Here is a 57,671-nt window from a genome sequence, read left to right as displayed (position 1 = left end):
CATGATGGTATCTTGCCTGACGGCACAATATTCCCAGGTGCAGATGATAACGGAACGGGTACTGTAGCGGTAATCGATCTTGCACGCGCTTTTGCGGCAGCTAAAAAAGATGGCAAAGGTCCACGTCGTAGCATTTTATTTATCGCATATGCGGCAGAAGAGAAAGGCTTGCTCGGATCTAACTACTATGTAGAAAATCCAATCTTTCCGCTAGACAATACTGTTGCCTGTATTAATATTGACATGATCGGACGCATCGATGACAAACATTTGGAAGGCAATCACAACTATGTGCACGTGATCGGCACAAATAAGTTGAGCTCGGAATTAAATCCATTGGTAGAGAAAGCTAATGAAGAATATACTGGTATGGAACTAGATGGCATGTATAATGATCCGAATGATCCTATGCGCCTGTACTATCGCTCAGATCACTACAACTTTGCGAAAAAAGGTATTCCTGCTTTGTTCTTCTTTTCGGGTTTACATCCACATTATCACACACCTGAGGATACCGTCGATAAAATTGATTTCCCAATGATGGTAAAGCGCGAACACTTAATCTTTCACACTACTTGGGATATTGTGAACCGCGACAATCGATTAGTAGTTGATATTCCAGAAGATGGCGGCACGCGCTAATACAGGATAAGCCATTCAGAAAAAGCAAAAGCCCTTGACGATCAAGGGCTTTTGCTTTTTCTTATAGCATTCAATAGCTTATCGTTGGTAGAACCAATCGTCTGGAATTGGCACCACCTCGCCCCCATCTACGCTGTATTGCAGTTCTAAGGTAAAACCACCACCTGCTTCAATAAAATCTATTGCAAAGTCGTGCAAACCCTTTTTTAAAGCAATCTGCCCACTCTTCATGATCGGAGAATGATTACCGTCGTTATCAACGACCATTTGGTCCGCAATGCGCAACACACCGCCGTCATCGCACGTAAAATAGAAGCTGTAGATTCCATCTTTCGGAACGCGAATGTAGGCCCGGAGCTGCGCCGCGAATGCCGGCATATTTACCGTATCTGCAATATGCACATTCTCTAAAACCTCCTCGCGCACTACGTTGCCGTCGATCGTGGCGACTTTAGGAAATTTGCCTTCGAAAAACTTTGTAAACAAGCCGTTTTCGCGACCTCTCAGGGATGCTTTCACAGGTTTCTTCCAAGAGTCATTCACAAAATCAATTTGATACAATTCGCTCTTTGCGCCGCTTTCGGTGATGGATGCAAATCGAATCTGAGTTGGTTCATGTACCACCAGCTCCTCCTTCAATACCTTACTGTTAGCCGTAGGCAAACTGCCATCGGTCGTATAATATACTTTAGCCCAAGCCAGCGGATTATTCACCCGAAATGCTGCTTTTCCATCTACGATGACTTGCTGATCGGCGAAACCATGCAAATCTGGCATTCGAAAACTGTATCCCAGTTGCTGCCAAGCATGATAATGATCTACGACACGATTTTGATATGAAGTAAACAGCTCCTGATTCGTCCATACACGTTCGGCCAATGCGGTTAATCGTGGCAGAATCATAAACTCCAATCGCGCGACCGATGGGATCATTTCAGTCCAAGTATTGGCCTGAGCGCCCATAATGCGCGCATGATCTTGCGGTGGCAGATCCGTTGGAATTGGACGGAAATGATAAACGCTATTCAGCGAGCTGCTGTTTGGCAGAAAATCAAAATACAATGGATTTGTTGGCGTCATGATGACATCATGCCCTCGAGAAGCCGCTTTGTGTGGCGCATCCTTCTCCCATCCGCGCCAGTACATCACGGTCATAGCACTATCTACGCCGCCATCCAATACCTCATCCCAACCAATGGCTCGCTTACCGTTTTTGGTGATAAAAGTATTCACTCGATTCACAAAATAGCTTTGCAATGCATCCAAATCAGCAATATTATGCTCTTTCATGAGTGACTGGCACAAGGCCGACTTTTCCCAGCTATCTTCTTCTACCTCATCAGCACCAATATGTATGTAGTTGCTCGGGAACAATTCTATTACTTCCGTGAGCACATTCTCCACAAAAGTATAGGCTTCTTCTTTACATGGGCAGATTGGTGTGGAGAAGGTTTTGCCCCAGCTCGCTTCGCCAGCATCTAAAAGTAAGTCCGGATATGCCTTTGTGGCCATGTACATATGTCCAGGCATATCAATTTCTGGAATAACTTCTATGTGTTTATCTTTTGCGTACTGCAAAATCTCTTTGATATCTTCTTGTGTATAATAACCGCCATATTCGATCACTCCGTTACGCTCGCGTAGATGCTCCTTGGGCAGATCAAAATCAGGGTTAGTTTTAGCTTTTTGTAATAGCGCAGTATCGTGGTTATTGTATGTCCTCCAACCGCCCAACTCCGCGAGCTTTGGATACTTTTTAATTTCCAATCGCCAACCCTGATCGTCAGTGAGGTGAAAGTGAAATTTATTGAACTTGTACATTGCTAGCAAATCAATGAAGCGCAGAATGTATTCTTTGGAGAAGAAATGTCGCGCAACATCCAAATGTGCACCACGCCAGCCAAAACTTGGACCATCCTCGACCTGAACAAAGGGCAAAGTAATTACGTGGTTCGTTTTGCTGGTGAGTAGCAGTTGATTCAGAGATTGCAAACCGTAAAACATCCCGGACGATGTACCAGCACGTAGATGTATTCCCTTCGCATCTATTTTTAAGTGATAGTGCTCCGCTTCGATCTGATCATCTTTCAGCAGCAAGATATTAGCAGAACCTGCATTTCGAGCGAGCTGTAGCGTCTTACCTGCAAACACTTGCTGTGTAAGCACGGTGATTTCTTGCTCAAAGAAAGAAATATCATCGCTATAGTATTGCAACAACTCGGATTGGGGCGACCAAATACCGTCGTGCATGATGACCGATTGTGGATAAGGGATTAATGGTAGATTGTGTGAATCCTTGGCTGACTGGGCATATCCAAAATATAGCACAGCTAAAAGGAAATAGCTTAAAAATAACGATGTTTTAATCATGTTAGATACGTGGAATTTATCTGAACCGGAAAGATAAAGAATTTTGTTTACTTGGGCTTCTCAAAATCTACGTAGCTAGCTATTACTGACTAATCTGCATTTCGTTTATTCCAAATTTTTTCTGCCCAACGTCCTACTAACCAAAACGAAACTGCTAAGAACAGAAAGAAAAGAGTACGATTGATATTGTCCCACAAATATTCGACATAACGCGTGTAAATATTAATAACAAAGAACACAAAACCAATTTCTCGCGTCGTATTATCCTTGTAACGCAAACCATACAATACCAAACCAAGCGCGATACCTGTGGAGATCAGCCCCCAATAAAACATCTCATATTGGCGGATAGATGCCCAGCGATCCCAATCACTGTAATTACCAAATATGGACAGTGCCCATAGTGAGATCATTAGATACAATAGGCCAATCACATAACTCATTTTGCGAAATTCCAGTAAGGCCTTAATCCGTGGTACTACGAAGATAGCGATCAGCGTCACCACCAAACCAAATAACGTGAAACGAAGCGGATAGTTCATCCCCCAGAACTTAAATCCCCAATTACTATGATGTGCAGTCTCTGTACCAAACCATATGCCCATACTAATGAGCATGAAGATCCAGATAAGCTGTGACTTAAATCTCACGGCTAAAAAGCCATATATGAGTACTGATAATAGAAAAAACAACGAATAATGGCTGGTGTCTTTTCCCAATATTTTGCCTAAAAAACCGATGGATGCTGCAGTTGCAAACACACCTACTAACATCATGGTTTCGGTAGATAAAGTCTTGGTAGGATTACGTAGTTTGTATCGAAAGCCGAGCGCGTAAAATATGACCGCCAAGGCAGCAAAGAATCCGAAGTAGATGACATCAGGCGCGTCGGATAGGCTTTGTACAAATTGTACAAAGGCCTCATCAATAAATAGCGACAAAACGGCGAAGACCAAACAGCCTAAAGCTACCCAAAATGCATAGCGAGCCAAACGCCCCCAATCAAAACTTTTCACATCAAGCGATTCGCGCAATTCTGCACTTTTCTGCGTATCCAGATATCCTCGCTCTTCCCAGAAATCGATTGCCTCACTCAGTGTATCGTGATCTTGGCGTGTTACATCTAATTTTTTCATAGCTATAGGCTAGATCCTTCCAAAACACGTACCGAAAATACTACGGGCGCGAGTGGCACATCCGACGAGTCGGTCTCGACATGATTGATCTGCTCAACTATCTCCATACCACGAACCACGCTGCCAAAGATGGTATAGTCACCATCCAGCCGTGGTATACCACCTATACTGGAATAGATTTCACGTTGCTTAGCTGGAATTTTAACTCCTTTTGATTTTTCTAATGCCGCTAGCTCAACGCTCGTTATTACTTTGCCGATAACAAAATAAATTTGCGTGAGGTATGATGCTTTTTCGGCATTGTCATCTCGGCCGGCACCGAGTGCCCCTTTGTGGTGAAAGTGTTGTGGCAGGATTTCGGCAGTTAAACGCTGGCGCTTGCGCACTCCCGCTGCTTCCTCCTCTAATATAGGTTCATCCAGTTCGCCGCCTTGATTTACAAAACCAGTAATTACCCGGTTGAACAAAGCGCGATGGTATACGCTATCTTTGACAGCTTGTAAAAACATGTCTCGATGCTGCGGCGTATCATCAAACAATTCGACTTCTACCTCGCCAAAAGATGTCTCAAATAGAACATGTGTGGTTTGTGCGCTTGTGCCAAGTGCCATACAGCAACTGATAATGAAGGTAGAAATGATTTTTTGCATGCAACCAATCTACTAAAAAAATAGTGTGATTGAGCTAAAAAGAAAAGCCTCAGAATTAAATTCTGAGGCTTCTGATCATTTTTGCTTGCGTAAAGATTTAGAGTAACCTAAAATCGCTTCGATAGTCTTTTCATTTGGACTTTTACTGAGTTTTTTGATGCCGGCTTGCAGGCTCAATTCAAATTGACCATCCGTCAGCTTTTGAGGCTGCCGATCTACGGGATAAGCTAATGATTCATCTTTTGTAAAAACTTTAACCATAAGCGTTTAAATTAAAATATACTATCTAAACGTAAGATAAACATTAATAGTATCCGCTCTGATTATTTTTAAAAATTATTACTTAACAGCCATTTCTTCGGCTAATCTTACCGCTTCATAGGCATTGACTATCCCTCCAGATACACTGATCTCATCTAAATATGCCTTTCTAGAACGGCCTTCTCCTGGTACTTTTACTTTTTGATCTACTTTGGTAACCGATTTTAGGATAATATCTTTTACTTGAGTTGCCGTCAAGTCTGGGTAATAAGAACGTAATATAGCTGCTAATCCTGATACCACTGGCGCAGCCATACTTGTACCTTGTTGCTCTTTGTAGGTAGATTCTGGCATCGTTGAATTGATTTTAACGCCTGGTGCAAAAACGTCGACACTGCGGTATCCATAATTGGAGAAAGTAGCCACTAAATCAGCGTCTTGCTTCCAGCCTGTAGCACCTACAGTAATCCAGTTCGCGGCTTCACCCTGCACCGATCCTAAACTATCTGTATAGTATTTTGTAGGATAATTTTTAGAGACATCAAGATCATTACCATCGTTCCCAGCTGCATGCACTAATAGGACATCTTTAGATTCCGCGTATTTTACCGCATCATCTACGGTTTGCTTATTATACACGTACGCTTTTCCAAAGCTCATATTAATAATCTTCGCGCCATTATCTACCGCATAACGAATGGCATTCGCCACGTCCTTATCGTGTTCGTCACCGTTGGGCACCGTACGCACCGACATAATTTGCACGTGCTCAGCCACGCCGTCGATGCCAATATTGTTTCCTCGTTTCGCGCCAATAATTCCGGCTACGTGCGTGCCATGGCCTGCGTCTGGGCCTTTCACATCTGGATTGCCATAATAGCGTTCACTCGCATCGTCATAATTATCACCAATGATAGTTCTTGGATTAAAGTCTTTATTTAAGTGAAAGTTCACTTGCTCCTGATAGTACTTCACACCTTCTGTAAGGCTATCGTAGAATTTATCAAATGGATCTTTGTCGAGCTCCTTTTTAATAATACGAATGGCCATTTTTTGGCGATCATTGCTTGGTGTTATCTTATCGAGGTCTGCTTTGGTGATATCTTTTGGTTCCTTACCTGTGCTTGCCACGATACCATCAATATCTTCTTTTAGACGCGTGTAATTGGTTGCGCCGAATTGCGCTTCATCCATTTTCGACGTGTAATCTCCGATCATGCGTTGGTAGGCGACGAATTCGCGGCGCTCCGCCTCCGAAAGGCGTGTGCTTGGCAATACAGAAATGTATTTGGGCTCATATAGACGGATTAAGCGTGTAACTTCCAGATTGTCCTGATCAACATTTTCGCCATTGGCATTGCCTAAGAAATTCCATCCGTATACATCGCCTGCGTAGCCATTGCCGTCATTATCTTTAGTGCTCCCTACGGTTTCTTTAGGATTCATCCACAGCACTTCTTTAAGATCCTCATGCGTAATATCAACTCCGCCATCTAGTACGGCAACGACAACTGGTTTTGCGGTCTTATTCTTTAGGAAATCATATGCTTTCTCGGTACTTATTCCCATAATACCATCTTTCTGAAAGTCCAGATTGTACCAATTGGGTGGCGGTGTATCTTTATCTTGCGCAGATCCTGCAAATGGGAATATTCCCAGCACTAGATAGAGTAATGCTTTGTTTACTTTGTTCATGTGTGTGTATTAGTGTTTATTACGTATGTAAACAAATATAATGCAATATTGTAGCGACCGCTGTTAAATAGTTTAAAAATCAAATATTTCTATTACTTTTAAGTAATCAGACAGCCCTTGGATAAGTTATTTATATAACGCTGTTTTGGTGCTGTTTACGTAAAAACAATCGTCGACAAAGCCACACTTCATTCACTTAACATGAAATTTAAAATATCATATAGTTTGATTGCACTTACCATTATCGCAGGATCCTGCGAGTCCGAAGAAAAAAAGAGAAATGCGCCACAATGGGCGATTGATGCAAAAGCTCCTGTAGCGGAGCTCACCCCTTATACGCGAATCATTCATGGCGACACGGTAATTGATAATTATTATTGGTTAAATGATTATTTCAAAGAAGGCCCCGACTCGAGCAAAGTGATCACCTATCTGAATGCAGAGAATACGTACACAAAAGCCATGATGCAAGATACCGAAGGCTTTCAAGAATCCTTGTTTAAAGAATTGAAAGGGCGAATCAAAGAAGCAGACGAAAGTGTACCATACCTCAAAGATGGTTACTATTATTATCGACGTACTGATGAGGGTAAGCAGTATTATAAACTTTGTCGTAAAAAAGGATCACTTAATGCCGCAGAAGAGATCTTACTAGATGTCGACAAAATGGCCGAAGGCTATGCCTATTATGCCGTTGGTGGTACATCAATCAGTCCAGATAATAATTTATTGGCCTTTGCTGTTGACACCGTTTCTAGAAGAGAGTACACCCTACACATCAAAAATCTCAAAACAGGCGAGATTTACTCAGATCGTATTAGTCGCACCTCTGGCAATGTGGTATGGGCAGCCGACAATAAGACGATTTTTTATACGTCGCAAAATCCAAAAACTTTACTATCGGAAAAAATCAAAAAACATACGCTTGGCACCTCCGAATCAGCCGATATCGTCGTGTACGAGGAAAAAGACAACTCTAATTATATCGGTGTATCGAAATCCAAGAATGGCCGTTACATCATGATTTACTCCGGTGGCACACTGAGTTCCGAGACACGATATCTCGATGCAAACATGCCCGATAAAGAGTTTAAAATCTTTCAGCCAAGGCAAAAGAATGTATTATATACTATCACAGCGCTGGAAGACCGATTCATTGTGGTCACCAACGAAGATGCTCAGAATTTTAAGGTGATGGAGACGCCCTTGGATCGCACGGAAAGATCGAACTGGAAAGTGCTGATTCCTCATCGCCAAGATGTACTTGTGGAGGGCGTGGAAGAGTTCAAAGATTTTATGGTCGTTTCGGAGCGAAAAAATGGATTGTCTCAGCTAGCGGTACACGATTTGAAGGCAGCCACACAGCATTATCTTGATTTTGGAGAAGAGGCGTATACAGTCTATTCGGGAGTAAATGCAGAATACAATAGTCCAATCTTACGCTATGGATATACGTCAATGGTAACGCCCAATTCGACCTACGATTATGACATGCGGACCAAGAAGAAAGAGCTGAAGAAACAACAAGAAGTACTTGGAGGATATGATACGGATCAATACGAAAGCAAGCGCATATTTGCCACTGCTACCGATGGAACTAAGGTACCGATCTCCTTGGTTTACAAAAAAGGATTTAAGCAAAATGGACAGGCTCCTTTGCTATTGTATGCATATGGTTCTTATGGCATGTCGATGGATCCTACATTTAGCTCCTCGCGATTAAGTTTGTTGAATCGTGGTTTTGTATTTGCTATTGCACATATTCGTGGTGGCGAAGAAATGGGCCGCCAATGGTATGAAGACGGAAAAATGATGCATAAGATAAATACGTTTACCGATTTTATTGATTGTGGAAAATATCTGATCAATCAAAAATTCACCTCATCCGAACACCTGTATGCGCAGGGAGGTAGCGCTGGCGGATTGCTAATGGGCGCTGTCATCAACATGGCTCCTTCGCTGTGGAATGGCGTCATCGCCGCCGTTCCATTTGTAGATGTTGTGACTACTATGCTGGACGAAAGTATTCCGCTAACCACCAACGAATACGATGAGTGGGGAAATCCAAATGAAGAAGCAGCGTATCGGTACATGAAATCATACTCTCCGTACGAAAATATTGAAGCCAAAGAATATCCGAACTTGTTAGTAACTACAGGACTACATGATAGCCAAGTTCAATATTTCGAACCCGCAAAGTGGGTAGCGAAGCTCCGAGCGACGAAAAGGGGATCCAACGTCGTGCTGCTAAAACCGACATGGCGTATGGGCATGGTGGAGCATCGGGCCGATTCGACTACCTTAAAGATTTGGCATTAGAATATGCTTTTTTATTCAAGTTAGAAGGCATTCAAGATTAACCATCCAATAAAGGAGGTTTTTATAATTGTAAAAGGTTCATCTGTCGGATGAACCTTTTTTTTGCTGTATAAGAAGATGAGGAAATGCCAATCAGCAGCTAAAAAACGTTGGATGTTGCCATTTTTCCTTGATCCAAGGATCGCATAAATTGATCTAGGATACTGCCTAATCTGCCGGAAATCTCGCCGAGAATACTTTCCCAATCTTTCACCGTACCATCACAGTTGTCAGATACAATTTTGATACTATGAAACCGTAGATTTTTTTGATAACAGAAACTTGCTAGTGCATAGCCTTCCATATCGAACGCTAATGGATTAAGATGCTTGATATCTTGGTAAAATGCCGTCGTGACATTAATAAAACGATCTGAAGTTAGTAGCGCTTCTTCGTACGAAAATTCGTCCAGTGGAATTGAATACAGCACTCCCTTTCCACGAATAAATTGCGTGTTTTCTAAGAAAAAACCATCAGTATAAGCATCACCTTGAGCATAGAACTCAGGATAAAGCACATGTCCTACCGGATGTCTAGTACTGCCCACCGTACCTACGTTCAACAGCATTGGTGATATGCCTAAAGTCTTTATTTCTTCGTACAATGTGGACAAGGATACTATTGCGTTGACTTTGCCCACACCAATTTCGTATACCAAAGTTGTTTTGTCTGGTGCTTTGAAAGATAGCTCCTGCTTATTAGCAACTAAGATAATCGTTTCGATATCCTGATGAAGGATCATTTAGTTTTCGTCAATATATGGATACTCAAATTCTAATTCTCCGGCCTTGATCAAACGTAGAAAATTCGCAGAGGCTTTTTTCGATGCTTCCCAATCCATAAAGGTATAGTTGCCGCAACTTATTGGGTTTTGGAAAGGCACTTCATATCCTTCCGTCAGCACGATTTCTAAAACTTCTTCCATCAATTTGGCCACATTTTCGGGCGTACGGTCAGTCCCGGCTAAGACGACATAGAAACCTGTACAACATCCCATCGGACCGACGTAAATCACCTCATCACCAAGAATAGTTCTGATCTCAGTCGCAAAACAATGCTCTAAGGTGTGCATTACTTCGGGCGACAACATGCGTTCAGGTGAATTAGGCCGAATCATACGAATGTCGTAGGTCGTATAACTATCCATCTTACTGCTATTCGTTGCAGAAGCTTTCGCGTAGATTCCTTGCTTCAACTTCGTGTGATCTACGGTGAAACTATTTACCGTTGCCTTTTCTTTTGTATACATAGTATGCCGTTTAGTGCTATTTAGCGGTTAGGCGCATAGCGGTTACAGTCTTGTAAAATATCTACAAAAATACTAGATTATAGTAAGAAAGAAGAAAAAACTACTATTTTAACACTTCGTAATGCTCGACTGTAGGGAAGGGATCATAATAATGATGCAGTAATTTTTCCCATTCTTTGAATAGTGAGGATTCCTTAAAACCAATGGTATGATCTTCCAATGTTTCCCATTCTACCAGCAAAATGTATTGATTACTTTTTTCGATGCACTTGCGCAGCGAATGCGTGATGTAACCTCTGCTCGCGCTGATATATTGACAAGCCGTTTTGTAATCTCTTTCAAAATTGGCTTGTTGTCCGTCGATAATTTCTAATACAGCTACTTCTAAAATCATAATTCGTATTTAATATGGTGAATCAAAGATATTAAACTTACTACATTGTTGCGGATGATTTGGCGATAATTTATGAGGTAGTATTTATTGATAGCCCATTTTCTCCATTAACAATCTATCTTGCTCGATGATATCATCGGTATGCACCTGCGACGACCAAATTTCTTGGTGTTGCAGATCACTGTAAACCACACGATATGTAGCTCCTTGGCACACCGAAAAGGCGGTGTAGTAAAATTCACCTGGATTGCGTAACGTATATAATATCAATTCCTCATCCTGCTCTCCTACTCGATATATTTTCAGCAAGGTATGTTCGTCGCGGACCAGTTCGGCTGGAATATCGATTCCCCAACCGATCTGCTTTTCAGGCACACAATCTACGGCAGTAATATCTGGGAAAAGCTTATGGCTAAATCGAACATCCTTGTTTAAAAATTGATTAATAGCTGCTTCGTTTAACACATTTGTACTACTAAAAACAAAGCCCACCTGTGGGCCAGTTGGCGACTGATATACTGCATGAACCAAATGCTGCCCTTTGGCTCTCTTTTTCTTGTACAAATACCGATTAGATTTTGCTGTCTGCGTCAAATAATTGGAAAAAGATCGGGTACTGTCTTCGGATTGCCAAACAATCACTTCGACGAGGCTATCCAAATCCGCCACAAACAGTACTTCAACCTCCTTTGGCTTCACACCAAAAGATCGTAAGGCTTGGCCATGTTTCTTATTCAACACCGATATCTCTGTTTTTTCTGGCAGAGTTGCTACACTTAGATGACTACGAACATTGTGATAATGTGGATCATTCTCCACCATGAACCCTTGTTTGGAAAACTCATAACTTCTGCAAGAAGTAAAAACAAATATTGGCAGCAAAGCCAAGAGTAGAATGGAGGATGAACGCATTTAAATAAAGTTTAGGTTAGTTCACAGATAGCTATATCATAAAACTATAACGTCCTATTAATAAGAATATTTTAAAAGTCGTAGCGCTTACGTTGTTGTTTTTTCTCCGATTGCTTTTTCTTGCGATCTAACCGTTGGAGTATTTTGGATTTAGGAATACGCGTGGGGAGGCGTTTTTTTGATGGGTTTCAGGACGTCTGCTAGCAGCTGAAAAAAACGCGCAATCACGGTCTCTTTATTATCTAGCTGACTTCTACTTTGGGAAGATTCCAATAAAAGTATACCTTCGCTCGAGATACGATTGGATAAATGGGAACGGATAGTATTTTTTTGAAATTCGTCGAAAGCAACGGAGTTATTCACATCCCAAAAGAGCATCACCTTACTTTCCACCTTATTGACGTTTTGGCCACCAGCCCCACCCGAGCGGGCGGTCTTGAACCAAATTTCTCTTGTCAATTGCTCTTTATTCATTGATGTAAATATAACATTCCGCAATAGAATTATTGCAAAACAATTATAAAACCCTCCTTATCTTTGCTACATCAGGCAAGTACCCGTACGCCAGCTATGAGGAGAACGATCAGATGAACGCATCTACCTGATGAAGTTTAATTTTAGGAAGACAAAAAAGACAAATGAAAATAGGAATAGTTTGTTACCCTACCTTCGGAGGTAGCGGTGTAGTGGCTACCGAACTGGGTAAAGCTTTGGCTTCCAGCGGGCACGAGATCCACTTTATTACGTATAGCCAGCCCGCAAGATTAGATTTCTTCTCGGAGAATCTCTTTTATCACGAAGTGGCCATGTCGCAATATCCACTTTTTGATTATGCGCCCTACGAAACCGCGTTGGCTAGCAAGCTGGTAGACGTAGTTCGCTATGAAAAACTTGATTTGCTGCACGTGCATTATGCTATACCACATGCTTCCGTAGCCTTTATGGCCAAGCAGATTTTGGCGACCTACGGAATTAAGATTCCTGTTGTCACTACGTTGCATGGTACAGACATTACCTTGGTAGGTAAAGATAAAAGTTTCAGTCCGGTCGTTACCTTTTCGATTAACCAGTCGGATGGTGTAACCACCGTTTCTGAAAATCTGAAGCAACAAACATTAGACTACTTTGATATAACAAACCACATCGAAGTGATTCCAAACTTCATCGATCTCAATAGATTTCACAGTAAGAATCACGAACATTTCAAAAAAGCGATCGCACCCAACGATGAGCGCATTGTGGTGCACACTTCCAACTTCCGTAAGGTAAAGCATACGGGCGATGTGATTCGTATCTTCGAGCAGATCAATCAAAAGATTCCGAGCAAATTACTTATGGTCGGAGACGGACCAGATCGACGCAATTCGGAAGAATTGGCGCGCCAGCTTAATGTATGGGAACACGTACGCTTCTTAGGAAAACAGGATGCTATTGAAGAGATACTTTCGATCGCAGACTTATTCCTGATGCCATCTGGTTCGGAGAGCTTTGGTTTGGCAGCACTGGAAGCCATGGCTTGTAAAGTACCCGTGATCTCTTCTAATACGGGTGGTCTTCCAGAATTGAATGTAGATGGATTTAGCGGCTACTTGAGTGATGTTGGTGATGTGGAAAACATGGCCAAGCAAGGCGTATATATCTTGGAAGATGACGCCAGATTGGCTGAATTCAAGGAAAATGCTTTGTTAAGAGCGGAAGATTTCAAGATCTGCAAAATCGTTCCACACTATGAGCGTTTTTACGATGAGGTCATAGCACGTGTGAAAAAAGCAGAATAAACCTAGCTGACCGACAAAATTGTCTTATATTTGGCTTTTGGAAACACTCCAAAAAACACATATGAAATACAAACGGATCCTACTAAAACTAAGTGGAGAAGCTTTGATGGGAGAGCAAAGCTACGGTATTGATATCAATCGTGTCCAACAATACGCCAAAGACATTCAGGAAATTCACAGCATGGGATTGGAAGTCGCTATCGTGATCGGTGGTGGCAACATTCACCGCGGACTTAGCGCTGAAAAAGCTGGAATGGATCGTGTACAGGCCGATTATATGGGCATGCTTGCTACAGTAATCAACAGTATGGCTTTGCAAGATGCATTAGAGAAAAATGGTATGAAAACCCGTTTGCTAACTGCCATCAAAATGGAGCAAATCTGCGAACCATTTATTCGTAGACGAGCCGTGCGCCATTTGGAAAAAGGCCGCGTGGTGATCTTTGGAGCAGGAACCGGAAACCCATATTTTACAACTGATACAGCTGCTTCCCTACGCGCCATCGAGATTAATGCCGATGCCGTACTCAAAGGAACACGCGTAGATGGTATCTATACTGCCGACCCTGAAAAAGATCCGACAGCACAGAAATTCGAACAAATATCCTTTACCGAGGTTTATGAAAAAGGATTGAACGTAATGGATATGACAGCATTCACGCTGTGCCAAGAGAACAACCTCCCTATCGTTGTTTTTGACATGAACAAAGCAGGAAACCTTAAAAAATTGGCTGAAGGCGAAGACATCGGCACCATAGTTAGTTAATAAAGATTATCAAGATATGAATGAGTTAATTTCTCTCGAATTAGACGATTGCAAAGACAGCATGAATAAATCGGTAGCACATACCGAAAATGAGTTGACAAAAATCCGGGCAGGCAAAGCCTCTCCAGGTATGTTAGATGGTGTTTTCGTAGACTATTATGGCTCAGCTACACCATTGGCGCAAGTAAGTAATGTCAACACGCCTGATGCGCGTACAATCGTCGTTCAGCCATGGGAAAAGTCTTTAATTGGCGCTATTGAGAAAGCCATTATTGATGCCAATCTAGGATTGAACCCGCAAAATGATGGTATCGTGATTCGATTAGCTGTACCAGCACTTACTGAAGAACGAAGAAGAGATTTAGTCAAAAAAGTAAAAGAAGAAGCAGAGCGCGGTCGCGTATCGATTCGTAACATTCGTAAAGATGCCAACGAGTCAATCAAAAAATTGAAAAATGACGGTGTTTCTGAAGACGAGATTAAAACAGGTGAAGCCGAAGTACAGAAGCTAACCGACAGCTATATCGTTAAAGTAGATCAACTCGCTGATCTGAAAGAAAAAGATGTGATGACGGTATAAAAACTGCTCTATCAAAAAAATAAGAAAGGATTTCTAGTTTATAGAAATCCTTTCTTATTTTTGGTATAACCACAACAATAAACCCAACACAAACACATACCATGAAATCGATCAATCGCAGAAACTTTTTACGTCATTCTGGTCTTGGATTGGCAGCAGCTGCACTAGCACCGCATTGGCTCTCTTGTAGTTCTTCTGAAGACATTACCAGTTCGCCTTTCAAAAATATCGGGATTCAATTATTTACCTTGCGTGATCTCTTGGACAAAGATGCCAAAGACACATTGGAAAATGTAGGCAAAATAGGCTACAAACATGTTGAAACATTTGGTGTCAATACGGGAAATAGCACCTTTTGGGGAATTCCAGTAGCAGATCTTGTAAACATCCTGAAAGATAATAATCTTAAAACCCACAGCGGGCATTATGACCTGAGCAATTATTTGACAAAAGGAAGCACACAACCTGAAGACATAAATAAATACATCGAGATTGCGCACACGCTAGGTCAAGAGTACATTGTTGCTCCTGTTCCTCCGATGACGGATCTTAATAAATTAACTGCATCTGATTATCAGTTTTTTGCCGAACAGCTTAATGCCGCTGGCGAATTGTCGAAGAAAGCAGGCATCAAAATGGCTTATCATAATCATTTCTGGGAATTTAGACCTTTTGGCAATGGCACCAAAGGATTGGATATCTTGATTGCTTTCACCGATCCTGAATTAGTGGATTTCGAACTAGATCTTTACTGGGCTGTAAAAGCGGGTGAAAAACCGCAAACCTATTTTGAAAAATACCCAAACCGATTCCCGATGTGGCACATAAAAGATATGGATCGTAGCTTTAGCGAACCTTTGGCAACGCCTGAGGTAAATCCACGCACGGGAAAACGCGAGCCAATGGATCTAGGAGAAATATTCAAACAAATTAAATACGCCGAAGTAGGGTCTGGCAGTATTGACTTTGCTAACATCATCCGCTTCGATGAGCAATCGGGTTTGAAATATGCCTTTGTAGAACAAGATGAGATCTACATGCCAAACAAGTTTGAAAGCATCAAGAAAAGTTATGATTACGTGCAACGCAATTTAGCTAAATCGTAATTCTACTGCCATAATTGCAGTGCTCATCACAATAAACAAGACATAAATACTATATTTAGATTATTCGGAGCATTGGAATATTTTTTGAGTAAGTTTCAGTAGACATTAAGACGAAAGAATATGTATTGGATTATTTTTATAGGAATTGCCGTAATTAGCTGGATCGTACAATATCGATTCAAGAGTAAATTTAAGAAATACTCGGAAATGCCCCTTACATCGGGTTTATCAGGTGCCGAAGTAGCAGAAAAAATGCTGCGCGAAAACGGACTGACGGATGTTGAAATCATTTCGGTAGAAGGACAATTGACAGATCATTACAACCCAGCCAACAAAACAGTAAACTTGAGTCCAGAAGTATATCACGGTCGTAGCGTAGCTGCTGCTGCGGTAGCTTCACACGAATGCGGGCACGCTGTACAACATGCTACTGCGTACTCGTGGTTACAATTGAGATCATCACTAGTACCGATGGTAAGCATCGCCTCACGCATGACGACTTGGGTACTATTGGGTGGTATTATTCTTATGGCGGTAAGACCAGAACAGATATGGCTACTCGCGATTGGTGTTGGTGCTTTAGCGCTTACCACTTTATTTAGCTTTGTAACGCTTCCAGTAGAATTTGATGCCTCCAACCGTGCATTAGCTTGGTTAGATGGTGCAAATATCACACACAGCACAGAAGAGCATGATGGCGCAAAAGACGCTTTGAAATGGGCCGCTATGACTTACGTTGTTGCAGCGTTGGCTTCGTTAGCAACTCTTTTGTACTATGCATACATCCTTTTCGGACGTAGAGACTAAATATATTAAAGCTTATAAAATTTATAAAGCCGGGGCATTGCTCCGGCTTTTTTCGTAGCTTTGCACTACGTATCATATTGCGGATAATACAGGATTATGTTTTCAAACTTACAAGACAAACTAGACAGAGCGTTTAAAGTCCTTAAAGGACAGGGTAACATTACGGAGATCAACGTGGCAGAAACCATGAAAGAGATTCGGAAGGCATTGTTGGATGCCGATGTGAACTACAAAACCGCTAAATCTTTTACCGACGAAGTAAGAACCAAAGCATTAGGTCAAAATGTATTAACCAGCATCTCCCCTGGTCAGTTGCTCACCAAGATTATGAGCGACGAATTGACCAACTTGATGGGTGGTTCGGTGACAGAGTTAGAGATCACTAAAAACCCGACGGTTATCTTAATCGCTGGATTGAACGGTGCGGGTAAAACCACTTTCTCCGGAAAACTAGCGAACTTTCTACGCGAACAAAAAGGTAAAAAACCATTATTGGTAGCAGGTGACGTATACCGCCCAGCAGCGATTGATCAATTAGAAGTGTTAGGACAGCAAGTCGGCGTTCCTGTGTATGTAGATCGTGCATCCGAAGATCCGATTGCCATTGCAGTAGCCGGTGTAGCAGAAGCAAAACGCAATGGTAATAATGTCGTGATTATCGATACGGCTGGTCGTTTGGCGATTGACGAAGCCTTAATGGTGGAGATCACGGCCGTTAAAGAAGCTACACAACCACATGAAATCTTGTTTGTAGTAGATTCTATGACCGGACAAGATGCCGTAAATACCGCAAAAGCATTTAACGATCGTTTGGACTTCACCGGTGTCGTTTTAACCAAATTGGATGGGGATACGCGTGGTGGTGCAGCTTTATCAATTAAATCTGTCGTCAACAAGCCGATCAAATTTATCGGTACAGGCGAGAAGATGGAAGCGCTGGATGTATTCCATCCAGATCGTATGGCTTCCCGTATCTTGGGTATGGGTGACGTGGTTTCCTTGGTAGAACGTGCACAACAGCAATTTGACGAGAAAGAAGCGGCCGAACTTCAGAAGAAAATCCGCAAGAATAAATTCGATTTCAACGATTTCAAATCCCAGATCCAGCAGATCAAAAAAATGGGTAACATGAAAGACCTGATGGGCATGATTCCCGGCGTTGGAAAAGCAATAAAGGATATTGAAATCGAGGACGACGCTTTCAAACCTATTGAAGCGATCATCGATTCAATGACACCATACGAACGTCAAAACCCAGATGTGATTGACCAGAAAAGACGCGTGCGCATTGCCAAAGGTTCGGGCACGAATATCGATGAGGTCAATAAGCTAATGAAGCAATTTGGTGATATGCGTAAGGTAATGAAACAAATGTCGAATCCAGGTATGATGTCCAAGATGATGCGCAACATGCCAAAATCACCCGGCAAACCTTTTTAAGAAAGCACATACATCTCTTTTATTTCTCGGACAAGGACATTTTCCTTAACTTTGTGATATGGATGACCCCGCACAGTTATCAGAATATGGAAAAATACTATCCCTTGCGATAGTAGGCCTTATTTTGGTGTGTGGTACCATCTTCATGGCTAAGCTGATATCCCCTAAGAAACCTAATCCCATCAAACAAAGCACATACGAATGTGGTGAAGAAGCACGTGGAACATCGTGGGTTCAGTTTAACCCTCGATTTTATGTTGTTGCGCTAGTTTTCTTACTCTTCGATGTAGAATTGATCTTTATTTTTCCTTGGGCAACTGTTTTTGGTAATGCAGAATTTATCGCCTGGGACGGGAGATGGGGATGGTTTACGATGATTGAGATGGCGATCTTTATCGGCATTTTGATCGTCGGATTGGTGTACGTTTGGAAAAATGGAGATCTTAATTGGATCAAACCGAAGACAGAGATTCCACGCGTAGATGTACCTATTCCAGCATCTGCGTACGATTCTATCAACCAGAAGACATACAGCATACGGAGCTATCAGCAAATTACTTCGGAACAAACCGAACCGGTGAAGGCAGAAAAACCCGCGCTTGCAAAGCCTGGTTTTACACCTCGTTTCAAAAAAGCTAAAGATTAATGAACATGGAGCAAGCAGGACAACAAGGCGGTGTTATGATCGCCAAGATGGACGACCTATTGAACTGGGCTCGGCTTTCTTCCCTTTGGCCGCTTAGTTTCGGGATCGCTTGTTGTGCTATTGAAATGATGGGCGCCATGGCAGCCAACTACGATTTAGATCGACTTGGCGTTTTCCCTCGGCCTTCGCCCCGCCAGTCGGATGTGATGATAATCGCCGGGACAGTAACCTTCAAAATGGCAGATCGGATCAAGAAATTGTACGAGCAAATGCCCGAGCCGAGGTATGTAATCTCGATGGGTTCCTGCTCCAATTGCGGCGGACCTTACTGGCAGCATGGCTATCATGTAGTAAAAGGCGTAGACAAAATTATTCCAGTAGATGTGTACGTGCAAGGCTGCCCACCGAGGCCAGAAGCATTGATTGGCGCATTTTTAGAATTACAAAAAATAATAGAAAAACAAAACCTGCTCAAGGATAATATCTTCCCGCAAGCAGTATCAAACACATAATATGGGAAAAGATTTTTATGGGGACTTACGTTTGGGTATTCTGGGCGGTGGCCAATTAGGCCGCATGCTTATCCAAGACGCGATTAATTACAACGTGAATATTCACGTGTTGGATCCCGACCAGAATGCCCCTTGCAAACGACTCTGTAACCACTTCGAAGTCGGTTCACTATCCGACTTTGACACCGTGTACAATTTCGGTAAAGGTCTAGATATGATCACGATCGAAATCGAGAAAGTAAATGTAGACGCCCTGGAAAAACTAGAAGATGAAGGCGTACTAGTGTATCCACAATCACGCGTTATCCGCTTGATTCAGGATAAAGGATTGCAAAAACAATTCTTTAAACAAAATGATATTCCAACCGCAGCATTCCAATTTGTGTCGGCCAATGAAGGTCTAAAGCAAATAGATTGGGCGTTCCCCTATATACAGAAACTACGTAAAGATGGTTATGATGGCAAAGGTGTGAAGAAAATCAATAGCGCCATAGATCATCAAACCGCTTTTCCAGAACCTTCCATTATCGAAAAAATGGTTGACTTTGAAAAGGAAATTGCCATCATCGTAGCTCGTAACGACCACGGCGATGTGAGCACTTTTCCAATGGTAGAGATGGAATTCAATCCACAAGCTAACTTAGTAGAATTTCTGATCTCTCCTTCTACGTACTCTAAAGAAATACAAGCCGAAGCCGAAGAAATTGCTAAAAAAATTGCGAACGATTTGCAGATAGTTGGCGTATTGGCGGTAGAAATGTTCTTGACGAAAACAGGTGAAATCCTTGTGAACGAACTGGCTCCAAGACCACACAACAGCGGTCATCAAACAATTGAAGGCAACGTTACTTCTCAATTCAATCAGCATTTACGTGCGATTTTCAATTTGCCACTAGGCAATACAGACAATCTTCAGCATGCCGTAATGATCAACGTGTTGGGCGAAGATGGTTACGAAGGTTTGGCTAAGTACGAGGGAGTAGAAGAGATTCTTAGCATCGATGGTGTTTACTTGCACCTTTATGGAAAAAAAATCACTAAACCGTTTCGCAAAATGGGACATGTCTGTATCGTCAACGAGGATCGTGAAAAAGCTATTACGAACGCACGTAAAGTACAATCCATTTTAAAAGTTAAAGCATAATGAGCACAAATAAACCGTTAATTGGCATCATCATGGGCAGTAAATCTGATCTTCCAGTGATGCAAGATGCTATCGACGTACTAAAACATCTAGAGGTATCTTTTGAAGTATCAGTCGTATCCGCGCATCGTACTCCGCAGCGTATGTTTGATTATGCCAATGCAGCTGCCGAACGTGGTTTAAAAGTAATTATTGCTGGTGCTGGCGGCGCGGCTCACTTGCCTGGAATGGTCGCATCGATTACGCACTTGCCCGTTATTGGTGTTCCTGTAAAATCCTCTAATTCAATAGATGGTTGGGATTCTATATTATCTATTTTACAAATGCCTAACGGTATACCTGTTGCTACAGTAGCGCTCAATGCTGCAAAGAATGCCGGTATTCTGGCTGCGCAAATGGTGGCTATTGCCGATCATAAAATTGCGGAAAGATTGATTGCTTTTAAGGCTGATCTAAAAGAAAAAGTAGAGCAATCTGCTACGGAAGTAGAGAATACTGACTTCTAAACAGCCGTTAACTGCTGACCAAATTAAACGGGATAGTAAAGCCTATTAAGGCCATTACTATCCCGTTTGCAATATCATTTGATGATCTTCGATCATTTTTCGCAGATTGCTCAAGGCATACCGCATACGGCCTAAAGCCGTATTAATACTTACTTCCGTCACATCAGCAATATCTTTGAAGCTCATATCGCAAAAGTGGCGCATAATGAGTACTTCTTTCTGATCGTCGGGCAGAAGCTGGATTAATTTTTTAAGATCTACATCGCGCTGGTCTTTTACCAACTTGGATTCAGCATTGTCGTCCGAAAACTGCAGCACCTCAAAAATATCAAATCCATCATTATTCACTACCGATGGTGCTCGCTTCTCCTTACGGAAATGATCAATAACCATATTATGTGCAATACGCATTACCCAAGGCAAAAACTTACCTTCGTCATTATAACGCCCCGCCTGTAAGGTATTAATTACTTTGATAAAAGTTTCTTGGAAAATGTCTTCAGCTAAAAAATCATCTTTCACCTGTAGGTAGATCGATGTATAAATCTTCGATTTATGCCGTTCTAAAAGAACCTGAAGGGCTCTTTCATCCCCTGAAACATACGCTTGGATCAACTCTTGATCGCTCAATTTGTTAAATATTTTCATAATGGTCTCCTAATGCTAAGAGTTTTATGTCCTTTTTGCGTAGTGTTGTTTCGATAGGCGAAGTCTATATGTTTAGTGTCACCAAATTGAATCAAAAAAATTGACTATTCAAATATAGTGCGATTATTTTAACGTTTATTCACACTGTATCATAACAAAAATAGCTCCACTTTTTGAGAATGGAGCTATTTACATCAGGTATTTTACAATACTATTTATAAAGAGGGAATTGTCCCATCAATTCGACCACCTTACCGTGGATAGCCGCTAATTGCGCATCATTTCCAGCATTTACTAATGCTTCATCAATCAATTCACCAATTTGAACAATTTCCTGCTCTTTGATACCACGAGTCGTGATCGCTGCTGTACCAAAACGCACGCCTGACGTAACGAATGGAGAGCGCGTATCAAAAGGAACCATATTCTTATTGGTCGTGATACCCGCTTTGTCTAATACCGCTTCGGCTTCTTTACCAGAGATATCTTTGTTGCGAAGATCGACCAACATCAGGTGATTGTCTGTACCTCCTGAAATGATGTGATAATCTTTCTCTACAAAGAATTTGGCCAAAGCAGCAGCATTTTTCTTCACCTGTACGATGTAATCCATGTATGAATCGCTCAATGCTTCGCCATAAGCAATTGCTTTAGCAGCGATCGTATGCTCCAATGGACCACCTTGTGTACCTGGGAAGACCGCAAGATCTAATAATTGTGTAATCGTACGAACATCGCCTTTAGGTCCTTTGATTCCCCAAGGATTTTCGAAATCTTGTCCAACCATGATCATACCGCCACGTGGCCCGCGCAATGTTTTGTGCGTTGTCGTGGTTACGATGTGACAGTGTGGAAGTGGATCGGTCAATAAACCGCGTGCGATCAATCCAGCTGGATGCGAGATATCGGCTACCACTAAAGCGCCCACTTCATCCGCTACTTTGCGAATACGTGCATAATCCCAATCGCGTGAGTACGAAGAAGCCCCACAGATAATTACTTTAGGTTTCTCGCGGCGTGCCGTTTCCTCCAATTGATCGTAATCGATCAATCCTGTTTCTTTTACAACACCATAGAAATGTGGCTCATACAATTTACCCGAAAAGTTTACTGGAGATCCATGTGTCAAGTGACCGCCATGCGATAGGTCAAAACCCAGAATCTTATCGCCCGGCTTAAGGATGGCTAAAAATACCGCAGCATTTGCCTGCGCTCCTGAGTGTGGTTGTACATTCACCCATTGCGCACCGAAAAGTTGCTTAGCACGATCAATAGCGATATCTTCAATCTGGTCAACGACTTCACAGCCACCATAATAGCGTTTGCCCGGCAAGCCTTCTGCATATTTGTTCGTTAAAACAGAACCAGCAGCTTCCATCACTTGCTTGCTCACAAAGTTTTCTGAGGCAATTAACTCAATACCCTCTTCTTGACGTTTTAGCTCCTCAGCTATCAGATTAAATATAGCCTGATCTCTTTCCATGTTGTATGTAAATTTTAGTAGATTTTACTCTTTTAATAATTGTGAGCAAATATACTTCTTATTTAAGAACTTATCTAAAATCTCGTGCTATTTTAATGATCTAATCAATGCAGGTACGATATCATTGAAATGTAGCACTATTGTCAAAAACATAGCGCCCAAAATATTGTATTAAAAAATGTGTATTTTTGTTAAGGATTAAAGATTAAAAGGTAAGGATTATGAGTACAGAAAGTATAGTAGCTCCGGCACCTCTTACGTTGACGGAAGGAGCTATAAAAGAATTACGAAAACTGATAGATCAGCAAGAGATTAGTCCTGATTTTGGTTTGCGTGTAGGTGTAGAAGGCGGTGGATGCTCTGGCATGAGCTACCTTTTGGGCTTCGACCAAAAAAAGGAAGGCGATAGCGAATACAATATTGAAGGCATCCGTATTTTTATGAATAAAGGACATGGGCTGTACCTTGCCGGTATGGAAGTAGACTTTAAGAACGGATTGGATGCCAGAGGATTTACTTTCAATAACCCCAATGCTTCTAGCACCTGTGGTTGCGGAAGTTCATTCTCGGCTTAGTGCTTTATTAGCGCATCCTATTTGATATACCACTCATTGGAGTGATTTAGCGATTAAAGGCGTTTATTCTACCTGCATTAGGTGCGAATAAATGCCTTTTTCGATCACAGCATTTATGCAAAGCGCTTCTTAGCATCGTCTGTATTACACATCGCCTACACAAACGATGAGCGCCGCTTCATAAATCCTTTTTCTCTTTCAACAATCAACGTTCGCATCCACTTAAAAACGATATTTCAACGATCTGGAATGCAGGTTCATCCTTTCGTCGAAAATATGTAAATTAGCGACCTTTAAAAACTGATAATACACGTCATGTACAAAGAATATAAACAACTGAATCTACCGGAAATAGGAAAGGAAGTATTGAAGCGATGGGAGTCGGATAATATCTTTGAAAAAAGTATTTCGAACCGCCCTGCCAGCAAGCCTTATACTTTCTACGAAGGTCCGCCATCAGCGAATGGTATGCCTGGCATCCATCACGTCATGGCTCGGGCGATTAAGGATATATTCTGCCGTTACAAGACTTTGAAAGGCTTTCAAGTAAAACGTAAAGGAGGCTGGGACACGCATGGTCTTCCGATCGAACTCGCTGTCGAAAAGACATTAGGCATCACCAAAGAAGATATCGGTAAAAAAATCACCGTAGAAGCTTACAACGAAGCTTGTCGCAATGAAGTAATGCGTTACACTGATGTGTGGAACGATCTGACGATGAAAATGGGTTACTGGGTTGATTTGGAAAACCCGTATATCACCTACAAAAATAGCTACATTGAGACCTTGTGGTTTCTATTGCAGAAACTGTACAAAAAAGGATATTTATACAAAGGATATACGATCCAACCTTATTCGCCTGCAGCGGGTACAGGTTTAAGCTCCCACGAGCTTAACCAACCGGGCACGTATCAAGATGTGAAAGACACGACTATTGTCGCTCAATTCAGAGTGGACAAAGGACAAGTGCATCCGTTGATCGGCACTTTAGTAGAAACTCCCGAAGAAGATGTCGCTTTCATCGCTTGGACGACTACGCCATGGACTTTACCTTCCAACACAGCTTTGGTCGTTGGTAAAAATATTGACTACGTCAAAGTGCGCACTTTCAATCAATATACTGGCGAGCCCGTATCTGTTGTGCTAGCGCAAAACTTGATCAACAAGCATTTCAAAGCCGAAGGGAAAGATGCGTCGTTTCAAGATTATAAATTAGGCGACAAAATCATCCCTTGGGAAATAGTAGCCAATTTCAAAGGCGAGGAACTGGTAGGATTACGCTATCATCAATTGATGCCGTACATCACTTCTGATGAGTTGATCGAAAAAGCATTCCGCGTTATTCCGGGAGATTTCGTCACGACAGAAGATGGTACCGGTATTGTACACGCCTCACCTACTTACGGTGCAGACGATTTTCGTGTAGCCAAAGAGCACGGCGTACCGGGCATCTTGGTAAAGGATGAAAACGGCAAAGACGTACCAACGGTAGATCGTACGGGTCGCTTTGTCAAAGAAATCAGCGACTTCGGTGGTCGCTTCGTGAAAGAAGAATACTACAGTGCCGAAGAGCGCGCAGATAAAGATTTTCGCCCTACGGATGTGCTTATTGCAATCAAGCTGAAGGAAGAAAACAAAGCCTTCGATGTGAAGAAATATGAGCACACCTACCCACACTGTTGGCGTACCGACAAGCCGATCTTGTACTATCCGCTGGATAGTTGGTTCATACGCACTACGGCCGTAAAAGATCGTTTGGTAGAACTAAATAAAACCATCAACTGGAAACCAGAATCGACCGGAACGGGTCGTTTTGGCAATTGGTTGGAAAATTTGGTGGATTGGAATCTATCGCGCTCACGCTATTGGGGAACACCGCTTCCGATCTGGCGTAGTGAAGATGAGAATGAAGAAATCTGTATCGGTTCGATCGCAGAGCTAAAATCTCGTTTGGAAGATGCTGTACAATCGGCTGCACTTTCTGACGAGGAGAAAGCGGTGAACCAATCTTATTTGGATAAATTCGGCACAGAAGAGCTGGATCTGCACCGCCCATACGTGGACGATATCGTGTTGGTATCTGATGGCGGACAGAAATTGTTTCGCGAGCCAGATCTAATCGATGTATGGTTCGATTCTGGCGCAATGCCATACGCGCAATGGGGATTGGATCAGGAGAAATTGGCAGCTGGCGAGGACATGCCGTTCCACCCAGACTTCTTGAATGCTTTCCCGGCAGATTTTATCGCCGAAGGCGTAGATCAAACACGTGGCTGGTTTTTCACTTTGCATGCAATCTCTACGATGGTCAAAGATTCGGTCGCGTTCAAAAACGTCATCTCTAATGGCCTGGTTTTGGATAAAAATGGCAACAAGATGTCCAAACGATTGGGCAACGCGGTCGATCCATTCAGCACTTTAGAAAAATACAGTGCCGACGCCACACGTTGGTACATGATCAGCAATGCATCGCCTTGGGAAAATTTGAAATTCAATGAGGAAGGGTTAGATGAGGTACGTCGTAAATTCTTTGGAACGATTTACAACACGTATGCATTCTTCGCGTTGTACGCGAATATCGATAAATTCTCTTACAGCGAAGCCGATATCGCATTGGCCGAACGCCCAGAGATCGATCGTTGGGTGTTATCGTTACTAAATAGTTTAACGCAAGAAGTCGATACGTACTACAACGAATACGAACCGACCAAAGCAGCACGGGCGATTCAAACGTTTGTGGATGAAAATCTAAGCAACTGGTACGTGCGTCTGTGCCGTCGTCGTTTCTGGAAAGGAGATTACAGTGCCGACAAAATATCGGCCTACCAAACCTTGTATACTTGTCTGGATACGCTTTCTAAATTAATCGCGCCAATCGCACCTTTCTTCGCGGATAACTTATATCTTGATCTGAATAATGCGACGAAAAAAGAATCATTTGAATCCGTGCACTTGGCAGATTTTCCAACATTCAGCACTGATGTGATTGACACCGACTTAGAAGAGCGCATGCGCTTGGCGCAAGACATTTCTTCCTTGACATTGTCACTGCGCAAGAAGACGAGCATCAATGTGCGTCAGCCTTTAGAAAAGATTTTGTTACCGGTGTTGGACAATGCTTTCCAAGCAAAGGTGGAAAAAGTACAAGAATTGATTTTATCGGAAACGAATATCAAGAAAATAAATTTCATCACAGACACCACCGGCATCATAAAGAAAAAAATTAAACCAAACTTTAAAGCCCTTGGCGCTAAGGTAGGCAAGGATATGAAGACAGTAGCTTCGGCTATTAAAGCTTTCAGCGCAGCCGATATTCAGGCGTTGGAAACCAACAATCAGTTGGCTTTGAACAACCTACCGTACACCATTACGTTGGAAGATGTCGAAATTATTGCGGAGGATGTGGAAGGCTGGCAAGTAGCCAATCTAGGCAGATTGACCGTCGCACTGGACGTACATATCTCGCCAGAATTGCGAAAAGAAGGTCTTGCGCGAGAATTAATCAACAGAATTCAAAATATTCGCAAGGATAAGGGATTTGCAGTAACCGACCGTATTCAAGTGACTATCAGCGACAACACAGAAATCCGCGAAGCGGTTACCGATAATTTGTCGTATATTTGCACCGAGATTTTAGCGGACGCCCTCAACTTTGGCAGTATTTCTGTAGGAGACAGCGTTGAGATAGACGAAAAGAATTTATTGCTATTGGTTGAAAAAAATTAAATTATGGAAAAATTTGAAAAAACACGTTACGGCGACGCGGAACTTCAAGAGTTTAAAACAATCATTCTTGAAAAACTCCGTGTAGCTAAAGAGGAGCTTTCCTCATTGACCAAATCGTTAAGCAATAGCAATGCGAATGGTACAGATGATACCGCTGGCACCTACAAGACTTTAGAAGATGGATCTGCAACTTTAGAGAAGGAGCAAATCAATCAGTTAGCAGCACGTCAGAAGAAATTCATTGACAATCTGGAAGCAGCACTAGTACGTATCGAAAACAAAACTTATGGCGTGTGCCGTGAGACTGGCAAGTTGATCCAAAAGGAACGTTTGAAAGCTGTGCCACACACTACTTTAAGTATCGAAGCGAAAAACAAGCAATACTAGACACTAATTTTACTATTTAAGACTGTCCAAATGGCCGGAGCTTACTTTTTATCAAAGTAGACTCCTATATTTGGACAGTTTTACTGTTTTGTACATATACATGAAAGCCTACTCGCGTCCGTTATTATTGATATTTGGGGTATTATTAATCGACCAACTTTCCAAATTCTGGGTAAAGTTAAACATGACCATCGGACAGGATATTCCGGTACTTGGTGATAAATTTCTGATCCATTTTATTGAAAATAATGGAATGGCTTGGGGACTGGAATTTGGTGGCGATTATGGTAAGCTCCTGCTTACACTATTTCGTATTGTCGCCATTTGCGGTATCGGCTACGGACTGCACCATATGATTAAGAATAATTACCACAAGGGCTTTATCTTAAGCGTGGCATTAATCATGGCAGGTGCTATTGGTAATATTATTGATAGTGTATTTTATGGTCGCATCTTTAGCGAGAGCACATTTTATCAGCAGGCCGAATTATTTCCTGCCGGTGGAGGTTATGCTTCTTGGTTTCATGGCAAAGTGGTCGACATGCTTTATTTCCCTATGTTTGAAGGCACTTTTCCGACTTGGTTCCCTGTTTGGGGTGGAGAAGATTATTTATTCTTCAGTCCTGTATTCAATATAGCAGATTCGGCAATATCGATCGGTGTATTTTTAATACTCATCTTTCAGAAACGCTATTTCAAAGAAGAAGATGAGCAAAAGACCGAAAATAGAACAGCCGTCATTGACAATTAAAAAACCACTATACAATACATACTTTATGGTTTTCTCTCGTACTTCGCTCTCCACATTAGTAATGCTACTACTGGTCAGTACGACCACTGTATTTGCCCAATCTAGCAAAGCTATCTTAAAACAACATGTTTATTTTCTGGCATCTGACGAAATGAAAGGCCGGGAAACAGGCAGCGCAGAAGTAGAACAAGCAGCACAATATATCGAAGCGGAATTTAGCAAATATGGCCTCCAACCAAAAGGCAACAACGGTTATCGACAAGATTTTACCGCAAAAATTACGCGTGTACCAGTGGCAGATTCATTGCGACGAGCGGCTAATATTATTGGATTTTTGGATAATAGTGCAGCGAAGACGATCGTGATCGGAGCACATTATGACCATTTGGGCCACGGCACCATCGGTGGCTCGCGCGATACCTTGCATATTGGCGAAATCCATAATGGTGCAGACGATAATGCATCCGGCGTAGCCGGATTGCTAGAGCTCGCCCGTCACTATAGCCAGAACGAAGTGAAAGAATCCTTCAATCTGCTTTTCATTGCCTTTGGCGCCGAAGAACTGGGCCTGTTAGGTTCTAAGCATTTTACACAAAACCCGACCATTCCCTTGAATCAGATTCGTTGGATGCTCAATATGGATATGATAGGACGTTATCAACCTGAAAATGGATTGGCCATTATTGGACATGGTACTAGCCCAGCATTCGTCGAAATCTTTGACGGCGTTACCAGCGACATCAAATTTTACACGAGCAAAGATGGCAATGGCGGATCAGATCAAACTTCGTTTTACAAAAAAGATATTCCTGTATTGTTCTTCCATACAGGCGGCCATCCTGACTATCATATGGCTAGCGATGATGCCGATAAAATAGATTATAAGGCATTGCAATCCATTGTCGATCTGGAAATAAAAATCATCGATCGATCCATGCAGGTAGCAGATATGCCTTTCCAATGGACGAACTAAAACCATCACTATGCGTATTCTAATTACAGGTTCGAATGGATTTCTTGGACAAAAGTTAGTGAAGCGACTGGCAGCGGAATCAGGCAACAGCCTAATCTGTACCTCCGGCTCAGCAGATCGTATTAGTTCAGATATTCCACATAAATTCTTACAGGTAGATTTTAGCGATCCTAAGCCTTTATTAGAGGCTATAGTCAATTTTCGGCCGACTCATATTATCCATACGGCCGCCATCAGTAGTGTGGATGTCTGCGAAAAAGATCCTGTTCAATGTCAAACCGTGAATGTAGATATTGTTAGTGAGCTGGCCACCGTGTCAAAAAAGCTAGATATTCACCTTACTTTTCTCTCAACTGATTTCGTCTTCGACGGACAGAACGGACCTTACACGGAAACAGACGCTACGTCTGCCTGTAATGCGTATGGCCAAAGCAAAATTCATGCGGAAAAGATCTTACGCGATTCAGGTTGCCGTCACGCGATTCTTCGAACCATCTTGGTATACGGTTCCCCAAATAAAGGAAGTAGTGCACGCAACCTTGTCATCTGGGCAAAAGAAGCTTTATTTAAGCAAGAAAACATTCGCGTTGTATCTGATCAATGGCGCATGCCCACTTGGGTAGAAGATTTGGTAGAAGCTTGCTATCTTGCGGCAAAGAAACAGGCAAATGGCATTTATCATATTAGTGGTGATAAGATGATGTCGGTCGAAGAAATCGTGCATGAAGTAGCCGATTACTGGAATTTGGATCATTCGCTGATTACGCCCATCACGGCGCAAGAAATTGGTCAAAACAAAAATCGGCCACGTAAAACAGGCTTTGTACTTGATAAAGCTAAACGCGAACTCGGCTTTACACCCACCCCATTTCTCAAATCCTTGGAAAAGATCAACGAAGAATTAAACAGCATTTAAACAAAAGACGATCATGCAATCAAAACCAGCCCATCACTCTTATACCGAGATGAACGAATTGGTGCTCCCGAATGATACCAACACCTTTGGCAACCTGATGGGCGGAAAACTGCTGTACTGGATGGACATCTGTTCGGCGATGGCCGCACAGAAACATTGCAACAATGTGGTCGTTACGGCATCGGTTGATAATGTTTCTTTCAGAAGGTCGGTCAAACTAGGTGAAGTTGTCACGATTAAAGCACAAGTTACCCGCGCATTTAATAGCTCCTTGGAAGTCCGTATGGAAGTTTTTGCGCAAAATCTGCCTAAAGGTACAATGGAAAAATCCAATGAAGCGTATTATACATTCGTAGCATTGGATGAGGCCGGTAAACCAAAAGCAGTGCCAATGCTTATTCCGGAAACGGATAATGAGAAAGCTTTGTACACCTCGGCATTGCAAAGAAGGGAACTTCGCTTGATATTATCAGGAAAACTAAAACCAGAGAACGCAGAAGTATTGCAAGATCTGATCAAGTTATTTCAGAAAGGAGAATAGCTAACGCTTAGCTATTCCCCATTTCTACAATACGGTCAAATTCGGCCTGCTTTAGTGGCATTACCGACAAGCGGCCTTGCTTTACCAAAGCTACATCTTCTAGCATTTTATCTGCTTTGATCGCTTCTAGCGTGACTGGCCTTTCAAAAGATTGTACGGGTGCCAAATCTACGACCACCCATTTCTCATCATCCGTAGTAGGATCTTGATAGAATTCTTTCACGACCTTTGCCATACCGACTACTTCCTTGCCTTCATTGCTATGATAGAAGAGTACGAGATCGCCTTTCTTCATCGCTTTCATGTTATTGCGCGCTTGATAATTGCGCACACCATCCCAAAAAGTTTGACCATCTTTATTAAACTGCTCCCAACTGTATTTGAAGGGCTCGGACTTCACTAAAAAGTAATTCATATGCAAAGGAATGATTTGATAGTTTAAAGAGTTGATCGCTTAGCTTTGCTGTTCTAGTACTTCCATCTTATCCGCAAAATGAGCGCAGTAGTCACGCAAATCAGCGATTACTTTTTCTGCCATCGGATCACCACCAGAAGCACGTAAAAAGGAATCGCCCAGTGTTTGCACCGTTTCATAAAAGAAACGTTTCATCTCATCGTACGGCATATCTTTGGTCCACAAGTCAATACGTAATGAATTCTTGTATTGCGCATCCCAAAGCGCTAAGAACATCGCTTTAGAAACCATCTCGTCCGATGTTTCGCCATCAGATGAAGACCAACGGATTACTTCCGGAACATTTTTATCGTCTAACTCGACATTGAGTTTTATCTCTGCTTTCTTCATATCTCTTCTTACTAAAATTATAAACGTGTTTTTATATCCGCCATTAAAAGGTCAAAAAAATATCCATTATAGAATTTTGATGAGCACGGCACATACCGCCGTAAATAGAATAAACGTAATCTGCATCCACCAAAGCTTTTGCGTGTCGCGCGCCCACAGTCTACACAAAATATCAACGACCAGCACGACAACGACTAATAAGATGAGCCAACCCCAAGAGAACAGCGCTTTGCCCTCCTCTCCTAATTCGGAGATAGCCCATACTAAGATGCATGCTAGTACGATATTTAGCGGAGACAATCTCATCGACGTTTTGCGGTTTTTTTCGGGCTTCGTTTGTTGCCGCTGCCAGATTTAGACTTCTTTGGTTTTGGAGTGAATTTTTTCTCATGAAACGCGCCTTTAAAGTCTGGATTTTCTTTACGCATCTGCATATCAATCTCACGCGCGATGGCTTGCCTTTCGTCAAAACCGGTAGGTTCTACAATCACGCCTTCTGGCAGTTCCATCACAGGAATGCTTTGTCTGATGAGCTTCTCAATTTTCTTGACGTAATATTCCTCTGCCGGATTGCAAAATGTAATGGCATCACCATTATTGAATGCGCGGCCGGTACGGCCAATGCGGTGTACATAATCTTCGATCACAATAGGCACATCAAAGTTGATGACGTGACTCACATTGGAAACATCCAAACCGCGCGCCGCCACATCCGTGGCAACGAGAATACGTACAGCGCCTTCTTTAAAGGCATTAATGGAGTTAATACGTGTATTTTGCCCTTTATTGGCATGAATTACACGCACTTCGTCCGAACTATATTTACGATCGAGGTACACAAATATATTATCCGCTACGGTCTTAGTTTTGCAGAAAACAATCACTCGGTGAAAAGCTTCGTCGTCTTTAAATAAAACCTGCAGTAAGTTAAGCTTCGTTCTGAGGTTAGGAGCTTTATATAGCACCTGCGTTACCGTAGATGCAGGCGTAGCTTGTTCCGTCACTTCAATTACAGTCGGGAAAGCCAAGAAATCGCCGGCTATTTTGCGTACCAGCTCACTCATGGTTGCCGAGAAGAGCATATTTTGTCGTTTTCGTGGCAACACCTCCAAAATGCGGTGAATTTTGCCAATAAATCCCATGTCCATCATCTTATCGGCTTCGTCCATCACCAAAAATTTAATCATTTTGGTTTGGATATGTTGGGAAAGATAAAGATCAAGGAAACGACCTGGTGTCGCGACAATAATGTCACAACCTTTTTCTAATTGTTCCTTTTGTGTTTTCGGCCCTAAGCCGCCATATAATAATACCGTCCGCAGATCGAGGTAAGTAGAAAAAAGACGAATTTGCTCTTCAATCTGCATCGCCAGTTCTCTGGTTGGCGATAAGATCAGTGCGCGCGGATGATCGCCTTTTGCGTATTTTAGTGCCATTAACAAAGGCAATACAAATGCTGCCGTTTTGCCGGTGCCCGTTTGGGCAATCCCCATAACATCTTGTCCTGACAGCAAAGGCGTAATCGCCTTTTGCTGAATCTCGGTAGGCACAGTATATCCTGCCTCCGCAATTGCGTTCAACAGTTGTCTGTTGAGTTTAAAATCTTCAAAAGATGCCATTGTACAAAGATAGTAAAACCTATGACAACCCGTAGAATAGGATGCTCACGGCATGGTCATATCAATAGGTTTTGTTTTAAGGATTATTTGCGCGAATTTTGTCGACACGATATAAACACAACACACATGAAAAGAATAACGTTTATCTTACTGCTATCTGTAGTAAGCTTTGCTGCTTGGGCAGATGAAGGAATGTGGTTTTTGATGCACCTCAAAAGGCTCAATGAAGCCGACATGCAGAAAAAAGGGCTACAGCTAACAGCAGAAGAAATTTACAGCATCAACAATTCGAGCATCAAAGATGCCATTGTACAGTTTAATGGCGGCTGTACCGCAGAGATTGTGTCTAAGACGGGTTTGGTATTTACGAATCACCACTGTGGTTATGGCGCGATCGCCGAATTATCTACGCCAGAGAAAGATTACCTAACGAATGGCTTTTGGGCACAAAACTATCAGGAAGAATTAAAGCCGAAATCGCTTTACGTCCGTTTCTTTGTCCGTATGGATGATGTATCAAAACGCATCTTAGGTTTGGTGAACAATAGCATGAGCGAGAAAGAGCGCGAACAAATCATCAACAAAGAGATCGCGAAGATCGAACAAGAGAACAGCGAAGGTGGAAAATATGTAGTTTCTGTACGTCCGTTTTACAATGGCAATGAATATTACTATTTCGTTTATCAAGATTATACCGATGTACGATTGGTAGGAACGCCGCCGAATAGCATCGGCAAATTCGGCGGAGATACAGACAACTGGGAATGGCCACGCCACACCGGAGATTTTTCGGTTTTTCGTGTATATGGCGACAAAGATGGTAATCCAGCCGCCTATTCTACTGAAAACGTACCGCTAAAACCTAAATATTCTTTACCAATTAGCATCAAAGGATTCCAAGAAGGCGATTTCTCCATGATTTTAGGCTATCCGGGAAGAACCAATAGATGGATGAATGCGGCCGGAATTGATCAGAATGTAAAATTTGCGTATCCAGCTTGGGTAGATGCCTCAAAAGTAGGTATGGATGCCATGAAAAAACACATGGATCAGCATCAAGATGTCAAATTAAACTATGCATCTACGTATTCTGGTGTAGCCAATTACTGGAAAAATCGTCAAGGAATGATTGATGCCCTAACTCAACATGGCACTGCGGCGACCAAACGTAAGCAAGAAAAACGTTTTCAAAAATGGGCAAATCGTCCAGAAAACAAAGAATTGTATGGCCAAGTGATTCCGACAATCAATGCATACTACGCAGCTACGAATGCAAAAGCACGCCATGATAATTACTTGACGGGTTTGTTACGCTCATCTTCTTTAGCGGCCATTCCTTATTCTTTAGGCAACGGATTGATCCAGTACAGTAATGAGAATGAAGCCAAACGCCAAGAAATGCGCCCTCGGTTGGAAGCTTACATCACCAACAATTACGAAAAGATGTATTTGCCGTTAGAGAAAGCCGTGTTGGCAGACGAGTTGAACTTATACACAGCAAAAGCGGGTGACATCGCACCCTATTTTGCAACGATGGCTAGCCAAAATCAAGGGAATTTTTCTGCAGATATTGACGCTGCCGTGGAAAAAAGTCTTTTCAAATCGATGGAAAGTCTTCATGCATTCCTAGATAATCCTGATGCTGCGACAGTGGAAAATGATCCCTTGTTTCAACTATCATCTGCCTTAATGCAAAAGTATCGCGAGAGCTCGCCAGAGCTCGAAACAGAGAAAGACGCTTTCCAAACAGCACAACGCTTATATGTAAAAGGCGTATTAGAGATGGATCCGCAAGGAAAATATTATCCTGATGCAAACTCAACTTTGCGCTTAACTTACGGTAGCATTCGTGCTCTTCCTAACGATAAACGTAATGATGCGAAAGTGAATAACTACACCACTTTAACAGGAACAATCGCGAAGTATGTTCCTGAAGATGAAGAGTTTGACTTACCAGCTAAACTCATGGAATTGGAGAAAAACAAAGACTATGGCCGCTATGCCGATAAAGCTGGATATATGCCAGTAAACTTATTGAGCGATCAGGATATCACCGGAGGAAACTCAGGATCTCCAGTTTTAAATGGAAAAGGCGAATTAATTGGCATTGCATTTGACGGTAATATTGAAGCAATGGCAGGAGATGTGATCTTCGACCCCAAATTACAAAGAACAATATCGGTCGATATCCGCTACGTGTTGTTTATTATTGACAAGTTTGCAGGTGCAAAAAACATTATTGACGAACTAACCATTGTAGATTAAAAGGCATTGAACGCATATTGAGATAAAAAACGAAAATATTCCTTTTTAATAGAACCTTTTGTATATTTATCCTATCTTAGGATTACATCTAGATAAAAACGACTTTATATTAATTATTTATTATTGTATTCAAACATGAAAAATTTCAATCAACTAAAAGACCTTCTTGCTTCTATCGAAGGTGACGCTGACAAGTTCTTCAACAATGGCAATGCTGCTGCTGGAACACGTGTACGTAAAGGATTACAAGAAATCAAAACCTTAGCTCAAGAGATTCGTAACGAAATCACTGCTGCTAAAAATGATGCAAAAAAATAAGGTTCAACCCTTATTTTCTAAATAAATAAGCTCAGTACCCATTAGGTGCTGAGCTTGTTTGTTTTATAGAGTACTTACTTGAGAGTTATGTCGCGGGCAGCTTATGCTGCACACAAAAAAAGCAAAAACATATATGTCTTTGCTTTTTTTGTGATTTAGCTAAGGTATTTGTGCAACCTAAAACGTTAGGCAACCACTTCCTCACCTACAAACTCATCATACAATGTAGCGAACGACTCATAATCTTCATCGCCCTGCGTCGTATGCAATCGAATGCCTTGCTCTTGTACATGCTGCAAAATTTCGTGATCTTCTGCTAGACCAGCATTGATCACGACATCAGTGAAGGCAAGAGCACCTTTGTATAAATTGGTATGAGATCCATCACCAAAGCGTGCTGCATCCTCTGCTGTCAGATCAGATTGACCTGCCATTTCACCTAGTTTCGTTGATAAAGAATCTCCAGCTTGAAAATCTTCTTGATACAACGAATAGATAATTTTGGTGTCTTTAAATGCAGGATCCTGATTATATACATTTTTAATGTAAGCAGGTATCATGGCAGAAAACCAACCGTGACAGTGGATTACATCTGGCGACCAACCTAACTTTTTAACAGTTTCAATGGCTCCTTTTCCAAAAAATAGCGCACGTTCGTTGTTATCGCTAAAGAATTTGCCTTGATCATCGCGGAAAATCTTTTTTCTCTGGAAATAATCCTCATTGTCCAAGAAATACACCTGCATGCGCGCAGCTGGCAAAGATGCCACTTTAATAATCAAGGGATTATCATTCCCATCCACTACGATGTTCATACCTGATAGACGTATTACCTCGTGAAGCCGATTTCTGCGCTCATTGATACAACCGAAGCGTGGCATAAGAATACGGATCTCGAACCCGCGTTCTTGCATTGCTTGGGGTAATTGGCGTGTGATTTCAGAAATTTTGCTTATTTCGAGGAAAGGCGACATCTCATGGGTTACAAACAATATTTTCGTTTTTGCCATCTCCACTTACTTTTTTTGTTTTGATAAATAAAATCGGTTTACAAAGATACGAAATTTTATCATTTCTACCAATCTATTGCTAATCATGACTTTAGAATTCCAAAAATAATCCGCACCTTAGCTGGCTATTTTATCCAATACACACGTGGAAATTTTCGTTACTCCTAGCGCTCTTCAGCATCATTTGGCAACGTTACACCAACAAGGCAAGAAGATTGGCTTTGTACCTACTATGGGTGCGTTGCATGAAGGGCATATTTCTTTGATAAACAGCGCAAAAATCACGACTAACATCGTCGTTTGTAGCATTTTTGTAAACCCCACACAATTTAATGATCCCAAAGATTTAGAGAAATACCCCCGCCCTATCGAGCACGACAAAGCTTTGTTAACGGCTGCAAATTGCGATATTTTATTCTTGCCCGAAGTAGCGGTGATGTACCCGAATAACGATCCGCATTGGGCGATCGACTTAGGAAATCTGGATAAGATTTGGGAAGGAAAACACCGCCCAGGGCATTTTCAGGGTGTAACGCAGATTGTATATAAGCTGTTTCAATTGGTGAATCCGGACATTGCTTTTTTCGGCCAGAAAGATTTTCAGCAGATTATGGTGATCCAGCGTATGATTAAGGAGAAGGCATTAAAAGTCAAGCTAAACATCGTGCCAACGCTCCGTAGCGTTGACGGACTCGCATTGAGCTCGCGCAATGCTCGACTTTCTGCCACTGGATTACATAAAGCACTTACCTTATCTAAAGCGTTGCGACATATACAGCAGCACGTGCAGACAAAAGATATTCCTACACTACTTACGGAAGCGAGAGCAATAATTTACAGTGAAGAAGGATTAGAACTCGAATACTTAACGATCTGCGAAACTACGACATTGGAATCCACGACAAAAATCCACACCGAAAAGGATTATGTAGTATTGATCGCCGCATGGCTCGAAGGCGTTCGCCTAATAGACAATATGTTGCTTCAGTAACTTGATTTTTTCTTCGTCAATTTCATGTAAATACACTAATTCACAAGCTCATCGGTATTTCCACTGTAATAAAAAAAGCCGTACCTTTGCGCCATGATGATCGAAGTGATGAAATCCAAGATCCACCGGGCAAAGGTGACGCAAGCTGAATTGAACTATGTCGGTAGCATTACTATTGACGAAGATCTTATGGATGCGGCTAATATTATAGCCAATGAGAAGGTGCAGATTGTAAATAACAATAACGGTGCTCGTTTTGAGACTTACGTAATAAAGGGCGCTCGTGGCTCGGGCACGGTATGCCTCAATGGCGCAGCAGCGAGATTAGTTCAAGTCGGCGATGTCGTAATTATCATTTCTTATGCCTGGATGAATCAGGAAGAAGCAAAGCAACATGAGCCAGCTTTGGTTTTTCCAGATGATCACAATCAATTGATTTCATAAAGGGATAATATCTCCCATACTACATACTAAAAATGAAATGGTATTCTGTAGCAGAATACCATTTTGTACGTTTAGTAAACAGTATCATTAAATGAAAAAACTTATAATATGAAACTTCGTAATCTAGCTATTCCGGTTCTACTCTTGTGTACGACCTTATTTTCGTGCTCGACTGATAATAATATTGATCCATTCGACCCGAAGGCTCAACTGGAATTGGAAAAAGAAACGATCAGAACTTTTGCTGCAAAAGAATATCCTAACGCAATCGAAGACACAACAGGAATATGGTATGAACTGCTAGACACTGCCGAAACAGCGACATTTGATTACAAATTCAATCAAAATGGCACTCGAATCTATCCAACAGCCACCGTTAATTACAAACTATTTTTGTTGAACGGCACGGAAGTAGATTCGAACCAGTCGGCAGCGGGACTTTCTTTTATGATTAGCCCTCAGAGTATTATTCCTGCTTGGCAGATTGCATTTTTTCCGCGCGCAGTAGGAAACCAGAATCATTTGGGGTTGCTTGCACGCGGACTTCAGCCTGGCGATTCTATTCGCATAATAACTCCATCATTCTATGCGTACAGAAATGAAAGCAGACCAGGTTTGCCTCCAAATTCACCACTGATCTTCGAAATCAAAGTTCTAGGCATGGCTGACTAAATATAAATTTGTAAAGATGTCTTATTTAGACATCTTTACAAATTTGGCTAGTGTGACCGATTCGGAATTTTTCAAATGTAAATTTCCATTCTCCATCTCATAGCTTTTTATTAAAGAAAATATTTTTCCCAATCCATCTTCTACTTCCATAGCACCCTCGCAATACATCTTGGTAGACATTCCCATCGAGAATGTAAGCTGATTTCCTTTTGCGATCTCGTACTGGCCACCAATACCATTACATCCCGTAACCGCCGAATAGCGTTTATCAGCCGTTGTCAAAGTCAATGAAGGGGTTTTTCCATTAATCTCGGCAGGCACTGCCTTTCCTTCTAATTCAGTTAATCTCCATGTAACGTTTTCTAATGTGCCAGAAGATTTCTCTGATTCGTTTTTCTTAAATACGCTGCAAGATGTGATCAACACACTGAAGGCCACTAGCATAATCCAATAATAATATTTCATAATTATTTAAATTTATTTCACGGAAAGATACGAACAAAATCATCACAATGCTACATTAAAACGACAATATCTATGAGCAATTACACAAATTAATCGAAGCGTTTTCATTAAGTTTGCATCTAGTAATACGCATCTAGTCAAGAATTGTTCTAAAAACCATTGCACGAACTTCTATCTCATATCATCCCGCCATTCGCAATATTTATTTTTATTGCTGGTTTCACGTTGTTTGCGGTGTATGCCGAGCGTAAAATAGCAGGCTTTGTGCAAGATAGACTCGGACCGAACGAAACCGGCAAATATGGTTCATTGCAAACTATTGCCGATATATTAAAGTTGCTTCAGAAAGAATTTATCACACCAACTGTAGCCGATAAGGTCTTATTTGCCCTTGCTCCTATTGTCATTTTCATTGCCGTATATATTGGCTTCAGCGTGATTCCGTGGGCACCAGGATTTTCGCCTGCGAATACGCATACGGGACTTTTCTTTATTATGGCAGTCATTTCAATTGATGCACTAGGCATCTTAATGGCCGGATGGGGCTCGAATAATAAGTATTCCTTGTTAGGTTCGATACGCGCCATTGCGCAGATGCTGTCGTACGAAATTCCGATTGGTTTATCGCTGATTGCTGTGGTGATGTTATCGCAAACCTTGAATCTAAACGATATCGCCTTCAATCAAGGTATTTTGGCGACGGAGGACATAAAATTTATAGGAATATGGCGGGTGAATGAAATCGGTGGTCTTCTAGCTTGGAATATTTTTCAAGCACCACATTTGCTATTTGTATATGTCATTTTTTTCATTGCTACCTTAGCCGAATGTAATCGTGCACCTTTTGATATTCCCGAAGCGGAAAGTGAGCTCATTGGTGGTTTCCATACCGAGTATGGAGGTATACGCTTTGCATTTGTTTTCTTGGCCGAATATGCAATGATGTTTTTGGTATCGATGTTGGGTGCAGTGCTTTTCTTGGGCGCATGGAATACCCCATTACCTAATATTGGCGCATTGCAATTGGCGACATGGACTACAGGACTATATTGGGGCATTTTTTGGACACTTTTTAAATCAGTTATAATTGTTGGTGTTCAAATGTGGATTAGATGGACGTTGCCACGTTTCCGCGCCGACCAGTTGATGAATTTGTGCTGGAAAATTTTGATTCCGACCGCTTTTGTTGGTATGGCTATTTCGGGATTGTGGCGTATATTGGTCATGGTATAATTTTAAATGTGTCTGTAAGGTGATTCTAAAAACTACACTATATGGATTAAAGACCGCTGTCAAAGGATTACTTTTGACGGTAAGACACTTCTTTGCCGCTGGCAAAAAAAGAGAAAACCTAGATATCCGATCCGACAATTATTTTGATCAGCAGCAAGGTACGGTCACAATCCAGTTTCCGAAGCAAAAAATGCCGCTTCCAGAAGTTGCACGTTATCAATTGGACGTAGAAATAGCAGACTGCATTGTGTGCGATCTTTGTGCGAAAGCGTGCCCGGTTGATTGTATTGCCATTGAATCTATTAAATCTCCAGATGTTATTGGTAAAACTTCTGATGGCAGTGTAAAACGACTCTATGCCGAGAAGTTTGAAATCGACATGGCCAAATGTATGTATTGCGGATTATGCACTGTTGTTTGCCCAACAGAATGCATCACGATGACCGATCAATATGACCGCACAACTACCAAATTGACTGATTTAATATACGGATTCGGAGAGATGAGCGATAAAGAGATTGCTCAACGCAAGGAGGAATGGACACGTTTTCAGGCTGAGAAGGAGGCGGCAAAAACTAAAAAATAAATGGATTTGATTCTTTTTTATGCTTTTGCATTTCTGGCTATCATCAGCGCTTCATTGGTGGTAAGTCTCAAAAATACGGCACGTGCCCTTTTCCTTTTTTTCATTGTATTGTTTGCTATGGCAGGTTTGTATCTATTTGCCTTAGCCGATTTTGTGGCTATTACGCAGGTGCTTGTATATGTCGGCGGCGTGCTGATTTTGATGATCTTTGCCTTTATGCTGAGCAACAAAGAACTACTGAGCGATCTGCAAGATCTTTCTGGATCTTTTATACAATTACCTAACTGGCAATCGGTCGCGCTTTCGCTAAGCTTTCTAGGGCTGATGGCTTATGGAATCTGGCAATGGGATCAAGCCTATTCGCCGGCATGGATGGAACAAAACATGCGAACTGGACAGATTATTCTTTCCAGAGATAATAATATCAATCAGCTCGGCATGCTATTTATGTCGCGCTACATTCTGCCATTCGAGATGATTTCCATCTTTCTGATGATGACATTGATTGGCGCGGCTCATATTGCTCGAAAAGGAGGAGAAGAATGATTCCAATTACCCATTTCTTAGCCGTGAGTGCTTGTATTTTCTGCATCGGTTTGTATGCTGTAGTCTCCAAAAGGAATGCTATTATGATTTTGGTGGGCATTGAGCTCATGATAAATGCCGCTATTCTAAATTTGGTAGCTTTCGGCCGTTATGATAGAGCCGAATATGGCGGCCAAGTCTTTGCTCTGTTTGCGATCGTGCTCGCTGCGGCGGCAGTAGCCGTGGGGCTTTCTATTATACTGATGGCGTACCGAAAATATAAAACCATTAATCCAGACCAAATTACTGATCTACGCGACTAATGACGAATTTGCTACACATATCGCCCATACATGCCAGCTTAGCGGTACTACTATTTCCATTAGCGGCATTTCTATATCAAGCTTTACGCGGAAAGCAAGATCAATCGGGCGTTGTCGGTTTGCTCGCTATACTATTAAGTACTGCAGCAAGTGCTTTTTTTGTCTTTTTGCCAACTTGGAAGCAGGCGCCTTTGGAGGCAGCTATTACGTGGTTTACTGTTGGCGGAAGCACATTTTCAGCAGGAATTTTATTGAATAACCTGACTGTATTGATGCAGTTATTGGTTTGTATCATTGCCTTGCCGGTGCATATTTATTCGCGCGTATACATGAAAGGCGATCCGGGCATTCACCGTTATTGGATGTACCTCAGTCTTTTTTGCTTTGCGATGCTAGCACTATGCGTAGCCAATAATTTATTATTGATGTACGTATTTTGGGAATTGGTAGGGTTTGCATCTTACTTGCTTATTGGATTTTGGTTTACCAAAAATGCCGCTGTACAAGCCAACAAAAAAGCATTTATTGTGAACCGAATTGGTGATATCGGCTTCTTAATTGGTATTGCCTTGGTGTATGCTCACATGGGAACGCTAAACTTATCGGAACTATTTGGCAAGCAAAGCCCGCTTTTTGAACAGATTCCATTATGGCACACGGAGCGGTGGATGACTTATGCCGGATTGGCCTTTTTTGTGGGCGCGATGGCCAAATCCGCACAATTCCCTTTGCACGTTTGGCTGCCCGATGCGATGGAAGGACCAACTTCGGTATCTTCACTTATTCACGCGCGACAATGGTCGCGGCCGGGGTATTTTTATTGGCTACGGTATTTCCATTGTTCAATGAAAGTATACTTTTAGTCATCGCTATTATTGGCACGATTACCGCGCTTACCGCATCTTACTTTGCGCTAGCGCAACAGGATATTAAAAAAGTATTGGCCTTTTCAACCATATCACAGCTTGGGTTCATGGTGGTCGCGGTGGGTATTGGCGCTTGGAATGCCGCAATCTTCCATTTAGTCACGCATGCTTTCTTCAAATGTCTGCTTTTCCTCTGTGCCGGAGCAATTATACATGAAATGGCACATGCTATTCCTGCTGCAGCAAAAGTGGATCCGCAAGATATGCGCAACATGGGCGGACTACGCCGCTTTATGCCTTACACATTTATTTTAATGGTAATTGCCTCCTTGGCATTAGCCGGATTCCCACTTACTTCTGGATTTTTGTCTAAAGATTCGATCGTCATTGCGGCTTTCGAATGGGCGGTCGAGCGTGGTGGTGCTTACCTTATTATTCCGGTTGTATTGGTATTGGTGAGTTTCCTAACGGCATTTTACATCGGTCGGATGATTTTCAAAGTGTTTTTTGGGAAACCCAAATTATGGAGCGATGAAAAGGTTACGGTATTTCATGAAGCGCCGAAAGGGATGCTGTTCCCAATGGCTTTTCTTGGTGTGTGTTCGTTTTTCTTTGTATTTTCGTTCAATCCAATTTCCCACCAAAATGCTGCGCTGATGCAGGGATTAACCTTACTGACGGGATTTCAACCAATCGATTCGCTACATATGTTTATTCCTATCGTGCTCATCACGGGCTCTGCCATTGGTTGGTGGCTCGGCTATCGCTGGTACGTACAAGGAAAATATCCATTTCCGGAAAATAATGCTTTGGTGCAGCACGCACAAAAGCAAGGTTATATCAACGAGTTTTTTCAGCTCATCGTTGTACGGAGTACGCTATATCTTTCGCGTGGTTTGTACTGGTTCGATCATTATATCGTAGACGGATTAACAGCTGGCGCGGCCAGCGTGACCCGCGCGATGAGTCGTATTGCTGCCTGGATTGATCACTTTATGATTGATGGATTGGTAAATGCTGTAGCGCAGGCCAGTTACTATCTCGGTCATTTGTTGCGTTGGGTACAAAATGGACGCTTACAGAACTATATGGGCTTTGCGTTTACAATGGTTTTATTTGGCATACTTTATTTGGTTTTAAGATAACATGGGATTTCTATCTGTACTCATATTCCTACCCCTGCTTGCGGCATTAGTCATGCTACTGCTGCCAAAATCCGCGGCAGCGAGCGCTAAGTATTTGGCTTTGGCTGCGACGATCGCACAATTATTGCTATCTGGATATTTGTATATACATTTTGACACGGTGCAAGCGGGAGTTAACAACATTGATAGTTTTCAATATGTGGAGCAATTGTCGTGGATTCGTTTACAGATTGGTTCAGACAAGCTTTTAGAGATTGATTATTTGTTAGGATTAGATGGTTTATCGCTGCCGCTGATTGTGTTGAGTGCAGTAGTGATGCTGATGGCCGTTGGCTCATCGTGGAATATTACGAAGAGTGTAAAAGGTTATTTTGCGCTGCTGATGTTGTTGAATACCGCCGTAATGGGCGTTTTTTGCGCGCTGGATTTCTTCCTATTTTACGTATTTTATGAGGTGATGCTACTCCCTCTTTATTTCCTAATCGGAATTTGGGGTGGCGTCAGACGAGAATATGCCGCCGTTAAGTTTTTTATCTACACGCTATTAGGATCGGTGTTTATGCTATTGGTGATCGTCGGTTTGTATTTTTCAGTGACTAATCCAGCTACTGGTGCAAATACGTTCAATATGTTGCATATGATGAATCCGGCTAATTATGGAGAAGAATCTTTCTTTGGCTGGGTACGCAATTTTCACGAAATATTTGGCATTCCAGCTCGATTGCTCGGTTTTGCTATTCTATTTATCGCCTTTGCGATAAAAGTTCCTATTGTACCATTGCACACGTGGCTTCCAGATGCACACGTAGAAGCTCCTACACCGATTTCGATTATATTAGCTGGTATTTTGCTAAAAGTTGGTGGTTATGGTATTCTGCGCATCTGTATTGGCATTTTCCCAGATATGGCAGCACTCAGCAACTGGTGGTTAGGATTAATTGGCGTGATATCCATTTTGTATGGCGGATTTAATGCGTTGGCACAAAAAGATTTAAAACGTTTGATCGCCTATTCTTCGGTTTCGCATATGGGTTTTGTGTTGTTGGGTATCGCAACGCTCACGACCGAAGGTATTTCTGGTGCGATGTTCCAAATGATCAGTCACGGTTTTCTATCCGCCGCCTTGTTCTTTTTGGTGGGCGTGATTTACGACCGTGTGCATGATCGAGATATTTATAATTTCCGAGGCCTGGCGAGTCATATGCCGCGTTACACCGTGTTTGTGGCCATTGCCTTTTTTGCTTCGCTGGGTCTTCCTGGTTTTTCTGCTTTCATTGGCGAAGCCTTCGTGATTATCGGCGCATTTAATAGTGAATCGGTGGGAACTGGACTGCCGCGCTGGATGGCCGTTGGAGGTTCAATCGGTATCTTGCTGAGTGCGGTTTATTTCTTGTGGACTTTGCAGCGCATGTTTTTTGGGCAAACTCGATTTAAAGGTGGTGAAGCGTGGGCGACGGCATTAACTGACTTAACGTTGCGCGAACAAATCATCTTGTATCCAGCTTTAGCACTGGCTATTATTCTGGGGATAATGCCTTCCTTGGTATTTACGCCGCTTAATGAAAGCGTAATGCGTATTGTTTCTGTGGTTTCATCATTTCTATAGGCTGTCGTTACTATGTATGAATTCGCTCCACAGATTACGCCTATCATCGACCATATTATCGATTCGGTTCGTTCTTTCCGACCCGAACTAGCCATAAGCATTGCTTTTATAGGTACTATTTTTTGCAGTCTGTTTATCGATAAGTATTGGAAACAATCCTCTTTTAGCTCATTCCTAATAGGAATAGTAGCGGCGGGATATTTGACCTACACGCAAAATGTGGAAAATCTACCCGTATTTTTCGACATGCTTCGTGTGGATTCTTTTTCTCAATATGCTCGAATCATCATCTTGTTTGGCGTAGCCATTATTGGCTTGTACATTCAACAATATGGCAGCTATCAGTTACCTAAAAAACGCTTAGGGGATATTTATGCCATTTTGTTGGCCACCACGTTGGGCTTGCATTTGTTGACTTTGACCACGCACTGGATTATGGCTTTTATTGCGGTCGAGATGGTATCTATCGGTTCGTACGTGCTGGTGGCCTACTTCGCACAAAACAAAAAAGAATCTGAAGCGGCGATGAAATACGTTTTGTTTGGATCTACTTGTGCTGCCTTTATGTTGTACGGCCTTTCGCTACTGTATGGATTTACAGGCTCGTTGGATTTTACCAGCATTGCGCAGATGAAAGGTATGATTGCTGCGCCCACGATACTGAGTACCTTGGCATTGCTTTTTGTATTTGTTGGTATTGGTTTTAAATTGGGCTTCGTTCCTTTTCACGTTTGGACACCCGATGTTTATGAAGGCGCACCAACGCCTATTACTGCTTTTTTGGCGACTGTGCCGAAGGTTGGCGCTATTGTATTATTTAGCCGATTAATATTAGCTTGGACGGCAAGTCCATTTTATTTTGGAGAAGTTACCTTACATTTCTTATGTTTTGTTGCCATTGTTACCATGCTGATTGGTAATCTCGTGGCTTTGCGGCAACAAAACATCAAACGATTGATGGCCTATTCTTCGGTCGGGCATACCGGATTCTTATTGTTGGCAGTCTTAAGTTATGTACACCATGAGCCCGAAGTGCTGTTTTTTTACTTGTCCACCTATATCTTGATGAATCTCGCGGTTTTTGGGTTTATCATGATTTTGGAAAAGCAAACGGGTTCAGCCAACCTGCCTGATTACTCTGGCCAAGGCAAGCGATTCCCGATCTTATTTACAGCACTTACATTCGCAGGTATTTCGCTTGTCGGCCTACCGCCAACATCTGGTTTTGTTGCTAAGCTTTTAGTATTCACTTCCATTTTTGATCTATATCAGACGGTAGATCAGTCATTATATTTGTATTTACTGATCGTCGGCGTTTTGACATCGGTGATCTCCTTATTTTATTACCTGAAGATTCCGATGTACGGTTTTCTTCGGCAAACAACTCCTAGTAAACCCGCCGATGGTGTTGCAACAAACTCACATATTGTTTACGGATTTGCGTTATTTTTTACATTGCTCTTACTGCTTTTCGGCCTTTTCCCTGATTTGCTATTAGACTTCTTTCGCCAGCCATAATACCATAAAATGATTATTCCTCTACCGACTTCTTATCTGTAAATTAGGAGGCAAAATTATCGGTTATAATAGTAAATTTGTGCACAGAAAAAACACATAGTTATCCTAGTTATGATCAAGAAACCACTCTACCCGTACAACCCTAAATATCCATCTATAGCAGATTTAAAAAGACGAGCAAAATGGCGCATTCCAAAATTCGCCTTTGACTATCTGCAAGGTGGCTGCAATGAGGAACTTAATTTGCTACGGAATGAGTCGGATTTTGACAATATTTACTTGAAGCCGCATTATTTAAAAACCGCTGGAGATATTGATATGTCAGTCGAGTTATTTGGCCGTACATATAGCGCCCCTATCGGGATTTCGCCTATTGGTTTGCAAGGATTAATGTGGCCGAATGCACCTGAAATATTAGCTAAAGCTGCTGCAAAACATGATATTCCGTACACGCTAAGCACCGTATCTACTGCGAGTATCGAGCGCATCGCAGAAGTATCTGATGGAAAAGCTTGGTTTCAATTGTATCACCCTACCGAAGATCGTTTGCGCGACGACATCCTTAACCGCTTAAAAGCGGTTTCATGTCCGGTGCTGGTCGTGCTGATCGATGTACCATCTTTTGGCCTGCGTTATCGTGAAATAAAGAGCGGCTTGTCCATGCCGCCAAAAATGAATATCGAAAATATATTTCAAGCGATGATCTGTCCAGAATGGGGGATAAAAACATTGCAGCATGGCATACCATCTTTTGGAACGTTAAAACCCTATATGGAGAAAGGGTTGGACCTCAGTCAGCTTGGGCAGTTTATGAACAAAACATTTACCGGCAAGGTGAATATGGAAAAAGTAAAAGCTATTCGTGACCTTTGGCCTGGCCCATTAGTATTGAAGGGCGTAGCTAGTGAGGAAGATATGGAAGGAGCGATTAGCTTGGGTGTTGATGGTGTCATTATTTCGAATCATGGCGGTCGTCAGATAGATGCTGGTGAATCTTCATTAATTTCGCTTATCAAACTGGCAAATAATCCAAAATATACTGGCAAGATAAAAATCATGATGGACGGCGGTATTCGATCTGGTGTGGATCTGGGAAGAGCGCATGCAGTAGGTTCGGAATTCAACTTTATGGGTCGGCCATTTATGTATGGCGTTGCAGCTTTAGGTGACGAAGGAGCTGATCACACCATCAATCTCTTTAAAGCTCAACTATATCAAGTGATGCAACAACTGACGATAGATAAAGTAAGTGATTTCCCAACAAGACTTATCCGGTAGGAAGCTAGCAGCACACTGTATATATTTCTGTCCTTAAAAATTCTGTATCTTTGCGGCATGATTACAGCAGAGCGATATCACGATATATCATGTGGCCACCGCGTGGTAGGCCACGAAGGCAAGTGCAGATTTTTACATGGGCACAATTACCGGATTCACTTTGTAGTAGCAGGAGAAAAGCTAGATGAAATTGGTCGCGTTTTGGATTTCTCGGTAATCAAGGAAAAACTCTGCATGTGGTTGGAAGAGCAGTACGACCACAAGTTTCTAATCTGGGAGCAAGATGAATTGCTACCACAACTGCAAGTGCTTAGCGGTGAAAGTTTAGTCGTCGTACCCTTTAATCCTACTGCTGAAAATATTGCACAGCATCTTGTGGAAGTGGTAGGGCCAGCACAATTGGCTGGCACGAATACCAGATTAATCACTTGCAAAGTAGAAGAAACCGCCAAATGTGCAGCAACCTATCAACTCACCTTTTAGTGGCCTTGTAGTTAACCTTTTTATTGAAAACGCTCTTTATACGCATTTTCTAAACTAAACATCTCGTCACGTAGCTTTGCCGCTTCCAAGAAGTCCATATTTTTAGCAGCCTTCTCCATGCGCTTGCGCACCGTTTCTATGGCTTTGCTCAAATCTTTTTCTCCCATGTATTCGATCAATGGATCGGCCGCGGCCATGGTGCCCGCATCCGGTTCTACATAAGCTTTGGCTTCGCCCCCTTTGATATCCACCACGGAAGTTTGTTCCATAATTTCTTCCCGGCTTTTGCCTACCGTTCGCGGTGTGATGCCATGTTTTAGGTTATAGGCGATTTGCTTATCACGTCGGCGATTCGTTTCTTCGATTGTGACATTCATACTTTGCGTCATCTGGTCGGCGTACATAATCACACGCCCTTTATCGTTCCGCGCTGCCCTACCGATGGTTTGTATTAGAGAGCGTTCGGAACGTAAGAAACCTTCTTTATCTGCGTCCAAGATAGCTACAAGCGTAACTTCTGGAAGATCCAGCCCTTCACGTAACAGGTTGACCCCAACCAATACATCAAATTCTCCTAACCGCAATCCTCGCAAAATCTCTACCCTTTCCAGCGTTTTCACTTCTGAATGAATGTACCGCACTTTAATATTCAGCCGATTCATATACTTAGTGAGTTCTTCGGCCATACGTTTAGTAAGTGTGGTAGCCAGTACTCTCCCACCTTCTTTGATGGTTTTATCTACTTCTTCTAATAAATCATCAACTTGGTTGACAGCTGGTCGAACCTCGATCACGGGATCCAACAAACCTGTTGGTCGGATCACTTGCTCAACCACTACGCCTTCCGTCTGTTGCAACTCATAATCGCCCGGCGTAGCCGACACATACAGCGTTTGATTAGTCAGAGATTCAAATTCAGGGAAATTCAATGGTCGATTGTCCAGCGCGGCCGGCAATCGAAAACCGTGTTCCACGAGCGATATCTTACGAGAGCGGTCGCCTCCATACATAGCACGTACTTGTGGCAGCGTTACATGGCTTTCATCGATAACTAATAAATAATCTTTGGGAAAATAATCAAGTAAGCAGAACGGTCGCATACCCGGAGTTCGTCCATCAAAAAAACGAGAATAATTTTCAATACCAGAGCAATACCCTAATTCTCGCATCATCTCCAGATCGTAGTTGACGCGTTCTTCCAATCGCTTTGCTTCAAGTAATTGACCATCGCCCTCTAGTTGGGCTTTTCGTTGCATTAGCTCTTCTTGAATTTGCCATATCGACTCGGTAAACTTTTCCTTTGGCGTGACAAACAAATTGGCGGGATACAAAGCTAGATCTTCATGTTTTTCCAACGTTGCGCCTGATACTGGATCAATGGTGCTCAACTCTTCGATTTCATCACCAAAGAAAGACACACGGTATGCTGTATCCAAATAAGCCGGATATACATCGACCGTATCGCCTTTTACACGAAACGTACCGCGCTTGAAATCGCTCGTAGTACGCGCATAAAGAATCTCTACCAAACGATGTAAAAACGCATTGCGTGACACCGTCATGCCAACACCAAAACGAAAAATCGAACGTGAAAAATCTTCCGGATTACCCATACCATAAATACAGGATACCGACGATACCACAATGACATCGCGACGGCCAGACATCAAGGCGGACGTTGTGGCTAGGCGAAGCTTTTCAATCTCCTCGTTGATCTGCAAATCCTTCTCTATATAAGTACTCGTAGAAGCGATAAAAGCTTCCGGCTGGTAATAATCATAGTAACTCACAAAATACTGCACCGAATTATTGGGGAAGAATTGCTTAAATTCTCCATACAACTGCGCCGCCAATGTTTTATTGTGACTCAAGATCAAGGTCGGCTTCTGTGTTTGCTGAATGACATTGGCCACGGTAAAGGTTTTACCCGAACCCGTTACACCGAGCAGTGTTTGGTATGTTTCTCCTGCATTGACACCAGCGACTAATTCCTTGATCGCTTGCGGCTGATCGCCCGTAGGTTGGTATTCTGATGTTAATTCGAATTTCATGTGATAGCAATGTAGCGATAATTATTAAAATAACAAGCTGCTATAAAAAGGGTTTTACTAAACTATTATAGTCTGTAATTGTTTAGCAACATAACCAACAAGAGAAACATGATCACGATCCTGACAGAACAAAATAGCTTAGTGAACCAGTACTTGGTAGAATTAAGAAATACAGATATCCAGAAGGATCGGATGCGCTTTCGTCGAAATCTGGAACGTATTGGGGAGATGATGGCGTATGAAATCAGTAAAGTACTCCCCTACCAACCTGCTGAAGTAGATACGCCGCTCGGATTAGCAGAAACTAATGTACTGTCGCAACAACCAGTTTTACTGACGATCATCCGCGCTGGGTTGCCATTTTATCAAGGCTTTTTAAATGCCTTTGACGAAGCGGATAGCGGATTTATTGGTGCCTACCGCCACACAAAGAAAAGTGGAGAATTTGAGATTCATAAAAAATACCAAAATACGCCCAGTCTGGATGACAAAATCGTCATCGTGGCCGATACCATGTTGGCCACAGGCCAAAGTTTGGTACTCTGCTGTAAGGAACTGCTCGCCGAATACAATATTAGAGAGTTGCATATTGCGACGGTGATTGCATCTGAAGAAGGAGTACAGCATGTACGAGCCTTTTTGCCAGAAGCAAAGATCTGGATCGGTGATCTCGATAAAGAGTTAACCAGTAAATCGTACATCGTACCGGGTCTGGGCGATGCTGGTGATTTATCTTATGGAACGCGCGACACCAATTAAATAGGCGAAGGTTAAATCTTAAAAAATTAATAAATACTTAATAATAAATAAGATACAAGTTCGTAGATTTAGAGATACGTAATCTCTTAATTATGAATTGGCAAAAATTCAATGGAGAAATACTCCACGTACCCATCCTCCAAGCGGTCGAAGACACCATTATTCGAGAGCACAAATTAGGAAACAAACTGAAGATCTACATCGGCACCGACTCTCAAGTGAAGCGACAAAGTGTTGAATTTGCGACGGTGATCGTATTTCTCCGAGAAAATCGCGGAGGATTCATGTTTATTCACAAAGACCGAAAGAATCACAACATGTCGATCAAAGAGCGCATGCTGATCGAAGTACAACATTCGATTGACATTGCTTACCAAGTTTGTCCGCTATTGGATCAATACCATGTAGATTTGGAAGTGCATGCGGACATCAATACCAATCCAAATTTTCAATCCAATGCTGCCCTTAAAGAGGCCATGGGATACATTATGGGAATGGGCTTTATGTTCAAAGCCAAGCCCGAGTCGTTCGCCAGTACAAACTGTGCAAATAAGCTCGTACAATAAACCTCATCAGGGATATTGCGTGCATTTGTAGGGATATTGCTTATCTTTATTTTTACTTACTCAGCCACGTTTATGCCTGACTTTATTTTTGATTTTTTGCATCAGCTCAAGAGTACTTCAGGGCTGGAGTGGATAGGAACCGTCACCGGCGTAGCTTGCGTGTATCTGGCGGCCAAGCAGCATATTTGGAATTGGCCGATCAGCATTGTGAGTGTTTGTTGCTATCTCCTTATATTTTACCAGCATCGCTTGTATGGCGATAGCATTTTGCAGATCTACTTTTTATTTACCGCCATCTACGGTTGGTATTATTGGCACAAACGTGACCTTTCCGACGAAAAACCGGTCAGTTCCCTTTCCTTAGTATACATAACACTCACCATCGCAGCGATTCTTCTATTAGGATTGGGATTAGGATTTGCCTTGAAATATTGGACCGATACCGACGTTCCTTTTGCGGATGGTATGTGTACGGCCATGAGCTTTGTCGCACAATTCCTCATGACTCGCAAAATACTACAAAGTTGGGTCATCTGGATCGCAGTGAACATGTGCTATATCCCGTTGTATCTGCACAAAGAATTAGCCATGACCGCCGTATTATATGTTATATTTGCAGCCATCGCCTGGAACGGATACCGGGATTGGAAAAGCACGTATTTAGCCAACACATCAGAAAATGCACGAATCTCCACTTCTTAAAATTGCGGTTGTCGGCCCAGAATCTACTGGTAAGTCTACTATGGCAAAGATATTGGCAGAGCACTTCCAAACGGTATGCGTGCCCGAATACGCACGTTATTATTGTCAAAATCTTAATAATCAGTATACGCTACAAGACGAGGTGAATATGTACTATGGACAGATTGCTTTAGAAGAATCGTTGATTCCTTTGGCGAATAATAATCTCATCATTGCCGATACAACGATCATGACCATAAAGATTTGGAGCGATCATCTTTTTGGGCACACACCCGAAGAAGTAGTAAACGAGATAATGCAGCGCCAATACGATTTTTATCTACTCATGGATATCGACCTGCCGTGGGAAGATGATCCCTTGCGGGATTTTCCAGAAAAACGACCGCATTTTCTAGACATTTGGGAGCGAGAATTAAATTCGCTGAATGCCAATTACACGCTGATCTCTGGGCAAGGTAAGCAAAGAGCCACCAACGGCGTTGCTGCCATCCAATCGTTTTTAGCCAGCCACTTGCACTAATTCTTCTTCTGTATCCACTTCTACGCGCAAGTTATTCACGATATGCTTTTGCCTATCGGGCGTATTCTTGCCCATGTAGTACTCCAATAGGTGCGTAAGTTTGTTCTCTTTAGAAAGAATCACCGGATCCAAGCGCATATCTTTACCAATGAACAGACCAAATTCTGAAGGAGAAATTTCACCTAACCCTTTGAATCGCGTAATCTCAGGTTTGGCGCCCAGCTTCTTGATCGCTTGTTGCTTCTCCTCTTCAGAATAACAATAGATCGTTTCCTTTTTATTGCGAACGCGGAATAACGGTGTTTGCAAGATCGAAACGTGTCCCGCCTTGACCAAATCAGGAAAGAACTGCAAGAAAAATGTAAGTAACAATAGGCGGATGTGCATACCATCCACATCGGCATCAGTCGCTACGACAATATTGTTATAGCGCAACCCATCCAAGCCATCTTCGATATTTAGCGCATGTTGTAGTAAGTTGAACTCTTCATTTTCATACACAATCTTTTTGGACATGCCGTACGAGTTGAGGGGCTTACCTTTCAAACTGAATACTGCTTGTGTCATTACATCGCGGGATTTAGTAATCGAACCACTGGCCGAATCTCCCTCGGTGATGAATAAGGTCGTCTCGAGATTGCGTTCATGCTTGTCGGAGAAATGCAGCTTGCAATCCCTCAATTTTCGATTGTGCACAGATGCTTTCTTCGCGCGCTCGTTGGCTAATTTTTTGATGCCAGCAATATCCTTTCGTTCGCGTTCCGATTGCAAAATTCTTTTTTGCAAAGCATCGGCCGTATCCGGATTGCGGTGCAAGTAATCGTCCAGCGCTTTTTTCAGAAAATCATTGATAAACGTCCGTACACTTGGCCCATCGGGACCGACGTTTTGCGAACCCAACTTCGTCTTGGTTTGCGACTCAAAGACCGGCTCCTGCACTTTGACCGCAATCGCACCGATAATGGAAGCCCGAATATCCGAAGCATCGTAATCTTTCTTATAAAACTCCCGAATGGTTTTGACCACCGCTTCGCGGAATGCTGCTTGGTGTGTACCTCCTTGCGTGGTATGCTGACCATTGACAAAAGAATAATATTCCTCGCCGTATTGTTGTCCATGCGTCAATGCAATCTCAATATCCTCTCCTCGCAGGTGGATAATTGGATAGCGCATCGATTCGGTTTCTATATTGCGCTCCAGCAAATCTTTCAACCCATTCTCCGAAACAAACTTTTGTCCGTTGAAATTGATCGTCAAGCCCGAATTCAAGAAAACATAATTCCAGATCATGTTTTCTACAAACTCCATCCGGTATTTGTAGTTTCTAAAAATGCTATTGTCTGGATAAAACGTAACCGCAGTACCGTTTCGCTGTGTGGTTTCTTTCTTCTCGTCTGATACCAATTCGCCTTGCGCAAACTGCGCAATCCGCGTTACGTTCTGACGGTAAGATTGTACCGTGAATTGTGTAGAAAGCGCGTTGACCGCTTTAGTACCTACACCATTTAGTCCGACGGATTTTTGGAAAGCTTTGCTATCGTATTTACCACCGGTGTTGATTTTGGATACCACATCTACCACAGAACCAATCGGAATACCTCGACCATAATCGCGAATAGAAACCTTATTTTCATTGACTGTAATATCGATTGAACGGCCTGCTCCCATCACGAACTCATCGATAGAATTGTCCATCACTTCTTTCAGCAACACGTAAATACCATCATCATATGCTGAGCCATCACCCAGCTTACCAATGTACATCCCCGGACGGAGCCTGATATGCTCTTTCCAATCTAATGATCGTATACTATCTTCGTTATATGTGCTCATGTGTATCTATCCGTTGAAATATGGCGGTATGCTGTGGTCGTGGAATACAAAAATAATAAAATTAGGATAAAGCATTAGTCTGACTTTTTAACAATGCCAATACCTGGCCGATCAGGAAGGATGCACAAGCCATCTTTCACCCGCATGCCATCAAACAAGTCATTATCAATAAGCAAGGCGCCATCTAAATCTGCCCAATCTGCTAATGGCGCAAGCTGAGCTGCCGCAGATATTGCGCACGATGTTTCGGTCATGCAGCCCAACATCACTTTCATATTCAAGGCACGCGCTAATTCAGCCATTTGCTTTGCCTCGCGCATGCCTGTGCATTTCATCAGTTTGATATTGATGCCACTGTAAATGTCTTTCAACGCAGCAACATCACTTAAACGTTGACAGGCTTCATCTGCAATAGTAGGAATGGGCGATCTTTCGGTCAGCCAAGCATTGGCTTCTGGCCGATCTTTCGGCATCGGTTGCTCGAGAAACACGACATTTCGCTCGGCTAGCCAACTCGCCATATCTAGCGCAAGATACTTATCTTTCCAGCCTTGATTTACATCGGCACACAGCGGAACATCCGTAACGGATCGGATAGTTTCGATGATCATCTTATCGGTTTCCAATCCGAGCTTTACTTTTAGCATGCGAAAAGCACTCGCTTCCGATACTTTTTGGCGGATCATCTCTTGCGTATCTATACCAATCGTAAAAGAGGTCGGCGGAATTTTCTTAGGATCCAGCCCCCATATCTTATAAAAAGGCTGCTGCATCAGCTTACCAAGTAGATCATGTAAGGCGATATCCAGAGCGGCTTTTGCCGCCGTATTGTTTGCGGCTATCGTATCTACATAATGTAATATGTCGGCCGTTTCAAATGGAGAGGAAAACCTAGATAAGTCCACTTTTTGCAAAAAGGAAAAAACGGTTTCCTGTGATTCGCCCAAATACGGCGGCATCGATGATTCACCATAACCTGTAAAACCCTCAAATTCCAATTCAACTAATACTACTGGCGTGGTCGTTCTGCTGAATGAAGCTACCGTGAATACATGGTGCATCTGTAAGGTGTACGGTTTATATCGCATTATAAATTTACCTTGGTGATGCGTTGTCCAATTTTTTGAAGCCGTAGCGTTGTGCATGAGCGTGAGGAATATTTTCTTTTTTTGATGTCAAATATTTACTTTTAGGCCCCGCTATATTCAACCGCTAACAGACCTGCTACAGGCTGTGTACGGAGGACGCAAATCAGTTCTTGACGTAAGCTAAAATACGAATAAATCGGCACAGAAAAAGGATAACACTATGAATAAAAAGATAGATTCTCGGCGCGATTTCATAAAAAAAGCGATGATTGGCGCTGTGTCGGTTAGCGCACTTCCCAATTCTTTGGTAATGGCCAATACTACCATCAACACGAACAGTCAACCAATTGTTATTTCGACTTGGGATTTTGGAGTGGCGGCCAATCAAGCGGCATGGAAAATCTTGCAAACGGGCGGATCAGCATTGGACGCGGTAGAAGCTGGTGTAAAAGTCGCGGAATCGGATCTTTCAAATCCTACGGTGGGGAAAGGTGGCTATCCGGATCGCGATGGCCATGTGACACTGGATGCCTGCATTATGGATGCGGAAGGAAATTGTGGCTCGGTCGCAGCACTAGAACATATTGCGCATCCGATTTCTGTGGCACGCAAGGTGATGGAAGATACGCCACATGTCATGCTGGTAGGCGAAGGTGCCTTGCAATTCGCTTTAGAAAAAGGATTTGAAAAAGAAGATTTATTGATCCCTTCGTCGAAAGAAGCTTGGCAAGAGTGGTTGAAGGAACGTCAGTACAAGCCCATCATGAATATTGAGAACAAATCCTTCAATACAGAACGTTTGCCCGGAAATCAGTATAATCACGACACGATTGGCATGCTCGCATTGGATGCATCCGGAAATCTTTCTGGCGCGTGCACGACCAGCGGCATGGCTTTTAAAATGCGTGGCCGTGTGGGCGATAGCCCAATCATTGGCGCTGGTTTGTATGTAGATAATGAAATTGGTGCGGCTACTTCAACCGGTGTGGGTGAAGAGGTGATTCGCACTGTTGGTAGCTTTCTCGTGGTAGAGTTGATGCGACAAGGT

The 57,671-nt window shown here is 42.3% G+C and carries 58 protein-coding genes and 1 pseudogene (2 of these 59 cut by a window edge); 38 read left to right on the top strand and 21 right to left on the bottom strand.

All coding sequences use genetic code 11. From position 1 onward, the window contains the following. Positions 1-642, top strand: the final stretch of a protein-coding gene (locus tag A0125_RS09855) for a M28 family peptidase (protein ID WP_066755107.1). It extends 945 nt beyond the left edge of the window; the window shows 642 of its 1,587 coding nt (coding positions 946-1,587); the start codon falls outside the window, past its left edge; it ends in the stop codon at positions 640-642. A 78-nt stretch (positions 643-720) separates the two neighbouring features. Here A0125_RS09855 and A0125_RS09850 read toward each other — a convergent pair whose 3' ends face one another. From A0125_RS09850 to A0125_RS09830, 5 genes are all read right to left on the bottom strand, one after another. Then, positions 721-3,012, bottom strand: coding sequence for a family 20 glycosylhydrolase (locus A0125_RS09850; protein WP_082784994.1), 2,292 nt, complete (start codon positions 3,010-3,012; stop codon positions 721-723). Positions 3,013-3,101: 89 nt separating this feature from the next. Beyond that, positions 3,102-4,148, bottom strand: a complete 1,047-nt coding sequence (locus A0125_RS09845; RefSeq protein WP_066755105.1) for a hypothetical protein — start codon at positions 4,146-4,148, stop codon at positions 3,102-3,104. A 2-nt stretch (positions 4,149-4,150) separates the two neighbouring features. Then, entirely contained in the window at positions 4,151-4,798 is a 648-nt protein-coding gene (locus A0125_RS09840) for a peptidylprolyl isomerase (RefSeq protein ID WP_066755103.1), read from the bottom strand. Between the two features lie 75 nt (positions 4,799-4,873). Further along, positions 4,874-5,059, bottom strand: coding sequence for a hypothetical protein (locus tag A0125_RS09835; RefSeq protein WP_066755101.1), 186 nt, complete (start codon positions 5,057-5,059; stop codon positions 4,874-4,876). A gap of 78 nt (positions 5,060-5,137) precedes the next feature. Beyond that, complete coding sequence (locus A0125_RS09830) at positions 5,138-6,754, bottom strand: S8 family peptidase (RefSeq protein WP_066755099.1); 1,617 nt, start codon at positions 6,752-6,754, stop codon at positions 5,138-5,140. A 201-nt stretch (positions 6,755-6,955) separates the two neighbouring features. Between A0125_RS09830 and A0125_RS09825 the strand changes: the two genes are divergently transcribed. Continuing rightward, positions 6,956-9,073 carry a S9 family peptidase gene (locus A0125_RS09825; protein WP_231863197.1) on the top strand — a complete coding sequence of 706 codons (2,118 nt, stop codon included), beginning with the start codon at positions 6,956-6,958 and terminating at the stop codon, positions 9,071-9,073. A 139-nt stretch (positions 9,074-9,212) separates the two neighbouring features. Here A0125_RS09825 and A0125_RS09820 read toward each other — a convergent pair whose 3' ends face one another. The 5 genes from A0125_RS09820 to A0125_RS09800 form a co-directional block, all read right to left on the bottom strand. Continuing rightward, complete coding sequence (locus tag A0125_RS09820; protein WP_066755097.1) at positions 9,213-9,854, bottom strand: 5'-methylthioadenosine/S-adenosylhomocysteine nucleosidase family protein; 642 nt, start codon at positions 9,852-9,854, stop codon at positions 9,213-9,215. Further along, the gene (locus A0125_RS09815; RefSeq protein ID WP_066755096.1) at positions 9,855-10,361 is read right to left on the bottom strand and encodes an S-ribosylhomocysteine lyase; all 507 of its coding nucleotides are present in this window, start codon (positions 10,359-10,361) and stop codon (positions 9,855-9,857) included. It abuts the gene before it with no gap. Between the two features lie 103 nt (positions 10,362-10,464). Then, positions 10,465-10,755, bottom strand: coding sequence for an antibiotic biosynthesis monooxygenase family protein (locus A0125_RS09810; protein WP_066755091.1), 291 nt, complete (start codon positions 10,753-10,755; stop codon positions 10,465-10,467). An 84-nt stretch (positions 10,756-10,839) separates the two neighbouring features. Continuing rightward, positions 10,840-11,667, bottom strand: coding sequence for a hypothetical protein (locus A0125_RS09805; RefSeq protein ID WP_066755089.1), 828 nt, complete (start codon positions 11,665-11,667; stop codon positions 10,840-10,842). Between the two features lie 150 nt (positions 11,668-11,817). Then, complete coding sequence (locus A0125_RS09800; RefSeq protein ID WP_231863196.1) at positions 11,818-12,141, bottom strand: peptide chain release factor-like protein; 324 nt, start codon at positions 12,139-12,141, stop codon at positions 11,818-11,820. Positions 12,142-12,305: 164 nt separating this feature from the next. Here A0125_RS09800 and bshA point away from each other — a divergent pair, with 164 nt between their 5' ends. The 10 genes from bshA to purE all read left to right on the top strand — a co-directional run bounded on the left by bshA (position 12,306) and on the right by purE (position 20,952). After that, positions 12,306-13,445, top strand: a complete 1,140-nt coding sequence (bshA, locus tag A0125_RS09795) for an N-acetyl-alpha-D-glucosaminyl L-malate synthase BshA (RefSeq protein WP_066755087.1) — start codon at positions 12,306-12,308, stop codon at positions 13,443-13,445. Positions 13,446-13,506: 61 nt separating this feature from the next. Next, entirely contained in the window at positions 13,507-14,211 is a 705-nt protein-coding gene (gene pyrH, locus A0125_RS09790) for a UMP kinase (protein ID WP_066755085.1), read from the top strand. 16 nt (positions 14,212-14,227) lie between these two features. Next, positions 14,228-14,791 carry a ribosome recycling factor gene (gene frr / locus A0125_RS09785; protein WP_066755083.1) on the top strand — a complete coding sequence of 188 codons (564 nt, stop codon included), beginning with the start codon at positions 14,228-14,230 and terminating at the stop codon, positions 14,789-14,791. A gap of 101 nt (positions 14,792-14,892) precedes the next feature. Continuing rightward, positions 14,893-15,897, top strand: coding sequence for a sugar phosphate isomerase/epimerase family protein (locus tag A0125_RS09780; RefSeq protein ID WP_066755081.1), 1,005 nt, complete (start codon positions 14,893-14,895; stop codon positions 15,895-15,897). Positions 15,898-16,017: 120 nt separating this feature from the next. Beyond that, complete coding sequence (locus tag A0125_RS09775; protein WP_066755079.1) at positions 16,018-16,704, top strand: zinc metallopeptidase; 687 nt, start codon at positions 16,018-16,020, stop codon at positions 16,702-16,704. A gap of 96 nt (positions 16,705-16,800) precedes the next feature. Beyond that, complete coding sequence (ffh, locus tag A0125_RS09770; RefSeq protein WP_066755078.1) at positions 16,801-18,144, top strand: signal recognition particle protein; 1,344 nt, start codon at positions 16,801-16,803, stop codon at positions 18,142-18,144. Positions 18,145-18,202: 58 nt separating this feature from the next. Continuing rightward, entirely contained in the window at positions 18,203-18,790 is a 588-nt protein-coding gene (locus A0125_RS09765) for an NADH-quinone oxidoreductase subunit A (protein ID WP_066755076.1), read from the top strand. Positions 18,791-18,795: 5 nt separating this feature from the next. Then, positions 18,796-19,302, top strand: coding sequence for an NADH-quinone oxidoreductase subunit B (locus A0125_RS09760; protein WP_380883961.1), 507 nt, complete (start codon positions 18,796-18,798; stop codon positions 19,300-19,302). A gap of 1 nt (position 19,303) precedes the next feature. Beyond that, a complete protein-coding gene (locus A0125_RS09755; protein ID WP_066755072.1) occupies positions 19,304-20,446 on the top strand; it encodes a 5-(carboxyamino)imidazole ribonucleotide synthase in 1,143 nt (380 codons plus the stop codon). Then, on the top strand, positions 20,446-20,952 hold the full coding sequence (gene purE / locus A0125_RS09750) for a 5-(carboxyamino)imidazole ribonucleotide mutase (protein WP_066755070.1): 507 nt from the start codon (positions 20,446-20,448) through the stop codon (positions 20,950-20,952). Before A0125_RS09755 ends, purE begins: the two co-directional genes overlap by 1 nt. Before the next feature lie 57 nt (positions 20,953-21,009). On the opposite strand, the gene A0125_RS09745 is transcribed toward purE, so the two are convergent. Both A0125_RS09745 and A0125_RS09740 read right to left on the bottom strand, forming a co-directional pair. Continuing rightward, positions 21,010-21,600, bottom strand: coding sequence for an RNA polymerase sigma factor (locus A0125_RS09745; protein ID WP_066755069.1), 591 nt, complete (start codon positions 21,598-21,600; stop codon positions 21,010-21,012). Between the two features lie 211 nt (positions 21,601-21,811). Beyond that, positions 21,812-23,083 (bottom strand): serine hydroxymethyltransferase, encoded by a 1,272-nt coding sequence (locus tag A0125_RS09740; RefSeq protein ID WP_066755067.1) that lies wholly within the window; start codon positions 23,081-23,083, stop codon positions 21,812-21,814. 221 nt (positions 23,084-23,304) lie between these two features. Between A0125_RS09740 and A0125_RS09735 the strand changes: the two genes are divergently transcribed. From A0125_RS09735 to A0125_RS09705, 7 genes are all read left to right on the top strand, one after another. After that, on the top strand, positions 23,305-23,658 hold the full coding sequence (locus A0125_RS09735) for a HesB/IscA family protein (RefSeq protein ID WP_066755066.1): 354 nt from the start codon (positions 23,305-23,307) through the stop codon (positions 23,656-23,658). Positions 23,659-23,973: 315 nt separating this feature from the next. Next, positions 23,974-27,384 carry an isoleucine--tRNA ligase gene (ileS, locus tag A0125_RS09730; protein WP_066755064.1) on the top strand — a complete coding sequence of 1,137 codons (3,411 nt, stop codon included), beginning with the start codon at positions 23,974-23,976 and terminating at the stop codon, positions 27,382-27,384. Between the two features lie 3 nt (positions 27,385-27,387). Next, positions 27,388-27,771 carry a TraR/DksA family transcriptional regulator gene (locus A0125_RS09725; protein WP_197464841.1) on the top strand — a complete coding sequence of 128 codons (384 nt, stop codon included), beginning with the start codon at positions 27,388-27,390 and terminating at the stop codon, positions 27,769-27,771. A 100-nt stretch (positions 27,772-27,871) separates the two neighbouring features. After that, positions 27,872-28,522 carry a lipoprotein signal peptidase gene (locus A0125_RS09720; protein WP_066755060.1) on the top strand — a complete coding sequence of 217 codons (651 nt, stop codon included), beginning with the start codon at positions 27,872-27,874 and terminating at the stop codon, positions 28,520-28,522. Then, complete coding sequence (locus A0125_RS09715; RefSeq protein WP_231863195.1) at positions 28,479-29,495, top strand: M20/M25/M40 family metallo-hydrolase; 1,017 nt, start codon at positions 28,479-28,481, stop codon at positions 29,493-29,495. Before A0125_RS09720 ends, A0125_RS09715 begins: the two co-directional genes overlap by 44 nt. A gap of 10 nt (positions 29,496-29,505) precedes the next feature. Further along, positions 29,506-30,411, top strand: coding sequence for an SDR family oxidoreductase (locus A0125_RS09710; protein ID WP_066755056.1), 906 nt, complete (start codon positions 29,506-29,508; stop codon positions 30,409-30,411). Positions 30,412-30,424: 13 nt separating this feature from the next. After that, positions 30,425-30,952, top strand: coding sequence for an acyl-CoA thioesterase (locus A0125_RS09705; protein WP_066755054.1), 528 nt, complete (start codon positions 30,425-30,427; stop codon positions 30,950-30,952). Positions 30,953-30,959: 7 nt separating this feature from the next. Here A0125_RS09705 and A0125_RS09700 read toward each other — a convergent pair whose 3' ends face one another. The 4 genes from A0125_RS09700 to A0125_RS09685 all read right to left on the bottom strand — a co-directional run bounded on the left by A0125_RS09700 (position 30,960) and on the right by A0125_RS09685 (position 33,376). After that, positions 30,960-31,367: an EVE domain-containing protein gene (locus A0125_RS09700; protein WP_066755052.1), complete on the bottom strand. Its 408-nt coding sequence runs from the start codon at positions 31,365-31,367 to the stop codon at positions 30,960-30,962. Between the two features lie 39 nt (positions 31,368-31,406). After that, positions 31,407-31,757, bottom strand: a complete 351-nt coding sequence (gldC, locus tag A0125_RS09695) for a gliding motility protein GldC (protein ID WP_066755051.1) — start codon at positions 31,755-31,757, stop codon at positions 31,407-31,409. A 66-nt stretch (positions 31,758-31,823) separates the two neighbouring features. Continuing rightward, positions 31,824-32,063 (bottom strand): hypothetical protein, encoded by a 240-nt coding sequence (locus tag A0125_RS09690; RefSeq protein WP_066755050.1) that lies wholly within the window; start codon positions 32,061-32,063, stop codon positions 31,824-31,826. Next, positions 32,060-33,376, bottom strand: a complete 1,317-nt coding sequence (locus tag A0125_RS09685) for a DEAD/DEAH box helicase (RefSeq protein ID WP_066755049.1) — start codon at positions 33,374-33,376, stop codon at positions 32,060-32,062. Before A0125_RS09685 ends, A0125_RS09690 begins: the two co-directional genes overlap by 4 nt. A 126-nt stretch (positions 33,377-33,502) precedes the next feature. On the opposite strand from A0125_RS09685, the gene A0125_RS09680 reads away from it, so the two are divergent. Both A0125_RS09680 and A0125_RS09675 read left to right on the top strand, forming a co-directional pair. Beyond that, positions 33,503-35,641, top strand: coding sequence for a S46 family peptidase (locus tag A0125_RS09680; RefSeq protein WP_066755048.1), 2,139 nt, complete (start codon positions 33,503-33,505; stop codon positions 35,639-35,641). A gap of 135 nt (positions 35,642-35,776) precedes the next feature. Continuing rightward, positions 35,777-35,959: a histone H1 gene (locus A0125_RS09675; protein ID WP_066755046.1), complete on the top strand. Its 183-nt coding sequence runs from the start codon at positions 35,777-35,779 to the stop codon at positions 35,957-35,959. A 185-nt stretch (positions 35,960-36,144) separates the two neighbouring features. On the opposite strand, the gene A0125_RS09670 is transcribed toward A0125_RS09675, so the two are convergent. Continuing rightward, on the bottom strand, positions 36,145-36,969 hold the full coding sequence (locus tag A0125_RS09670) for a glycogen/starch synthase (RefSeq protein ID WP_066755044.1): 825 nt from the start codon (positions 36,967-36,969) through the stop codon (positions 36,145-36,147). A 145-nt stretch (positions 36,970-37,114) separates the two neighbouring features. Between A0125_RS09670 and panC the strand changes: the two genes are divergently transcribed. From panC to A0125_RS09655, 3 genes are all read left to right on the top strand, one after another. Continuing rightward, positions 37,115-37,960: a pantoate--beta-alanine ligase gene (gene panC / locus A0125_RS09665; protein WP_066755042.1), complete on the top strand. Its 846-nt coding sequence runs from the start codon at positions 37,115-37,117 to the stop codon at positions 37,958-37,960. 93 nt (positions 37,961-38,053) lie between these two features. Continuing rightward, entirely contained in the window at positions 38,054-38,404 is a 351-nt protein-coding gene (gene panD, locus A0125_RS09660) for an aspartate 1-decarboxylase (RefSeq protein ID WP_066755040.1), read from the top strand. Positions 38,405-38,512: 108 nt separating this feature from the next. Continuing rightward, positions 38,513-39,076: an FKBP-type peptidyl-prolyl cis-trans isomerase gene (locus tag A0125_RS09655; protein ID WP_066755037.1), complete on the top strand. Its 564-nt coding sequence runs from the start codon at positions 38,513-38,515 to the stop codon at positions 39,074-39,076. A gap of 21 nt (positions 39,077-39,097) precedes the next feature. Here A0125_RS09655 and A0125_RS09650 read toward each other — a convergent pair whose 3' ends face one another. Then, positions 39,098-39,541 carry an META domain-containing protein gene (locus tag A0125_RS09650; RefSeq protein WP_066755035.1) on the bottom strand — a complete coding sequence of 148 codons (444 nt, stop codon included), beginning with the start codon at positions 39,539-39,541 and terminating at the stop codon, positions 39,098-39,100. Between the two features lie 159 nt (positions 39,542-39,700). On the opposite strand from A0125_RS09650, the gene A0125_RS09645 reads away from it, so the two are divergent. From A0125_RS09645 to A0125_RS09605, 9 genes and pseudogenes are all read left to right on the top strand, one after another. After that, complete coding sequence (locus A0125_RS09645) at positions 39,701-40,774, top strand: complex I subunit 1/NuoH family protein (protein WP_066755032.1); 1,074 nt, start codon at positions 39,701-39,703, stop codon at positions 40,772-40,774. A 73-nt stretch (positions 40,775-40,847) separates the two neighbouring features. Beyond that, entirely contained in the window at positions 40,848-41,360 is a 513-nt protein-coding gene (locus A0125_RS09640; protein ID WP_231863194.1) for a 4Fe-4S binding protein, read from the top strand. Further along, a complete protein-coding gene (locus tag A0125_RS09635) occupies positions 41,361-41,906 on the top strand; it encodes an NADH-quinone oxidoreductase subunit J family protein (RefSeq protein WP_066755028.1) in 546 nt (181 codons plus the stop codon). Then, positions 41,903-42,208, top strand: coding sequence for an NADH-quinone oxidoreductase subunit NuoK (gene nuoK / locus A0125_RS09630; protein ID WP_066755026.1), 306 nt, complete (start codon positions 41,903-41,905; stop codon positions 42,206-42,208). The genes A0125_RS09635 and nuoK overlap by 4 nt, the downstream gene beginning before the upstream one ends. Continuing rightward, positions 42,208-44,219: pseudogene (locus A0125_RS16660) on the top strand (NADH-quinone oxidoreductase subunit 5 family protein). The gene nuoK and the pseudogene A0125_RS16660 overlap by 1 nt, the downstream one beginning before the upstream one ends. A gap of 1 nt (position 44,220) precedes the next feature. Continuing rightward, the gene (locus A0125_RS09620) at positions 44,221-45,825 is read left to right on the top strand and encodes a complex I subunit 4 family protein (protein ID WP_066755024.1); all 1,605 of its coding nucleotides are present in this window, start codon (positions 44,221-44,223) and stop codon (positions 45,823-45,825) included. 12 nt (positions 45,826-45,837) lie between these two features. Next, on the top strand, positions 45,838-47,343 hold the full coding sequence (locus A0125_RS09615) for an NADH-quinone oxidoreductase subunit N (RefSeq protein ID WP_066755022.1): 1,506 nt from the start codon (positions 45,838-45,840) through the stop codon (positions 47,341-47,343). Positions 47,344-47,454: 111 nt separating this feature from the next. Beyond that, positions 47,455-48,621 (top strand): alpha-hydroxy acid oxidase, encoded by a 1,167-nt coding sequence (locus A0125_RS09610; protein WP_066755019.1) that lies wholly within the window; start codon positions 47,455-47,457, stop codon positions 48,619-48,621. A gap of 57 nt (positions 48,622-48,678) precedes the next feature. Then, positions 48,679-49,104: a 6-pyruvoyl trahydropterin synthase family protein gene (locus A0125_RS09605; protein WP_066755017.1), complete on the top strand. Its 426-nt coding sequence runs from the start codon at positions 48,679-48,681 to the stop codon at positions 49,102-49,104. A 20-nt stretch (positions 49,105-49,124) separates the two neighbouring features. Here A0125_RS09605 and uvrB read toward each other — a convergent pair whose 3' ends face one another. Further along, positions 49,125-51,155, bottom strand: coding sequence for an excinuclease ABC subunit UvrB (uvrB, locus tag A0125_RS09600; protein ID WP_066755015.1), 2,031 nt, complete (start codon positions 51,153-51,155; stop codon positions 49,125-49,127). A gap of 108 nt (positions 51,156-51,263) precedes the next feature. Between uvrB and upp the strand changes: the two genes are divergently transcribed. The 4 genes from upp to A0125_RS09580 all read left to right on the top strand — a co-directional run bounded on the left by upp (position 51,264) and on the right by A0125_RS09580 (position 53,702). Then, positions 51,264-51,914, top strand: coding sequence for a uracil phosphoribosyltransferase (gene upp / locus A0125_RS09595; RefSeq protein WP_066755013.1), 651 nt, complete (start codon positions 51,264-51,266; stop codon positions 51,912-51,914). Positions 51,915-52,006: 92 nt separating this feature from the next. Further along, on the top strand, positions 52,007-52,480 hold the full coding sequence (locus A0125_RS09590) for a ribonuclease H-like YkuK family protein (protein WP_066755011.1): 474 nt from the start codon (positions 52,007-52,009) through the stop codon (positions 52,478-52,480). Positions 52,481-52,552: 72 nt separating this feature from the next. Further along, complete coding sequence (pnuC, locus tag A0125_RS09585; protein ID WP_066755009.1) at positions 52,553-53,182, top strand: nicotinamide riboside transporter PnuC; 630 nt, start codon at positions 52,553-52,555, stop codon at positions 53,180-53,182. Continuing rightward, positions 53,160-53,702, top strand: a complete 543-nt coding sequence (locus A0125_RS09580) for an AAA family ATPase (protein ID WP_066755007.1) — start codon at positions 53,160-53,162, stop codon at positions 53,700-53,702. Before pnuC ends, A0125_RS09580 begins: the two co-directional genes overlap by 23 nt. Here the strand turns inward: A0125_RS09580 and A0125_RS09575 are convergent. Both A0125_RS09575 and A0125_RS09570 read right to left on the bottom strand, forming a co-directional pair. Beyond that, entirely contained in the window at positions 53,682-55,535 is a 1,854-nt protein-coding gene (locus tag A0125_RS09575; RefSeq protein ID WP_066755005.1) for a DNA topoisomerase IV subunit B, read from the bottom strand. The two genes, A0125_RS09580 and A0125_RS09575, sit on opposite strands and share 21 nt — an antisense overlap. A gap of 74 nt (positions 55,536-55,609) precedes the next feature. Further along, entirely contained in the window at positions 55,610-56,623 is a 1,014-nt protein-coding gene (locus tag A0125_RS09570; RefSeq protein ID WP_231863191.1) for a dipeptide epimerase, read from the bottom strand. Between the two features lie 220 nt (positions 56,624-56,843). Between A0125_RS09570 and A0125_RS09565 the strand changes: the two genes are divergently transcribed. Beyond that, positions 56,844-57,671, top strand: the 5' portion of a protein-coding gene (locus A0125_RS09565) for a N(4)-(beta-N-acetylglucosaminyl)-L-asparaginase (protein WP_380883986.1). Its footprint extends 204 nt past the window's final position; 828 of the gene's 1,032 nt are visible here — the first part of the coding sequence; its start codon is at positions 56,844-56,846; the stop codon falls past the right edge of the window.

Source organism: Sphingobacterium populi (assembly GCF_001586775.1).
GTDB lineage: Bacteria > Bacteroidota > Bacteroidia > Sphingobacteriales > Sphingobacteriaceae > Sphingobacterium > Sphingobacterium populi.
The sequence above is the reverse complement of the archived record's forward strand: the minus strand, read 5'-3'. Positions and strand labels throughout refer to the sequence as shown.

Coding starts and splice junctions, on each gene's coding strand:
- A0125_RS09850 (WP_082784994.1), bottom strand. CDS start 3,012: ATGATTAAAACATCGTTATTTTTAAGCTATTTCCTTTTAGCTGTGCTA.
- A0125_RS09845 (WP_066755105.1), bottom strand. CDS start 4,148: ATGAAAAAATTAGATGTAACACGCCAAGATCACGATACACTGAGTGAG.
- A0125_RS09840 (WP_066755103.1), bottom strand. CDS start 4,798: ATGCAAAAAATCATTTCTACCTTCATTATCAGTTGCTGTATGGCACTT.
- A0125_RS09835 (WP_066755101.1), bottom strand. CDS start 5,059: ATGGTTAAAGTTTTTACAAAAGATGAATCATTAGCTTATCCCGTAGAT.
- A0125_RS09830 (WP_066755099.1), bottom strand. CDS start 6,754: ATGAACAAAGTAAACAAAGCATTACTCTATCTAGTGCTGGGAATATTC.
- A0125_RS09825 (WP_231863197.1), top strand. CDS start 6,956: ATGAAATTTAAAATATCATATAGTTTGATTGCACTTACCATTATCGCA.
- A0125_RS09820 (WP_066755097.1), bottom strand. CDS start 9,854: ATGATCCTTCATCAGGATATCGAAACGATTATCTTAGTTGCTAATAAG.
- A0125_RS09815 (WP_066755096.1), bottom strand. CDS start 10,361: ATGTATACAAAAGAAAAGGCAACGGTAAATAGTTTCACCGTAGATCAC.
- A0125_RS09810 (WP_066755091.1), bottom strand. CDS start 10,755: ATGATTTTAGAAGTAGCTGTATTAGAAATTATCGACGGACAACAAGCC.
- A0125_RS09805 (WP_066755089.1), bottom strand. CDS start 11,667: ATGCGTTCATCCTCCATTCTACTCTTGGCTTTGCTGCCAATATTTGTT.
- A0125_RS09800 (WP_231863196.1), bottom strand. CDS start 12,141: ATGAATAAAGAGCAATTGACAAGAGAAATTTGGTTCAAGACCGCCCGC.
- bshA (WP_066755087.1), top strand. CDS start 12,306: ATGAAAATAGGAATAGTTTGTTACCCTACCTTCGGAGGTAGCGGTGTA.
- pyrH (WP_066755085.1), top strand. CDS start 13,507: ATGAAATACAAACGGATCCTACTAAAACTAAGTGGAGAAGCTTTGATG.
- frr (WP_066755083.1), top strand. CDS start 14,228: ATGAATGAGTTAATTTCTCTCGAATTAGACGATTGCAAAGACAGCATG.
- A0125_RS09780 (WP_066755081.1), top strand. CDS start 14,893: ATGAAATCGATCAATCGCAGAAACTTTTTACGTCATTCTGGTCTTGGA.
- A0125_RS09775 (WP_066755079.1), top strand. CDS start 16,018: ATGTATTGGATTATTTTTATAGGAATTGCCGTAATTAGCTGGATCGTA.
- ffh (WP_066755078.1), top strand. CDS start 16,801: ATGTTTTCAAACTTACAAGACAAACTAGACAGAGCGTTTAAAGTCCTT.
- A0125_RS09765 (WP_066755076.1), top strand. CDS start 18,203: ATGGATGACCCCGCACAGTTATCAGAATATGGAAAAATACTATCCCTT.
- A0125_RS09760 (WP_380883961.1), top strand. CDS start 18,796: ATGGAGCAAGCAGGACAACAAGGCGGTGTTATGATCGCCAAGATGGAC.
- A0125_RS09755 (WP_066755072.1), top strand. CDS start 19,304: ATGGGAAAAGATTTTTATGGGGACTTACGTTTGGGTATTCTGGGCGGT.
- purE (WP_066755070.1), top strand. CDS start 20,446: ATGAGCACAAATAAACCGTTAATTGGCATCATCATGGGCAGTAAATCT.
- A0125_RS09745 (WP_066755069.1), bottom strand. CDS start 21,600: ATGAAAATATTTAACAAATTGAGCGATCAAGAGTTGATCCAAGCGTAT.
- A0125_RS09740 (WP_066755067.1), bottom strand. CDS start 23,083: ATGGAAAGAGATCAGGCTATATTTAATCTGATAGCTGAGGAGCTAAAA.
- A0125_RS09735 (WP_066755066.1), top strand. CDS start 23,305: ATGAGTACAGAAAGTATAGTAGCTCCGGCACCTCTTACGTTGACGGAA.
- ileS (WP_066755064.1), top strand. CDS start 23,974: ATGTACAAAGAATATAAACAACTGAATCTACCGGAAATAGGAAAGGAA.
- A0125_RS09725 (WP_197464841.1), top strand. CDS start 27,388: ATGGAAAAATTTGAAAAAACACGTTACGGCGACGCGGAACTTCAAGAG.
- A0125_RS09720 (WP_066755060.1), top strand. CDS start 27,872: ATGAAAGCCTACTCGCGTCCGTTATTATTGATATTTGGGGTATTATTA.
- A0125_RS09715 (WP_231863195.1), top strand. CDS start 28,479: ATGAGCAAAAGACCGAAAATAGAACAGCCGTCATTGACAATTAAAAAA.
- A0125_RS09710 (WP_066755056.1), top strand. CDS start 29,506: ATGCGTATTCTAATTACAGGTTCGAATGGATTTCTTGGACAAAAGTTA.
- A0125_RS09705 (WP_066755054.1), top strand. CDS start 30,425: ATGCAATCAAAACCAGCCCATCACTCTTATACCGAGATGAACGAATTG.
- A0125_RS09700 (WP_066755052.1), bottom strand. CDS start 31,367: ATGAATTACTTTTTAGTGAAGTCCGAGCCCTTCAAATACAGTTGGGAG.
- gldC (WP_066755051.1), bottom strand. CDS start 31,757: ATGAAGAAAGCAGAGATAAAACTCAATGTCGAGTTAGACGATAAAAAT.
- A0125_RS09690 (WP_066755050.1), bottom strand. CDS start 32,063: ATGAGATTGTCTCCGCTAAATATCGTACTAGCATGCATCTTAGTATGG.
- A0125_RS09685 (WP_066755049.1), bottom strand. CDS start 33,376: ATGGCATCTTTTGAAGATTTTAAACTCAACAGACAACTGTTGAACGCA.
- A0125_RS09680 (WP_066755048.1), top strand. CDS start 33,503: ATGAAAAGAATAACGTTTATCTTACTGCTATCTGTAGTAAGCTTTGCT.
- A0125_RS09675 (WP_066755046.1), top strand. CDS start 35,777: ATGAAAAATTTCAATCAACTAAAAGACCTTCTTGCTTCTATCGAAGGT.
- A0125_RS09670 (WP_066755044.1), bottom strand. CDS start 36,969: ATGGCAAAAACGAAAATATTGTTTGTAACCCATGAGATGTCGCCTTTC.
- panD (WP_066755040.1), top strand. CDS start 38,054: ATGATGATCGAAGTGATGAAATCCAAGATCCACCGGGCAAAGGTGACG.
- A0125_RS09655 (WP_066755037.1), top strand. CDS start 38,513: ATGAAACTTCGTAATCTAGCTATTCCGGTTCTACTCTTGTGTACGACC.
- A0125_RS09650 (WP_066755035.1), bottom strand. CDS start 39,541: ATGAAATATTATTATTGGATTATGCTAGTGGCCTTCAGTGTGTTGATC.
- A0125_RS09635 (WP_066755028.1), top strand. CDS start 41,361: ATGGATTTGATTCTTTTTTATGCTTTTGCATTTCTGGCTATCATCAGC.
- nuoK (WP_066755026.1), top strand. CDS start 41,903: ATGATTCCAATTACCCATTTCTTAGCCGTGAGTGCTTGTATTTTCTGC.
- A0125_RS09620 (WP_066755024.1), top strand. CDS start 44,221: ATGGGATTTCTATCTGTACTCATATTCCTACCCCTGCTTGCGGCATTA.
- A0125_RS09615 (WP_066755022.1), top strand. CDS start 45,838: ATGTATGAATTCGCTCCACAGATTACGCCTATCATCGACCATATTATC.
- A0125_RS09610 (WP_066755019.1), top strand. CDS start 47,455: ATGATCAAGAAACCACTCTACCCGTACAACCCTAAATATCCATCTATA.
- A0125_RS09605 (WP_066755017.1), top strand. CDS start 48,679: ATGATTACAGCAGAGCGATATCACGATATATCATGTGGCCACCGCGTG.
- uvrB (WP_066755015.1), bottom strand. CDS start 51,155: ATGAAATTCGAATTAACATCAGAATACCAACCTACGGGCGATCAGCCG.
- upp (WP_066755013.1), top strand. CDS start 51,264: ATGATCACGATCCTGACAGAACAAAATAGCTTAGTGAACCAGTACTTG.
- A0125_RS09590 (WP_066755011.1), top strand. CDS start 52,007: ATGAATTGGCAAAAATTCAATGGAGAAATACTCCACGTACCCATCCTC.
- pnuC (WP_066755009.1), top strand. CDS start 52,553: ATGCCTGACTTTATTTTTGATTTTTTGCATCAGCTCAAGAGTACTTCA.
- A0125_RS09580 (WP_066755007.1), top strand. CDS start 53,160: ATGCACGAATCTCCACTTCTTAAAATTGCGGTTGTCGGCCCAGAATCT.
- A0125_RS09575 (WP_066755005.1), bottom strand. CDS start 55,535: ATGAGCACATATAACGAAGATAGTATACGATCATTAGATTGGAAAGAG.
- A0125_RS09570 (WP_231863191.1), bottom strand. CDS start 56,623: ATGCGATATAAACCGTACACCTTACAGATGCACCATGTATTCACGGTA.